This is a genomic window from Nocardioides caeni (assembly GCF_004912195.1).
Lineage (GTDB): Bacteria > Actinomycetota > Actinomycetes > Propionibacteriales > Nocardioidaceae > Nocardioides > Nocardioides caeni.
The window spans coordinates 54,207-103,997 of record NZ_STGW01000007.1; the positions used below are offsets into that span (position 1 = coordinate 54,207).

General features: G+C 71.4%; 52 protein-coding genes, 1 tRNA gene and 1 riboswitch (1 of these 54 cut by a window edge). Of the genes, 22 read left to right on the top strand and 31 right to left on the bottom strand.

Annotated features, from left to right (window positions below; translation table 11 throughout):
• The 5 genes from groL to E9934_RS12075 form a co-directional block, all read right to left on the bottom strand.
• Positions 1-220 carry the 5' portion of a chaperonin GroEL gene (gene groL / locus E9934_RS12055; protein ID WP_136563138.1) on the bottom strand. The gene continues 1,418 nt to the left of window position 1, outside the view, so 220 of the gene's 1,638 nt are visible here — the first part of the coding sequence; it begins with the start codon at positions 218-220; its stop codon lies beyond the left edge, outside the window.
• A gap of 116 nt (positions 221-336) precedes the next feature.
• A complete protein-coding gene (locus E9934_RS12060) occupies positions 337-1,620 on the bottom strand; it encodes a hypothetical protein (RefSeq protein ID WP_136563139.1) in 1,284 nt (427 codons plus the stop codon).
• Between the two features lie 2 nt (positions 1,621-1,622).
• Entirely contained in the window at positions 1,623-2,135 is a 513-nt protein-coding gene (locus E9934_RS12065) for a SigE family RNA polymerase sigma factor (protein ID WP_136563140.1), read from the bottom strand.
• A 44-nt stretch (positions 2,136-2,179) separates the two neighbouring features.
• Positions 2,180-3,010 (bottom strand): SGNH/GDSL hydrolase family protein, encoded by an 831-nt coding sequence (locus E9934_RS12070; protein ID WP_202977281.1) that lies wholly within the window; start codon positions 3,008-3,010, stop codon positions 2,180-2,182.
• Positions 3,011-3,090: 80 nt separating this feature from the next.
• Complete coding sequence (locus E9934_RS12075; protein ID WP_136563141.1) at positions 3,091-3,564, bottom strand: OsmC family protein; 474 nt, start codon at positions 3,562-3,564, stop codon at positions 3,091-3,093.
• Between the two features lie 86 nt (positions 3,565-3,650).
• On the opposite strand from E9934_RS12075, the gene E9934_RS12080 reads away from it, so the two are divergent.
• Positions 3,651-5,249, top strand: coding sequence for an AMP-binding protein (locus tag E9934_RS12080; protein WP_136563142.1), 1,599 nt, complete (start codon positions 3,651-3,653; stop codon positions 5,247-5,249).
• Positions 5,250-5,431: 182 nt separating this feature from the next.
• Here E9934_RS12080 and E9934_RS12085 read toward each other — a convergent pair whose 3' ends face one another.
• From E9934_RS12085 to E9934_RS12105, 5 genes are all read right to left on the bottom strand, one after another.
• Positions 5,432-5,710, bottom strand: a complete 279-nt coding sequence (locus E9934_RS12085) for a MoaD/ThiS family protein (protein ID WP_136563143.1) — start codon at positions 5,708-5,710, stop codon at positions 5,432-5,434.
• 47 nt (positions 5,711-5,757) lie between these two features.
• A complete protein-coding gene (gene thrC, locus E9934_RS12090) occupies positions 5,758-7,038 on the bottom strand; it encodes a threonine synthase (protein ID WP_136563144.1) in 1,281 nt (426 codons plus the stop codon).
• 10 nt (positions 7,039-7,048) lie between these two features.
• Positions 7,049-7,193, bottom strand: a riboswitch (SAM riboswitch).
• Positions 7,194-7,261: 68 nt separating this feature from the next.
• Complete coding sequence (gene otsB, locus E9934_RS12095) at positions 7,262-8,113, bottom strand: trehalose-phosphatase (protein ID WP_136563145.1); 852 nt, start codon at positions 8,111-8,113, stop codon at positions 7,262-7,264.
• A gap of 353 nt (positions 8,114-8,466) precedes the next feature.
• Positions 8,467-9,009 (bottom strand): LytR C-terminal domain-containing protein, encoded by a 543-nt coding sequence (locus tag E9934_RS12100; RefSeq protein WP_136563146.1) that lies wholly within the window; start codon positions 9,007-9,009, stop codon positions 8,467-8,469.
• Positions 9,010-9,037: 28 nt separating this feature from the next.
• Entirely contained in the window at positions 9,038-9,334 is a 297-nt protein-coding gene (locus E9934_RS12105; protein ID WP_136563147.1) for a DUF3263 domain-containing protein, read from the bottom strand.
• 136 nt (positions 9,335-9,470) lie between these two features.
• On the opposite strand from E9934_RS12105, the gene E9934_RS12110 reads away from it, so the two are divergent.
• The 7 genes from E9934_RS12110 to E9934_RS12140 all read left to right on the top strand — a co-directional run bounded on the left by E9934_RS12110 (position 9,471) and on the right by E9934_RS12140 (position 18,011).
• Positions 9,471-10,490 (top strand): Gfo/Idh/MocA family protein, encoded by a 1,020-nt coding sequence (locus tag E9934_RS12110; protein ID WP_136563148.1) that lies wholly within the window; start codon positions 9,471-9,473, stop codon positions 10,488-10,490.
• A gap of 9 nt (positions 10,491-10,499) precedes the next feature.
• Positions 10,500-11,930 (top strand): alpha,alpha-trehalose-phosphate synthase (UDP-forming), encoded by a 1,431-nt coding sequence (locus tag E9934_RS12115; RefSeq protein ID WP_136563149.1) that lies wholly within the window; start codon positions 10,500-10,502, stop codon positions 11,928-11,930.
• 174 nt (positions 11,931-12,104) lie between these two features.
• Entirely contained in the window at positions 12,105-13,289 is a 1,185-nt protein-coding gene (locus E9934_RS12120; protein ID WP_136563150.1) for an alpha/beta fold hydrolase, read from the top strand.
• The gene (locus E9934_RS12125; protein WP_136563151.1) at positions 13,286-14,620 is read left to right on the top strand and encodes an MFS transporter; all 1,335 of its coding nucleotides are present in this window, start codon (positions 13,286-13,288) and stop codon (positions 14,618-14,620) included. The genes E9934_RS12120 and E9934_RS12125 overlap by 4 nt, the downstream gene beginning before the upstream one ends.
• Positions 14,610-16,064 (top strand): pyridoxal phosphate-dependent decarboxylase family protein, encoded by a 1,455-nt coding sequence (locus tag E9934_RS12130; protein ID WP_136563152.1) that lies wholly within the window; start codon positions 14,610-14,612, stop codon positions 16,062-16,064. The genes E9934_RS12125 and E9934_RS12130 overlap by 11 nt, the downstream gene beginning before the upstream one ends.
• Positions 16,065-16,412: 348 nt before the next feature.
• Positions 16,413-17,111: a uracil-DNA glycosylase gene (locus tag E9934_RS12135; RefSeq protein WP_238694925.1), complete on the top strand. Its 699-nt coding sequence runs from the start codon at positions 16,413-16,415 to the stop codon at positions 17,109-17,111.
• 108 nt (positions 17,112-17,219) lie between these two features.
• Entirely contained in the window at positions 17,220-18,011 is a 792-nt protein-coding gene (locus E9934_RS12140; RefSeq protein ID WP_238694926.1) for a dioxygenase family protein, read from the top strand.
• Here E9934_RS12140 and E9934_RS12145 read toward each other — a convergent pair.
• Positions 17,999-18,241, bottom strand: a complete 243-nt coding sequence (locus tag E9934_RS12145; protein WP_238694927.1) for a MerR family transcriptional regulator — start codon at positions 18,239-18,241, stop codon at positions 17,999-18,001. The two genes, E9934_RS12140 and E9934_RS12145, sit on opposite strands and share 13 nt — an antisense overlap.
• Positions 18,242-18,353: 112 nt before the next feature.
• Between E9934_RS12145 and E9934_RS12150 the strand changes: the two genes are divergently transcribed.
• Complete coding sequence (locus E9934_RS12150) at positions 18,354-18,788, top strand: Hsp20/alpha crystallin family protein (RefSeq protein ID WP_136563153.1); 435 nt, start codon at positions 18,354-18,356, stop codon at positions 18,786-18,788.
• A 55-nt stretch (positions 18,789-18,843) separates the two neighbouring features.
• Here the strand turns inward: E9934_RS12150 and E9934_RS12155 are convergent, their stop codons facing one another.
• Positions 18,844-20,277: a succinic semialdehyde dehydrogenase gene (locus E9934_RS12155; RefSeq protein ID WP_338036707.1), complete on the bottom strand. Its 1,434-nt coding sequence runs from the start codon at positions 20,275-20,277 to the stop codon at positions 18,844-18,846.
• A gap of 205 nt (positions 20,278-20,482) precedes the next feature.
• Positions 20,483-22,138, bottom strand: coding sequence for a GMC family oxidoreductase (locus E9934_RS12160; RefSeq protein WP_136563154.1), 1,656 nt, complete (start codon positions 22,136-22,138; stop codon positions 20,483-20,485).
• A gap of 130 nt (positions 22,139-22,268) precedes the next feature.
• Here E9934_RS12160 and pdxY point away from each other — a divergent pair, with 130 nt between their 5' ends.
• From pdxY to E9934_RS12175, 3 genes are all read left to right on the top strand, one after another.
• Positions 22,269-23,132: a pyridoxal kinase PdxY gene (pdxY, locus tag E9934_RS12165; RefSeq protein WP_136563155.1), complete on the top strand. Its 864-nt coding sequence runs from the start codon at positions 22,269-22,271 to the stop codon at positions 23,130-23,132.
• A 45-nt stretch (positions 23,133-23,177) separates the two neighbouring features.
• A tRNA-Thr gene (locus E9934_RS12170) sits at positions 23,178-23,253 on the top strand.
• A gap of 41 nt (positions 23,254-23,294) precedes the next feature.
• Positions 23,295-23,699 carry an HNH endonuclease signature motif containing protein gene (locus tag E9934_RS12175; RefSeq protein WP_136563156.1) on the top strand — a complete coding sequence of 135 codons (405 nt, stop codon included), beginning with the start codon at positions 23,295-23,297 and terminating at the stop codon, positions 23,697-23,699.
• An 11-nt stretch (positions 23,700-23,710) separates the two neighbouring features.
• Here the strand turns inward: E9934_RS12175 and E9934_RS12180 are convergent, their stop codons facing one another.
• On the bottom strand, positions 23,711-24,643 hold the full coding sequence (locus E9934_RS12180) for a DMT family transporter (protein WP_238694928.1): 933 nt from the start codon (positions 24,641-24,643) through the stop codon (positions 23,711-23,713).
• Positions 24,644-24,809: 166 nt separating this feature from the next.
• On the opposite strand from E9934_RS12180, the gene E9934_RS12185 reads away from it, so the two are divergent.
• From E9934_RS12185 to E9934_RS12215, 6 genes are all read left to right on the top strand, one after another.
• Positions 24,810-25,937: an ATP-dependent DNA ligase gene (locus E9934_RS12185; RefSeq protein WP_193556905.1), complete on the top strand. Its 1,128-nt coding sequence runs from the start codon at positions 24,810-24,812 to the stop codon at positions 25,935-25,937.
• 32 nt (positions 25,938-25,969) lie between these two features.
• A complete protein-coding gene (locus E9934_RS12190; RefSeq protein ID WP_136563157.1) occupies positions 25,970-26,542 on the top strand; it encodes a hypothetical protein in 573 nt (190 codons plus the stop codon).
• Between the two features lie 54 nt (positions 26,543-26,596).
• Positions 26,597-26,857, top strand: coding sequence for a hypothetical protein (locus E9934_RS12195; RefSeq protein WP_136563158.1), 261 nt, complete (start codon positions 26,597-26,599; stop codon positions 26,855-26,857).
• A 171-nt stretch (positions 26,858-27,028) separates the two neighbouring features.
• Positions 27,029-27,463 (top strand): hypothetical protein, encoded by a 435-nt coding sequence (locus E9934_RS12200; RefSeq protein ID WP_136563159.1) that lies wholly within the window; start codon positions 27,029-27,031, stop codon positions 27,461-27,463.
• A gap of 1 nt (position 27,464) precedes the next feature.
• Complete coding sequence (locus tag E9934_RS12205; RefSeq protein ID WP_136563160.1) at positions 27,465-27,851, top strand: hypothetical protein; 387 nt, start codon at positions 27,465-27,467, stop codon at positions 27,849-27,851.
• 285 nt (positions 27,852-28,136) lie between these two features.
• Positions 28,137-28,712: an Abi family protein gene (locus tag E9934_RS12215; protein WP_136563162.1), complete on the top strand. Its 576-nt coding sequence runs from the start codon at positions 28,137-28,139 to the stop codon at positions 28,710-28,712.
• Positions 28,713-28,716: 4 nt separating this feature from the next.
• On the opposite strand, the gene E9934_RS12220 is transcribed toward E9934_RS12215, so the two are convergent.
• The 3 genes from E9934_RS12220 to msrB all read right to left on the bottom strand — a co-directional run bounded on the left by E9934_RS12220 (position 28,717) and on the right by msrB (position 31,653).
• Positions 28,717-29,817: a DNA polymerase domain-containing protein gene (locus E9934_RS12220; RefSeq protein WP_136563163.1), complete on the bottom strand. Its 1,101-nt coding sequence runs from the start codon at positions 29,815-29,817 to the stop codon at positions 28,717-28,719.
• A gap of 67 nt (positions 29,818-29,884) precedes the next feature.
• The gene (aztD, locus tag E9934_RS12225; protein WP_136563164.1) at positions 29,885-31,129 is read right to left on the bottom strand and encodes a zinc metallochaperone AztD; all 1,245 of its coding nucleotides are present in this window, start codon (positions 31,127-31,129) and stop codon (positions 29,885-29,887) included.
• A 122-nt stretch (positions 31,130-31,251) separates the two neighbouring features.
• Complete coding sequence (msrB, locus tag E9934_RS12230; RefSeq protein WP_136563165.1) at positions 31,252-31,653, bottom strand: peptide-methionine (R)-S-oxide reductase MsrB; 402 nt, start codon at positions 31,651-31,653, stop codon at positions 31,252-31,254.
• 134 nt (positions 31,654-31,787) lie between these two features.
• On the opposite strand from msrB, the gene E9934_RS12235 reads away from it, so the two are divergent.
• Positions 31,788-32,342: a hypothetical protein gene (locus E9934_RS12235; RefSeq protein ID WP_136563166.1), complete on the top strand. Its 555-nt coding sequence runs from the start codon at positions 31,788-31,790 to the stop codon at positions 32,340-32,342.
• Between the two features lie 10 nt (positions 32,343-32,352).
• Here E9934_RS12235 and E9934_RS12240 read toward each other — a convergent pair whose 3' ends face one another.
• From E9934_RS12240 to E9934_RS12270, 7 genes are all read right to left on the bottom strand, one after another.
• The gene (locus E9934_RS12240) at positions 32,353-32,790 is read right to left on the bottom strand and encodes a rhodanese-like domain-containing protein (RefSeq protein WP_238694929.1); all 438 of its coding nucleotides are present in this window, start codon (positions 32,788-32,790) and stop codon (positions 32,353-32,355) included.
• Positions 32,787-33,236 (bottom strand): cysteine dioxygenase, encoded by a 450-nt coding sequence (locus E9934_RS12245; protein ID WP_136563167.1) that lies wholly within the window; start codon positions 33,234-33,236, stop codon positions 32,787-32,789. Before E9934_RS12245 ends, E9934_RS12240 begins: the two co-directional genes overlap by 4 nt.
• 438 nt (positions 33,237-33,674) lie before the next feature.
• Positions 33,675-34,400: a hydrogen peroxide-dependent heme synthase gene (gene hemQ, locus E9934_RS12250; RefSeq protein ID WP_136563168.1), complete on the bottom strand. Its 726-nt coding sequence runs from the start codon at positions 34,398-34,400 to the stop codon at positions 33,675-33,677.
• Positions 34,397-35,101 (bottom strand): response regulator transcription factor, encoded by a 705-nt coding sequence (locus E9934_RS12255; RefSeq protein WP_136563169.1) that lies wholly within the window; start codon positions 35,099-35,101, stop codon positions 34,397-34,399. Before E9934_RS12255 ends, hemQ begins: the two co-directional genes overlap by 4 nt.
• Complete coding sequence (locus E9934_RS12260; protein WP_136563170.1) at positions 35,098-37,140, bottom strand: sensor histidine kinase; 2,043 nt, start codon at positions 37,138-37,140, stop codon at positions 35,098-35,100. Before E9934_RS12260 ends, E9934_RS12255 begins: the two co-directional genes overlap by 4 nt.
• An 82-nt stretch (positions 37,141-37,222) precedes the next feature.
• Entirely contained in the window at positions 37,223-37,969 is a 747-nt protein-coding gene (locus E9934_RS12265) for a hypothetical protein (RefSeq protein WP_193556906.1), read from the bottom strand.
• 198 nt (positions 37,970-38,167) lie between these two features.
• Positions 38,168-39,514, bottom strand: coding sequence for a protoporphyrinogen/coproporphyrinogen oxidase (locus E9934_RS12270; protein ID WP_136563171.1), 1,347 nt, complete (start codon positions 39,512-39,514; stop codon positions 38,168-38,170).
• Between the two features lie 53 nt (positions 39,515-39,567).
• Here E9934_RS12270 and E9934_RS12275 point away from each other — a divergent pair, with 53 nt between their 5' ends.
• Positions 39,568-40,560, top strand: a complete 993-nt coding sequence (locus E9934_RS12275) for a DUF4349 domain-containing protein (RefSeq protein WP_136563172.1) — start codon at positions 39,568-39,570, stop codon at positions 40,558-40,560.
• Between the two features lie 147 nt (positions 40,561-40,707).
• Here the strand turns inward: E9934_RS12275 and E9934_RS12280 are convergent, their stop codons facing one another.
• The 7 genes from E9934_RS12280 to E9934_RS12310 form a co-directional block, all read right to left on the bottom strand.
• Complete coding sequence (locus E9934_RS12280) at positions 40,708-41,268, bottom strand: flavin reductase family protein (RefSeq protein WP_136563173.1); 561 nt, start codon at positions 41,266-41,268, stop codon at positions 40,708-40,710.
• Positions 41,265-41,804 carry an NAD(P)H-dependent oxidoreductase gene (locus E9934_RS12285; protein ID WP_136563174.1) on the bottom strand — a complete coding sequence of 180 codons (540 nt, stop codon included), beginning with the start codon at positions 41,802-41,804 and terminating at the stop codon, positions 41,265-41,267. Before E9934_RS12285 ends, E9934_RS12280 begins: the two co-directional genes overlap by 4 nt.
• A complete protein-coding gene (locus E9934_RS12290) occupies positions 41,801-42,961 on the bottom strand; it encodes an LLM class flavin-dependent oxidoreductase (protein ID WP_136563175.1) in 1,161 nt (386 codons plus the stop codon). Before E9934_RS12290 ends, E9934_RS12285 begins: the two co-directional genes overlap by 4 nt.
• Positions 42,962-43,056: 95 nt before the next feature.
• Complete coding sequence (locus tag E9934_RS12295; protein WP_136563176.1) at positions 43,057-44,304, bottom strand: SfnB family sulfur acquisition oxidoreductase; 1,248 nt, start codon at positions 44,302-44,304, stop codon at positions 43,057-43,059.
• Positions 44,304-45,425 carry a dimethylsulfone monooxygenase SfnG gene (gene sfnG, locus E9934_RS12300; protein WP_136563177.1) on the bottom strand — a complete coding sequence of 374 codons (1,122 nt, stop codon included), beginning with the start codon at positions 45,423-45,425 and terminating at the stop codon, positions 44,304-44,306. Before sfnG ends, E9934_RS12295 begins: the two co-directional genes overlap by 1 nt.
• Before the next feature lie 155 nt (positions 45,426-45,580).
• Positions 45,581-46,894, bottom strand: coding sequence for an acyl-CoA dehydrogenase family protein (locus E9934_RS12305; protein WP_136563178.1), 1,314 nt, complete (start codon positions 46,892-46,894; stop codon positions 45,581-45,583).
• A gap of 10 nt (positions 46,895-46,904) precedes the next feature.
• Positions 46,905-48,188: an acyl-CoA dehydrogenase family protein gene (locus tag E9934_RS12310; RefSeq protein WP_136563179.1), complete on the bottom strand. Its 1,284-nt coding sequence runs from the start codon at positions 48,186-48,188 to the stop codon at positions 46,905-46,907.
• 121 nt (positions 48,189-48,309) lie between these two features.
• Here E9934_RS12310 and E9934_RS12315 point away from each other — a divergent pair, with 121 nt between their 5' ends.
• A complete protein-coding gene (locus E9934_RS12315; protein ID WP_136563180.1) occupies positions 48,310-49,245 on the top strand; it encodes a LysR family transcriptional regulator in 936 nt (311 codons plus the stop codon).
• 34 nt (positions 49,246-49,279) lie between these two features.
• Positions 49,280-49,791: NYN domain-containing protein (locus tag E9934_RS20270; RefSeq protein ID WP_238694930.1), on the top strand; the 512-nt coding region annotated here is incomplete at its 3' end.

Below are 49,791 nucleotides of genomic sequence, written 5' to 3' on the forward strand. Positions count from 1 at the left end.
TGACCAGCTCGGCGCCGATCTTCTCGTAGGGGTCCTCGAGGTCGATCTCCTTGGCGATGGAGACGCCGTCGTTGGTGATCGTGGGGGCGCCCCACTTCTTCTCCAGCACGACGTTGCGGCCCTTGGGGCCCAGGGTGACCTTGACGGCGTCGGCGAGCGTGTTCATGCCGCGCTCGAGGCCGCGCCGGGCCTCCTCGTTGAAAGCAATCAGCTTCGACATATCTCCTGCGATTCCTTCGCGATGTCCGTTATCACTCTCGATGCGAGAGTGCCAACGTCATGTTTAGCACTCGACCATGGCGAGTGCAAGCGCGGGGTGGTCCGTCGGCGACTGGTTCAGCGGGGCCCGAGGGCCGCCCATCTCCCCACGACGGAGTCCTGCCCCGGCACCCAGCCGACGACCTCGGTGACCCGCCACAACCGTCGGGTCCCCACGTCCCACCCCAGCACCCGCCACTCGTTGCCGTGGGACTCGAGCAGCACGGTCTCGGGACCGCCGAGCCAGCCCACCACCGGGCAACAGGCGTTCCACCGCGCCCCGTCGGCGCCGCCGAAGGGCAGGACGAGGACCGAGAGGTTCGAGAAGCTCTGGTCGCGCGTCACGACGACGTCCGCTCCCATCACCCGGGCACCGTCGGGGTCGACGAGCTCGACGGTGGGGAACATCTGCTGGGCCGTGGCAGGCCCGAACCCGGACAGGTGGATCCCGAGCGGATCCAGCGCCTGGGGGCCGTAGGGCTCGGCGCCGGCCGCCTCCCACAGGTCATAGTGCGCGATCCAGTCGGTGCGCAGGCCCTGACCGGACGGGCGGTAGACCGTGCCCGGACCGTCCTCCTCGCCCAGCACCTCCGGCACCCAGATCGTGGCAGCGTCCGCAGCAGGTGGCTCCCCGCCGAGGCCGGCGGCCGCGGACTCGATCTGCCAGCGAGCACCCTCCGCGACCCAGTCAGGGGTGTCGATGCTGGTCCACTTCCCCGTCATCAGGTCATAGACCTCGAGGGAGGAGACCTGACGGAAGAACACGTGCCGGCCGTCGGGCGCCAGACCCTGGTCGCCGAGGGACACGAAGCGGTTGCCGCCCTCGTCAGCGACCGGATCGAGACGACTGGTGTCGAGCGAGTACGTCGACGCGTCGCTGCCGAGCAGCACCACGCGCTCCTGGCCGTCCTCGGCCAGCACCGTGAACGCCGCCGTCGCCGTCATGCCGGGACGGTGCGGCGGCGCGCCCGCCGAGAGGTCGATGGTCTCCGGGACGCCGTCGACGTCTCTGACCGGGAGCGCAACCTCCGCCGACTTCTCCGGCGCCCACCAGATCTCGGCGCCGTGCTGCCTCCCGGCTCGGACCGCGTGTGGCACGGGGCCCGTCCCTGCGGTCGCCGTCGGCACGGGAGGGGTGGTCGTTTGCGGCGTGGGAGACGTCGGCCCTGGACCGTCGCCGCCGCCTGTGGCGACGACGGCCGCCCCACTAGCCACGACGGCCACGACCGCGGCGCTGGCGACGGCAGTCACCCGTCGCTGTCGGGTACGCCGGGCACGGGCCCAGGCAGCGCCGGCGAGATCGGCCTCCTCCACCTCGGCGGCGCGATCACGCAGCAGGTCCCGCAGGCTCTGTTCACTCATTCTCAGGACTCCTCTCCCAGCAGCTCGGCGAGCTCGGGCGCGGCCTGACGCAGTCGGGTCAGGGCGAGGTGGGTCTGGCTCTTGACGGTGCCGATGCTGACGCCGAGGACGTCGGCGGTCGCCCGCTCGGTGAGGTCGTCGTAGTAGCGCAGCACGACGACGGCCCGCTGCTTCGGCGTCAGCGAGGCCAGCGCCTGGTCGAGCGCGATCCGGCGCTCCGTGGCCGGGGTGTGGTCGGCCACCCCGGCCGTGGGCGTGTCGGAGGGGTCGGCGGCGAGCACCTCGCGTCGACGCTTTCGCCAGGCCGAGATGTTGCCGCGGACGATCACCTGCCGGGCGTAGGCCTCCGGGTGGCCGGCCCGCAGCCGCCGCCACCGCAGCGCGACGGTTGTCAGCGCCTCCTGGACGAGGTCCTCGGCACGGTGCTGGTCGCCGGTGAGGAGCACGGCCGTCCGGAGCAGCGCGAGCTGGCGCTCGGCAGCCCAGAGCCGGAAGGACTCCTCATCGGTCGTCACACCCCATCAACGCACAACGCCGCCCAAAAGGTTGGAGGCTGGCCTCAACCAGCGGCTGGCGCCGAGTGCCCGAACGGGATCTCCTCGGCGAGACCGAGCGCGAGCAGGATCGACGGCAGCAGCGCCTCGGCCGTGCGCTTGTAGCCGAGCGCACTGGGGTGGAACCGATCGAGGCTGAACATCTCCTCGGGGTTGGTGATGAAGAACGGCCCGACCACGTGAGCCAGCGACACCGCGTGCGCGCCACCCCGCACCGCCACCTCCACCTGCGCGGCCGCGAGCTGGCGCGACATCCGCGAGCCGAGCGAGCGCAGCGGCTGCGGCACCGGCCGCAGCGCCCCGAGGTCTGGGCACGTACCGACGACCACGGCCGTGCCCTGCGCCCGCAACCGCGCGATCGCCTCCTCCAGGTGACCAGCGGAGGTCGCGACCGGCACCCGGTGGGTGACGTCGTTGCCGCCGACCACGATCACGGCGACGTCGGCGCGGTAGCCGTCCGGCAGCGCGTCCAGCTGACCGGCGAGGGCAGAGCTCTCCGAGCCCACGACCGCCGCGGTGTGCAGCGCGACCGGCCGGTGGACCCGGCCGGCGAGGCCGCGGGCGAGCCGCCCCCCGAGGGTGTCCTTGCGCCGCTCGACCCCCAGCCCGGCAGCGATCGAGTCACCGAGCACGAGCAGCCGCAGCGGCGCGCCGCCGTACGTCTTCTGCTTCCAGACCTTGTCGGCAACGATCGCGTCCTCGCCGAGCGGCTTCCCGATCCTGGCGCGCGCGATCGCCGCCTGCCGGCGCAGCAGCTCGCGCCCACCGCCGGTCGTCACGGCAACCCCCGCGCCCACCATGCCCACGACCACAGCCGTCCTGCGCACCCTGCTCATGGGGCACTTGTCGCAGGCCGACGTGAACGGATCGTGGCGCGGGATGGAGGGGATGCCTAAATCACGGGTTAACCCGTGAATTACGCACCCCGAGCGACCTCGATCACCGGCTCGTGCCGGACGGGGAAGGCGACGGAGGCGGCGATGAAGCAGTTCTCGCTCGCCTCGGCGTGGATCTCCAGAGCCAGGTCCACCTGGGCGGGATCGGTGATCATCACGCGCGGGCGCAGCGTGACGGAGGTGAATCGACCGCCCTGGTCGACCTGGATCATGGTCCCGACGGGGCTGTCGTCGTACGACGTCACGGTGATGCCGTGTCGGACGGCGGAGTGCAGGTAGGACAGCAGGTGGCACTGGGCGAGTGCCGCGACCAGGAGCTCCTCCGGGTTCCAGCGGCTCGCGTCGCCGCGGAAGGTCGGGTCGGCGGACCCCTCGAGGTCCGGCTTGCCCTCGGCGGACAGCAGCACGTCGCGGTCGTAGTCGCGGTAGCCGCTGGTACCGCTCCCCCGGTTGCCCTGCCAGGTCAGCTCGAGTGCGTAGTGGTGGTCCGTCATGGCTCCCATCCTCCCCGCCGGGCCAGGATCCCGTTCTCCGGGGATTCCGTAGCGAGAACTTGTTCTAATTTGGCACCCTTCTCCCTGTGACCCCCACCACACGCCCTGCAGCAGCCGGCCCCCGCGCCCTCACCCTCGCCGACGTCCTGGAGGGCATGGCCGACCGGATCCCCGACCGGCCGGCGATCTTCACGATGGACCGCGTCTGGACCTACGCCGAGATCGACGATCGGGCCACCCGCCTCGCCAACCACCTGACCGGCCTCGGCGTGCAGCCCGGCGACCACGTCGCCGTCCACGCGACCAACCGGATCGAGTGGGTCGACGCGCTCTACGGCTGCCTCAAGGCGCGCGCGGTGCCGATCAACATCAACTACAAGTACCTGCGCGACGAGCTCGCCTACCTCTACGACAACGCCGACTGCGTCGCCGCGATCGTCGCGCCGGAGTACGTCGAGGCGATCGAGGCTCTCGACGTCCCCACGCTGAAGCACGTCATCGTCCTCGGCGAGGAGTACGACGCGGCGCTGGCCGCCGCGTCCGACGTACGCCCCGACAACGGGCGCAACGCCGACGACCACTACGTCCTCTACACCGGCGGCACGACCGGCAATCCGAAGGGCGTGGTCTGGCGCAACGAGGACATCCTGCGTGCCGCGCTCAACGCGAGCCGCTTCGGCGCCCCCTTCGACTCGATCGAGCAGCTGGTCGACGAGGCCGCCGCCAACGAGAACCCGATGGTGCTGCTGGCCTGCGGCCCGATGATGCACGGCGGCAGCCAGTGGATCCTCGGCAACGGCCACGTCGCGGGCTACACGGTGGCGATGTTCACCGAGAAGAACTTCTCCGCCGAGCGGATCCTCGACCTCGTCGAGGCCGCCGGGGTCGCGTCGCTGACCTTCCTCGGCGACGCGATGGGCCGCCCGGTCGCCGAGGCGATCCTCGCCGAGCCCGACCGCTGGGACCTCTCGAGCCTGGTGGCGGTCTCCAACGGCGCGGCGCCGCTGTCCGAGGGGGTGCGCGAGGAGATCCGCCGGGCCCTGCCGGGCCGCTTCATCCTCGACTCCTACGGCTCGTCGGAGTCCGGCGCTGCGGGCTCACGGATGGACGACGGGTCGGAGGGGCCGGTCGGCGCCCCGAAGTTCGACGTCAACGACCAGGTCGAGGTCTTCGACGCCGACCTCAAGCCGGCCGCGGTCGGCGTCGACGGCATGCTGGCCCGCTCGGGGCCGGTGCCGCTCGGCTACTACAAGGACCCGGTCAAGTCCGCGGCGACCTTCAAGGAGATCGACGGCGTGCGCTGGGCGATCCCGGGCGACTTCGCCCGTCGCGAGGCCGACGGCAAGATCACCGTCCTGGGCCGCGGCTCGGTCTGCATCAACACCGGCGGCGAGAAGGTGCACCCGGAGGAGGTCGAGGCCGTCCTCCTGCGCCACGACGACGTCTTCGACGCCGTGGTGGTCGGCACGCCCCACGAGCGCTGGGGCCAGCAGGTCACCGCGCTCGTCCAGCGACGCGACGGCTCGACGGCCTCCGAGGACGCCATCAAGGACCACTGCCGCTCGCTCATCTCCAACTACAAGGTGCCCAAGCAGGTGCTCTTCGTCGAGGAGGTGCCGCGCACCCCTGTCAGCAAGGTCGACTACCCCGCCAGCGCGGCGCTCGCGAAGGAGCTGCTGGGCTGACTGCCGGTCTGGGACGATTCACCACGGTATGTAGACGAATCGTCGCAGGCGGATCCGATTCACCACGGTATGTAGGGGAGCACCCGCTTCCCATGCGGAGTTCCGCATGGGAAGCGGCGATTCACCTACATACCGTGGTGAATCGGAAGACCGGTGGATCAGCGACGCGTCGCGAACCAGGCTCAGCATCCGCCGGCGACGGCGGGGATGACCGACACCTCGGCGCCGGCGGGCGTCGGGGTGGCGAGGTCCTGCTCGAAGCGGACGTCGTCGTTGTTGACGTAGACGTTGACGAAGCGGCGCAGCTTGCCGTCCTCGTCGACGATGCGGCCCTTGATGCCGGAGAAGCGGGCGTCGAGGTCGTCGAGGATCTCCGCGACGTTGGCGCCCTCGGCGGTGACCTCGGAGTCACCGCCCGTGTAGGTGCGCAGGATGGTGGGGATCCGGACGTTGACGGCCATGGTGCTTCTCTCTCGCGTGGTGCTGGTGGGTCGGGGTGAGGGCAGGATCAGACGATGCCGGCGGACTTGAAGGCGGCGTACGTCGGCGCGATGGTCGCGGCGGCGCTCACCTGGTCGGAGACGGCGTCGAGCGTCTTGAGGCCGTGGCCCGTGTTGATGACGACGGTCTCGAGGGTGGGGTCGAGCTGGCCGGTCTCGACGAGCTTCTTCGTGACCGCGACGGTCGTGCCGCCGGCGGTCTCGGTGAAGATGCCCTCGGTGCGGGCGAGCAGGACGATGCCGGCGCGGATCTCCTCGTCGGTGACCTCCTCGACGGCCCCGCCGGTACGACGGGCGATGTCGAGGACGTAGATGCCGTCGGCCGGGTTGCCGATCGCGAGGCTCTTGGCGATCGTGTCGGGCTTGACCGGTCGGATCGCGTCGACGCCGGCCTTGTAGGCGGTGGCGACCGGGCCGCAGCCCTCGGCCTGGGCGCCGAAGATCCGGTAGGGCTTCTCCTCGACGAGGCCGAGCTTGATGAGCTCCTGGAACGCCTTGTCGACCTTGGTCAGCTGCGAGCCGGACGCGACCGGGATGACGACCTGGTCGGGCAGGCGCCATCCGAGCTGCTCGGCGATCTCGTAGCCCAACGTCTTGGAGCCCTCGGCGTAGTAGGGACGGACGTTGACGTTGACGAACGCCCCGCCCTCCTCCTCGCCGGCGATCTCGGAGGCGAGCTTGTTGACGTCGTCGTAGTTGCCGTCGACGGCGACGAGGTTCTCGGTGAAGATCGCCGAGTTGACCTGCTTGGGCTTCTCCAGGTTGCTCGGGATGAAGACGACGGTCTTGATCCCGGCCCGGGCACCCGCCGCGGCGACGGCGTTGGCCAGGTTGCCGGTCGAGGGGCAGGCGAAGACCTTGGCGTCGAGCTCGCGGGCGGCGCTGAGCGCGCAGGCGACGACCCGGTCCTTGAAGGAGTTGGTCGGGTTGGTCGAGTCGTCCTTGACCCACACCTTGGCGATGCCGAGCTCGCGGGCGAGGTTGTCGGCCTCGAGCAGCCGGGTGAAGCCCGGCTCGGTGTTGGGGCTGGACTCGATGTCGGTCGGGACCGGCAGCAGCGCCTTGTAGCGCCAGATGTTGGCCGGACCGGCCTCGATCTCCTCGCGGGTCACCGCAGGGAAGTCGTAGGCGATCTCGAGCGGGCCGAAGCACTCCGGGCAGGCGTAGAAGGGACCGAGGTCGACCTGGTGGCCGCACTCGCGACAGGCCAGGGCAGTGGCGTGCCCGAAGGCGCCTTCCCGCAGACCGGTGGTCGTGGCCGACGGGGCCTCACTGACAACAGCGCTCATGGATTCCTCCTTCTCATCTGTCCCGGCGACTCTCGCGCGGGTCGGATTTGGCACCACTTCCGCGACGTGGATCCCAGTTGCGCTGGTCTTCACGGGAGTTCGCGGCGGTTGCCGGGACTTCTCAGGGCCGTTCCCTCAGTCCCTCTGGATGAGCAGGCTCAGCCTACGGGTGTGCCTTCACGGACTCCCAATCGGCAGACCGGATGGCGAGATGAGCGTCCAGCTATCGAGACGCGCCGAAAGCGGCGGCGTCGGCGGTGAGCCGACGCAGGAAGTCGAGGACGCCGTCCGGCCCACGGACCACGACATCGGAGATGTCCATCAGGGCGCTCTGCTCGGCCGACGCCGAGCAGACCCGCAGCGGCGCGATGCCCTGTCGGCCCAGCTCCTCGACGGCCTCGAAGGCCTCGACGTCACCGAGGTCGTCGCCAGCGAAGGCGAAGCCTTCCGCGTCGACGACAGCCGCCAGCCGCTGCACCACCAGTCCCTTGTGGGAGCCCGCCGAGCGGACCTCGATCACCGAACGGCCGGGCTCGAGGACGAGGCCGTGGCGTCGGGCGAGCTCGGTCATCGGCGGCAGGAGGCGGTCGAACGCCTCCTCCGGGTCGGGCAGGCGTCGGGTGTGGACGGCGACGGCGAGGCCCTTGTCCTCGATCCAGGCGTCGGCCGCGCCGGCATTGCGCAGGGTGCGCGGAAGGTCGCGCTCGAAGGTCGCCAGGCCGCGGGGCGGACGGGCGCCGAGGATGCGGCGTCGGGTCGAGGACCAGCGCTCGTTGCCGTACTGCCCGAAGACGAACAGCTCCTTGCCGGCGGCCTGCAGGGCGTCGCCGACCTCCTCGAGGCCGCCCAGGTCGAGGGCCTGCCGGGCCGGACGTCCCGTCACGACGGCGATCGCGGCGACCTGCTCGGCCAGCGCCACGAGGACGTCGCCCGCCTCGGGGTGGATGTGCGCCTGGGTCGGGTCGTCGACGATGGGCGAGAGGGTGCCGTCGAAGTCCAGGCCGACGACGGTGCGCGCGGCGACGCGCACGAGCGCGTCGTAGCGCTGCTCACCCTCAGGCGACGAGAACCTCACTGCCCCATCCCACCATGTCCGGAGGCGGCGCGTGCGCCGGGTGATCGCGCGACCACCGCTCCGTGACGGCCGTTACCCACTTGCGCGGCTTCGACCCGGCCGTGGCCGGCCTCATCGACCACCGGACTCCGGCGTACGGGCTGCGGGGGTCTCGAGACGGCCGTGGCCGGCCTCCTCGACCACCAGGGCTTGCCGCCAGGCGACTGCGCGGCCGGCAGCGTGGCGCCGCCGACGCCGTCCGCGGGCGTCGGCCGGCACCGAGCGCAGGAAGCGAGGAACGAGCGACCGGAGCGAGGGGTCGGCCGGCGGTCGCGGAGGCGTCGATCAGCGGCGACACGCTCGGCCCAAAAAAACTAGTCCAGCTCGCCGGTCAGGATGAGGGTGAGGTTGGTGGCGCTCATGTCGCTGTCGGTGTCGGCCGGCTTGATCCGGGCGACGCCGAGGTCGAGGGCGAGCTGGCGGGCGGCGGCCTTCTGGCCCTGCGGGAAGTAGACGGTGGTGGCGGGGACGGTGCCGTACCAGTTGTCGGCGGCGGCGACCTTCCAGCCGGCGGCCTTGACGGTCTCGGAGACCCGGCCGGCCAGGCCGGTGATGGCGGTGTTGTTGAAGACGACGACCGAGTGGGCGGTGCGGTCGACCGGCGGGGGCGGCGGCTTCTCCTCCTCCTCGGTCGGCGTGTCCGTGGCATCGTCGCTCGGCTCGGCGTCGGGCTCGTCGGAGGGCGTGGCAGCGGCCTTGGTCGCGGAGATGTCGCGCTCGGCGGGGTCGTCGCCGCGGGTCGTGAAGAAGGCCACCGCCGCCAGGGCGACGGCGAGCACGCTGAGCAGCACCACGGGCGACGGCAGGACGGTGCCGCGCTGGGCTCGGGTGCGAGTGGGCCAGGTGGGGAAGGTCATGGCCGCCTCTCTGGTTGCCGGTGCGGGATCAGATCTCGAAGCCGAGGCGACGGGCCGAGCGCTGACGCTGGCGCTGTGAGCGCAGGCGGCGCAGGCGGCGGACCAGGAGCGGGTCGGCCTCGAGGGCCTCGGGACGGTCGATGAGGGCGTTGAGCACCTGGTAGTAGCGGGTGGCGCTCATGTCGAACTGCTCGCGGACCGCGCTCTCCTTGGCGCCGGCGTACTTCCACCACTGGCGCTCGAACTCGAGGATGTCGCGGTCACGATCGCTGAGGTCGCCCGGAACGACCGGGGTGGCGTCCTGACGGCTGCGCTCGGCGCTCATGAGGTCTCCTCGACGCTCGGGGGTGGATCGTGCTCATCTGACGGACAGGTGAGGTACGGCGTCCACTGTAACCCGCGAATGACAAGGATGTCATTCGACCGCGCCGACGCTCCGCGGTCGCGACTAGGATCGCCGCGTGACCAGCTCACCCGCCATCGGCTGGGGGATCCTCGCCCCCGGAGGCATCTCCCAGGCCTTCGCCACCGACCTCGCCCTGGTCCCCGACGCGCGCCTGGTCCACGTCGGCTCCCGCACCCCGGACCGCGCGGCGGGCTTCGCGCAGCGCCACGGTGCCGAGAGGTACGGCGACTACGCGGCGGTCCTCGACGATCCCGAGGTCGAGGTCGTCTACATCGGCTCACCCCATGTCGCGCACGCCGCGCAGGTGGAGAGGGCGCTGGCGGCAGGGAAGCACGTGCTCTGCGAGAAGCCACTGACGCTCGACCGCGCCGGCGCGGAGCGACTGTTCGCGGCGGCCCGTGCGAACGACCGCTTCCTGATGGAGGCCATGTGGAGTGCGTGTCACCCGGTGTGGCGCGACCTCGCTGCCCGCCTGCACGCCGGCGAGCTGGGCACGCCGAGGCACCTCGCGGCGGAGTTCCACTTCACCGCGCCGGCCGATCCCGGCCACCGGCTGCTGAACCCGGCGCTGGGTGGCGGCGCCCTCCACGACATCGGTATCTACCCACTCACCTTCGCCCACCTGATGCTCGGTGAGGCCATCGAGCTCCTCGCCGTCGGCACGGTCGCCGACACCCACGTCGACCTCGACGTCGCGATCACCGGCCGCTACCCCGACGACACCCTCGCCACGCTGACGGCCGGGCTGACGTCCCAGGCGGCCAACCGGGCCCGGATCACCACCGATGCCGGCTGGGTCGAGGTGTCGTGCGACTTCCACGCGCCGCACAGCTGGACCTTCCATCCACTGCCGGGACGTCACCAGCCGCAGGAGCCCGTCGTCCATGTCCCTGCGCAGCCGGTGATCGGTGTCGGTTACGGCAACGAGATCGCCCATGTCCACGACTGCCTGCGAGCCGGCCTGCGCGAGTCCCCCTGGGTCCCGGCGGCGCAGACCCTCGCGATCCTCGGCCAGGTCGAGGACGTCCGCGCGCAGATCGGCGCTCTGCCCCACCCTCTGGGACGTTCCCTCTAAGGTGACCACGTGGGCCATGACCTCGTGATCGTCGCCAACCGCCTGCCGGTGGACCGGGTGAACGACGAGCGCGGCAGGTCGACGTGGCGCCGCTCCCCCGGCGGTCTGGTCTCCGCGATCGAGCCGGTGATGCGCGCCCACGACGGCGTCTGGATCGGCTGGCCGGGCGGGACGTCGCAGCGCCTGAAGCCGCTCACCATCGACGGACTGCACCTGGTCCCTCTCTCGATGAGCGAGGAGGAGATCGAGGAGCACTACGAGGGCTTCTCCAACGGCACGCTGTGGCCGCTCTATCACGACGTCGTGGCGAAGCCGGAGTTCCACCGCGAGTGGTGGGACACCTACGTCAAGGTCAACCGCCGCTTCGCCGAGCGGGCCGCCGAGCTCGCTGCCGAGGGCGCCACGGTGTGGGTCCACGACTACCAGCTGCAGCTGGTGCCGCAGATGCTGCGCGACCTGCGCCCCGACCTCCGCATCGGCTTCTACCTGCACATCCCGTTCCCACCGGCCGAGCTGTTCCAGCAGCTGCCGTGGCGCCGCCAGATCCTCGAGGGGCTGCTCGGGGCCGATCTCGTCGGCTTCCAGCTGCCCGGCGCCGCCCAGAACTTCATCCGGCTGGTGCGCCAGCGCGTCGGCCACAAGACGCATCGTGACCTCGTCTACCTGCCCGACGGCCGGACGGTGCGGGCCGCGGCGTATCCCATCTCGATCGACGCCGCGGGCTTCGAGGACCTGGCCCGCGACGCTGCGGTGGAGGAGCGCGCCCGAGGCATCCGCGAGGCTCTCGGCGACCCGCGCAAGATCTTCCTCGGCATCGACCGTCTCGACTACACCAAGGGCATCCACGCCCGGCTGCGCGCCTTCGGCGAGCTGATCCGCGACGGCGAGCTCAGCGTCGAGGACGCCGTCTTCGTGCAGGTCGCCGTCCCGTCGCGGGAGCGGGTCGAGCACTACCGCAACCTGCGCGACGACATCGAGCTCCTCGTCGGTCGCATCAACGGCGACCTGGGCCGGATCGGTCGGCCCGCGATCAGCTACCTCCACACGTCCTACCCGCGCGAGGAGATGGCCGCGCTCTACCGCGCCGCCGACGTCATGGTCGTCACCCCCTATCGCGACGGCATGAACCTCGTCGCGAAGGAGTACGTCGCCTGCCGCGTCGACGACGACGGCGCACTCGTCCTCTCCGAGTTCGCCGGGGCGGCCGAGGAGCTGCGCCAGGCCTGGCTGGTCAACCCCTATGACATGAACGGCATGAAGGCCGCCCTGCTCGAGGCCTACGAGGCCGAGCCCAAGGAGCTGTCGCGCCGGATGAAGGCGATGCGCAAGCAGATCGCCCAGCACGACGTGAAGGCCTGGGCCGACAGCTTCATGACCGAGCTCGAGGACGAGGCCCACCACGGGCACACGAAGACGGTGCGGGCGGTCGACGCTGGTTGAGGTGCCGCGAGCGAGGAACGAGCGAGTGGCCTCGAAGCCCCTGTGCTCACCTCGCGGAGGTCCGCCCGGAGGTTTCGAGGCTCCTCGCTGGCGCTCGGAGCACCTCAACCACCGGTTGGCTCCTCGCTGGCGCTCGGAGCACCTCAACCAGCGGCAGCACGGTAGCCTCCGTCCATGGATCTGGTGCCCCTCCGTTCGGTGCCCGGCGCAGGACTGCTGCCGGCGCCCGACCAGGTCGTCGCAGCCGCGAGCAATGTCGCGCAGAAGGTGCTCTATGGCGGGATCGCCGACCTGCGGCCGATGCCGCGGACGCTGATCGATGACGGCACCCTGCGCGAGGTCTACCACTACCGTCCGGCCGGCCACGTCAAGGAGCAGGGCGACCCGATCCTGCTGGTGACGCCGCTCGCGGCGCCGTCGAGCTGCTACGACCTTCGCCGCGGCTGCTCGCTCGTGGAGCACTTCGTGACCGAGGGGCGTCCGACGTACCTCGTGGAATACGGCGAGGTGTCCTTCCGCGACCGCAACCTCGGCATGGAGCACTGGATCGACGAGGTCGTGCCGACCGCGATCCGCGAGGTGTCCGCGCACGCAGGCGGGCGACCCGTGCACGTGATCGGCTGGAGCCTCGGCGGCATCTTCTCGCTGCTGACGCTGGCCGACGAGCGCTCCGGCGACCTGCCGGTCGCGTCGCTGACGGTCGTCGGCTCCCCCATCGACATCACCCAGGTGCCGCTGCTCGCGCCCTTCCGCCCCCTCCTCAACTTCTTCAACGGCAAGGGGCCGATCACCAAGGGCTACCAGGTGCTCGGCGGGGCTCCGAAGCCGCTGGTGAAGTGGGCGTTCCAGCTCACGGCGTTCCAGAAGATGGTGACCAAGCCGATCGCGCTGGCGACCCACATCGACGACCGTGAGTTCCTCGCGCAGATCGAGGCCGTGGACCACTTCACCGCCAACATGATCGCCTATCCCGGCCGCACCTTCGGGCAGCTCTACCACCGCTTCGCCAAGGGCAACCAGCTCGCCACCGGCACCTTCGAGCTCGACGACCGCACGATCGACCTGAGCCGGATCGACGTGCCGGTGCTGGTGTTCGCCGGCTCCACGGACGGCATCGCTCCCGTCGGCGCGGTGCGGGCCGTCGTACCGATGCTGACGAAGGCGCAGGAGGTGCGCTTCGAGATCGTGCCGGGCGGCCACCTCGGGATGCTGACCGGGCGGGCTGCTCGCCGGACCACCTGGCTGGTGATGGACGAGTGGATCAGCCAGTGGTCCACCGACAACCGGCCGGCCAGCCCGATCGGCACCAGCCGCAAGCGCAAGCACTCCTCGGCGGCCTCGCGGTCGCTGGCGAAGTGACCGCAACCGACGTCTCGCTCCCTCGCCGGGTCCGCATCGGCTACGGCGCCGGCTCGGTCGCCACGGGCGCCTTCGGCACCGTGCCCGGGTTGATGCTGCTGCCCTACCTCACCGACACCCTCGCGGTCCCGGCGCTGCTGGCCGGCGTGATCGTCTTCGCCCCCAAGGCGTGGGACGTCGTCCTCAACCCGATCGCGGGTCGGATCAGCGACCGGACCAGGGACCCACGCGGGCCGCGCCGACCCTGGCTGCTGCGCGCCGGCGTCGCGCTGGCCGCCTGCTTCGCGCTGCTCTTCGCCGGGCCGGACCTGGACTCGCGCGCGATCGACACGCTGTGGGTGCTCGTCGTGTTCCTGGCCTGCGCGACGGCCTACGCCTTCTTCCAGGTGCCCTACGTCGCCATGCCGGCCGAGATCACCGACTCCTACGCCGAGCGCACCCGGCTGATGACGTGGCGGGTGGCGATCCTCGCGTTCACGATCCTGCTCGCCGGCGCGAGCGCCCCCGCCATCCGCGACGCGATCGGCGGACGCGACGGCTATCGGGTGATGGGCCTGGCGATGGCGGCGGTGATCCTCGCCGGGGCCCTGCTCGCCTACCGCGGCACGAGCTCGGCGCGGGTCGGCGACCTCGCCCCCGGCCCGGGCAGCCTGCGCGACCAGCTGCGGCTCGTCGCCGGGGCCCGCGACTTCCGGGTCCTGCTGGTCACGTTCGTGCTGCAGGCGCTGGCGACCGGCTGCATGCTGGCAGGCGTCGACTACCTCGCCGGCGACGTGCTCGAGCGTGACGGCGCCGCCACGCTCCTCTTCGTCTGCTTCGTCGGTCCCGCGCTGCTGCTGACGCCGGCCTGGTCGGCGATCGGCGCCCGGATCGGCAAGAAGCAGGGGTACGTCGCCGCGTCGCTCGTCCTCGCCACCGGCGCAGCCCTCGCGGTGCTCGCTGGATCGGCTCCCGCCGCGGTGGTGTTCGCCGCGGTGGCGCTCGTCGGCGTCGGCTACGCGGGCGTCCAGGTCTTCCCGCTCGCGATGCTCCCCGACGCCGCGGCCGTCGACGCCCGGCGCACGGGCTCCTCGCGGATCGGCGTCTACACCGGCGTGTGGACGGCCGGGGAGACCCTCGGGCTGGCGCTGGGGCCGGGCCTGTTCGCCGTCATGCTCGCCATCGGCGGCTACCGGTCGAGCGACACCGACGTCGCGCAACCCGACACTGCGGTCACCGCCATCACCTGGGGCTTCTCCGTGCTGCCCGCGCTGATCGTGCTCGCCAGCCTGTGGTGGCTGCGCAGCTACTCTCTCGACGAGACGGAGGTCCATCGTGTCGATGTCGCCTGATCCCCGAGCCGACGCGGTGCGCGCCCGGCTGGCGGAGCTGCAGGCCGGCGACCTGCCGGTGCACGGCGGCCGCACCCTCGCCTACGTCTACGACTCCGGGTTGGCCGAGGTCGACGCCCTTGCCCGTGAGGCCGTCGCGGCCTTCGCCGGCAGCAACGGCCTCGACCCCACGGCGTTCCCCAGCCTGTTGACGATGGAGAACGACCTCGTCGGCTTCGCCCGGACCATGGTCGACGGCCCCGACACGATGGTCGGCACGCTCACCTCCGGAGGCACCGAGTCGTGCCTGCTGGCCGTCCAGGGCGCCCGCGACGCGCGTCCCGACATCAGCCATCCGTCGTTGGTCGTGCCGGAGACCGTGCATGCGGCCTTCCTCAAGGCCGCGCACTACTTCGGGGTCCGGGCCGTGGTCGTGCCGGTGGGCGAGGACCACCGCGCGGACGCGGACGCCACGGCCGCCGCCATGGACGACAGCACCGTGCTGGTCGTGGCCAGCGCTCCGTCGTACGCCCACGGGGTGGTGGACCCGGTCACCGACATCGCCGCGGCGGCGGCAGCGCGCGGCGTGCGCTGCCACGTCGACGCCTGCATCGGCGGGTGGGTGCTGCCGTGGGCGGCCCGGCTGGGTCGGCCGGTCGCCCCGTGGACGTTTGCCGTCGACGGCGTCACGTCGATCTCGCTGGACCTCCACAAATACGGCTACGCACCCAAGGGCGCCTCGTTGCTGCTCCACCGGACGCCGGCGATCCGGCGGCCGCAGTACTTCGCCAGCGCCGCCTGGCCCGGCTACACGATGCTCAACGCGACGATGCAGTCGACGCGCTCGGGCGGCCCCGTCGCGGGGGCGTGGACGACGGTCCGGATGATCGGCGACGACGGCTACCTCGACCTGACGCGGCGGGCCCTCGACGCCACCGACCGGATCGCCGACGGCATCCGGTCGATCGACGCGCTGACCCTGGTCGTCGCACCCGACTCGACCCTGCTGGCAGCGGTCGCGGCTCCCGGCGCCGGGCTCGACGTGTTCACCGTCTGCGACGAGATGGCGGCTCGCGACTGGCTGGTCCAGCCCCAGCTGTCGTACGGCGACCAGCCGGCCTCGCTGCATCTCGCGGTCAGTGCCACGACGGACGCCGGCGCCTTCATCGGCGCGCTGCGGGAGAGCGTCGACGCAGCGATCGCGACCGGGCCGGTCGTCGTCGACCCGGGGGTGGCGGAGCTGCTCCGGGCGCTCGATCCCGCCACGCTCGACGACGCCGGCTTCGACGTACTGCTGGAGGCCGGGGGCCTCCTGGGCGGCGGCGACGACGGCGGCCTGGCCATGCCCGAGCGGATGGCCGAGGTCAACGCCATGCTCGACGTCGCACCACCGCGCGTACGCGAGGCGGTGCTCGTCGCCTTCCTCGACCGGCTGTCCCGGCCACCGATCGCCGGGCCGAGGTAGTCCCAAAGGACTAGCGGACCCCGGACGTACAACGGATCCCGGGACCCTGTCCCGGTCCGTAGATTCCTCTTCACCGACGCGGATCCCCAAGCCGCCTGGAGGGAGCCCCTCCGAGCCCGGCGCCCCATGGGCGCCGCCGGGGGACCAGCTGGCCAGGGATCCGCGTCGGAGCCAGCTGCCACGCTGCGTGGCGCCCCTGGGAGGGAGAGGGGCGCCGCACGGCGGTGCAGTGGGCAACCGGGAAGCAATGACCGGGGACACGAGCAGCACCACGGCCGGTGGATCACCGGGGGTTCTGGGAGGAACGTCGCGCGTCGGGAGCCGCGCGACACGGGTAGATTCCCGGCCGTGGGTGCTCTCGCCAATCTCGTGGACAAGGGCCTGATGGCCGCGGACTGGGCCGACGCACTCGCGCCGGTCGAGGACCGGGTCACCGCCCTCGGCGCCTTCCTGCGCGAGGAGGTCGCGGCCGGACGCGGCTACCAGCCGTCGGGCGACCGGGTCTTCCGGGCATTCCAGCGTCCTCTCGCCGACGTGCGCGTGCTGATCGTCGGCCAGGACCCCTATCCCAACCCCGGGCACCCGATCGGCCTGTGCTTCGCCGTCGAGCGCGGCGTCTCGCCGCTGCCGCCGAGCCTGCGCAACATCTATCGCGAGCTGGCCGACGACGTCGGCGTCACGCCCCCTGGCCACGGTGACCTGTCGGCCTGGACCGACCAGGGCGTGATGCTCCTCAACCGGGTGCTCACGGTGCGCCCGCACCAGTCCGACTCGCACAAGAACCTCGGCTGGGAGCACGTCACCGCCTGCGCGATCCAGGCCGTCGTACGCCGTGCCGAGACCGGCACGCCGATGGCCGCGATCCTGTGGGGCAATGCGGCGCGATCGCTGCGACCCCCCCTCGGGTCCATCCCGACCGTCGAGTCGGTCCACCCCTCGCCGCTGTCGGCGTCCCGCGGCTTCTTCGGCACCCGGCCCTTCAGCCGGGTCAACCAGTTGCTCGTGGAGCAGGGCGGCCAGCCCGTCGACTGGGCGCTCCCCGACTGAGCGACCGGCCCGGCCCGGCACCCCGCCTGCGGCGGTCTCGAGACGGCCGCGGTCGACCTCCCCGACCAACGAGGGAATATAGTTGAGACTTCAACTATTGAGGTGGACATGACGACGACCCCGGACACCCAGCGGATGCCGGCCCTCTACATCGGCCACGGCGCCCCGCCGCTGCTCGACGACCCGCTCTGGTCCGGCCAGCTCGCCGCCTGGGCCCGCGACCTGCCGCGCCCGACGGCCATCCTCATCGTCAGCGCGCACTGGGAGTCGGCACCTCTCTCGTTGAGCGCGAGCGGCGCCCCCCTCGTCTACGACTTCGGTGGCTTCGAGCAGAAGTACTACGAGATGACCTACGAGACGCCCGACGCCACCGCCCTCGCGCGGCAGGTGGCGGCGATGATGCCTCGCACCGAGCCCGTGCACCAGCACCATGCCCGCGGTCTCGACCACGGAGCCTGGGTGCCGCTGAAGATCATGTATCCGGACGCCGACATCCCGGTGCTGCAGATGTCGATGCCGACCCACGACCCCGGTCAGCTGATGGAGATCGGTCGTCGACTCCGTCCGCTGCGCGACGAGGGCGTCCTCATCATCGGCTCCGGCTTCCTCACCCACGGCCTGCCGTTCCTGACGTCCTGGCAGGTCGACGCGACAGCGCCCGGCTGGTCGAAGGACTTCGACGCCTGGGCCGGCGAGGCGCTGGCCCGCGGCGACGTGGACACCCTGGCGTCCTACCGCGACGTGGCGCCGGGCATGCCCTATGCCCACCCGACCGTCGAGCACTACAGCCCGCTGTTCGTCACCCTCGGAGCGGCCACCGACGCCGGCACTCCGGGCGAGCAGGTCATCCGCGACGAGTTCTGGATGGGGCTGTCGAAGCGGTCGCTTCAGGTGACCTGACGCAGGCGCGCGATCTCCGCCTCCAGCTCCAACACTCTCGCGATGCCCGCGAGGTTCAGCCCCTCGGCCAACAGGTCCCGGATCCGGTGCAGCACCTCGATGTCGGCCCGACTGTAGAGACGCGTGCCGCCGGCACTGCGCTCGGGTTCGAGCAGGCCGCGGCGCTCGTAGACGCGGATGTTCTGGATCTGCAGTGACGTCATGTCCGCCGCCACCGAGATCGCGAACACCCCTCGACGGTCCGCACTTCGGGCTTGATTCACGGCAACAGATTATCTATAACAGTCGTTGAAGATCCAGGACCGGCCGCCCGGGCCGGCACCATCCGAAGGGAGAAACGTCATGTTGCTGCGCACCACCGACCCGTTCCGCGACCTCGACCGGCTCACCAGCCAGCTCCTGGGCTCCGGCTGGGGGACGACGAACCGTCCGGCCGTGATGCCGATGGACGCCTGGCGCCAGGGCGAGGAGTTCGTCGTCGAGCTCGACCTGCCCGGCGCGAGCCGGGAGAGCATCGACATCGACGTCGAGCGCAACGTGCTGACGGTCCGCGCCGAGCGCCTGGCCGGCAACGGCGACTGGCAGCGGCTGGCGTCCGAGCGGACGCACGGCCAGTTCTCGCGCCAGCTCGTCCTCGGGGACAACCTCGACCTCGAGCGCATCGACGCGAGCTACGACAACGGCGTGCTGCGCATGGTCATTCCCGTCGCCGAGAAGGCGAAGCCGCGCAAGATCCAGGTCGCAGGCTCCGGCGGCCGCGAGGCCATCGAGGCCTGACGCGACGAGGCCGGCCCGGGACTCCCGGGCCGGCCTCGTCGCACGTTCGCGTGCCTCAGCGCACGCGCAGCTTCTTCATCAGCTTCAGCGACGACAGCATCTGCTTGACGTAGGCGTCGTAGTCCTGGCCGGGCCGGGCACCCATGACCTGCTTCTTGAGCACGGCGACGTTCTTGGCGTCGGTGTACTTCAGCAGGCCCTGGTCGCCGTGCCGGGCACCGACGCCGGAGTTCTTCACCCCGCCGGACGGCGAGCCCTTGGAGGCATAGGCCGTCGCGAGCGCGTCGTTGATGTTGACGTTGCCGGAGTCGATCCGCGCCGCCACGGCCTCGGCACGCGCGATGTCGCCGCTCCACACCGAGGCATTGAGGCCGTAGTCGGTGTCATTGGCCAGCTTGATCGCCTCGTCGACGGTGCGATAGCGGTGCAGCGCCACGACCGGCCCGAAGGTCTCCGTCACACCGCACACCATGTCGGTCGTGACGCCCTCGAGCACGGTCGGCTCGAAGAACGCGGGGCCGATATCAGGGCGGGCGCGGCCACCGGTGAGGACGGTCGCGCCCTTGGCAACGGCGTCGTCGACGTGGGAGGCGACCCGCTCGCGGTGGTCGGGCGAGACCAGGGAGCCGAGCTCCGGCCCGAAGTCGTAGGCCGCGCCCATCGTCAGCTTCGAGGCGCGATCGACGAAGGCGGCCTTGAGCTCGTCGTACCGGCTGTCGGGGAGGTAGATCCGCTCGATGTGCATGCAGATCTGACCGGTGTTGCCGAAGACGCCGAAGGACGCGGACTCGACCCACTCCTCGACGTTGACGTCGTCGAGGACGATCATCGGGTTCTTGCCGCCGAGCTCGAGACAGGCGCCGATCAGGTTGCGGCCGGCGCGCTCGCCGATGACGCGGCCGGTCGCGGTGGACCCGGTGAACATGACGTAGTCGGCGTTGTCGATCAGCGTCGGGCCGACGTCCGGGCCCTCGCCGCACACGACCTGGAAGAGACCCTTGGGCAGGCCCGCCTGCTCGAGCAGGGAGATGCCGTAGAGCGGCGACAGCGCCGTCTTGTTGTCGGGCTTCACGACGACCGCGTTGCCGGCCATCAGCGCCGGGATGGCGTCGGAGAGCCCCGTGGCGAACGGGAAGTTCCACGGCGCGATGATGCCGACGACGCCCTTGGGCACGCGGATCTCGGTCGACGACGACACGATCGGGACGGGCCCACCGTGCTTCTTGGGCGCCAGCAGCTTCTTCGCCCGCTTGAGGTAGTAGCTGATGATCATCGGCGGATCGCAGGTCTCCTCGATCGCCATCCGCCGGTTCTTGCCGCTCTCGGCCTGGATCAGGTCGGCGGTGGTGTGGGCGTTGTCGACGAGCAGCGAGTGCGCCCGGTCGAAGACCTCGAGTCGCTTCGCGACCGGCCACTGGGCCCAGAGCCGCTGGGCCTCACGGGCCTGCTCGAACGCCGCCTCGATGTCCTCCGGCGTCGACTGCGGCAGCTCGACGAGGACCTCTAAAAAACGAGCCGGGGACCCGGCTCACCAGCCGCTGGAGCAGCTCGTNCCTCGGTGAGCTTCCAGGTGTTGCCGGTCGAGCCGGGGACCCGGCTCACCAGCCGCTGGAGCAGCTCGTCGGTGACGCTCGCGGGCCGTCGTACGTCGGCGCCGGTGCCGAGCACGCGGCGCAGGTCGGGGCTGTCGGTGCTCACCAGTTCGCCCCGCCCAGGATGATCTCCGCGGCCTTCTCGCCGATCATGTAGCACGGCGCGTTGGTGTTGCCGCCGGTGATGCTCGGCATGATCGAGGCGTCGACGACGCGCAGGCCCTCAATGCCGCGCACCTTGAGCTCCGGGTCGACGACCGCCCGCTCGTCCACGCCCATCCGACAGGTGCCGACGCCGTGGTAGACCGACGTCGAGCGCTCCTTGAGGGCGACGCGCAGGTCCTTGCCGTTGGGGATCGACGGACCCGGGTGGATCTCTGCCTTGACGCCGCCGCCGAAGGCCGCCGAGCCCATGATCTCGCGGATCATCTCGGTGCCCTGGGCCAGGACCTCGACGTCGTCGGGGTGCTGGAAGAAGCCGTAGTCGATGAGCGGCGCGGCGTGCGGGTCGGCCGAGGAGAGGCGGATCGTGCCGCGGCTCTTGGGATAGATGAGTGTGGAGAACACCGTCAGGCCGGGGCGCGGGTCGGGCATGTGCCGGATCGGCTCGTCCTGGTTGGGGCTCGGGTAGGTCCACGGCAGCGCGTGCAGCTGGATGTCCGGGATGTCGGTGGCCAGGCCCGAGCGGATGAAGCCGACCGACTCGAAGACCGAGTTGTCGAGGAAGGACGTACGCCGGGCGAGGTTGCGCGCCGTACCCTTCGCGAACGTCCACGGGTTGCCCTTGAACGTCACGCTCGGCACGTGGAAGGACATCGGGTGGAAGAGGTGGTCGTGCAGGTTGTCGCCGACCGGCAGGTCCGCGATCACGTCGATGCCGAGGGAGGCGAGGTGGTCGGCCGGGCCGACGCCGGAGAGCATCAGCAGTTGCGGTGAGTTGATGAAGCCGGCGGAGAGGATGACCTCCTTGGCCGCCTTGATGAAGCGGCGGGTGCCGCCCTTCTTGCCCTGGTCGAGGACCTCGACGCCGGTGGCGCGGCCGTCCTTGATCACGACCTTCTCGACGTGGACCTCGGTCTGGAACTCCAGCGTCGCCGGGTTGAGGTGGTGCACGTAGCCACGGGTGGAGGAGTAGCGCAGGCCGTCGGCAGCGTTCTGCTGCATCCGGGCAATGCCCTCCTGCTCGGCGGCGTTGTAGTCGTCGAGGACCTTGACGCCGAGAGTGTCGGCGGTGGCCTGGATGAACTGCAGGGTGGCTTCCTGCGGGGTCTTGTTGCGGGTGATCTTGATCGGACCACCGGCGCCGCGGAACTCGTTCTCGCCGTCCTCGAAGTCCTCGTAGCGCTTGAACGCCTGGTTGACCTCGTCGGCGGACCAGCCGGTGTTGCCCTCGGCGGCCCAGGAGTCGTAGTTGGCCCGGTTGCCGCGCACGTAGACCATGCCGTTGACCGACGAGGAGCCGCCGCCGACCTTGCCGCGCGGCGCCGGCATCCGGCGTCCGTCCAGGCCCGCCTGCGGCACGGAGCGGTAACCCCAGTCGAACATCGCCTCGAGCTTGGGCTCGGAGTGCATCGGACCGATCATGCCGGGGACCTTGGCCATGTAGCCGTGGATGCCCTTGTCGTCGGAGGGGCCGGCCTCGAGCAGGATCACGCTGGCACCCGACTGGGCGAGGCGGCCCGCGACGATCGCGCCCGAGCTGCCGGATCCGACGACGACGTAGTCGGCTTCATTCGAGTGGGGCGCGCGCTTCGCCATGGGGACATCCATCCTTCGTGCTGTGTGACCCGGGTCATGTTCGGTGACGGCTCACTGTAACGCGTTCTAGTTTCTTCACGAAACCCTTTCGTGTTTCTTGGTCGGCGGGCCCTGCTGGGAGGATGGGCGGGTGCGGATCCTCTCCCTGCAGTCCTCGGTCGCCTACGGCCACGTCGGCAACTCCGCGGCGGTGTTCCCGCTGCAGCGCCTCGGCCACGAGGTGTGGCCGGTCTTCACCGTGCACTTCTCCAACCACACCGGCTACGGCGCCTGGCGCGGCCCGCTGCTCGACCCCGCCGACGTGCGTGAGGTCGTCCTCGGCATCGAGGACCGCGGCGTGCTGCCGACCTGCGACGCCGTGCTGTCGGGCTACCAGGGATCGCCCGCCGTCGCGGACGTGATCCTGGATGCGGTGGCGCGCGTGAAGGCGGCGAACCCCGCCGCGACCTACACCTGCGACCCGGTGATGGGCAACGCGAAGTCGGGCTGCTTCGTCAACCCCGAGATCCCGCCGCTGATCCGCGAAAAGGTGGTGCCGGCCGCCGACATCCTCACGCCCAACCAGTTCGAGCTCGGCTTCATCACCGGCCACGACGCGCTGGGCGGCCCGTCCTCCGTCGAGGCGATCCTGGCGGCGGCCGACGAGGTCCGGGCGATGGGTCCCTCGACGGTGCTGATCACGTCGGTCGAGCGCGAGGACGCGCCCGCGGACACCATCGAGATGATCGCCGTCACCGGCGACGGCGCGTGGATCGTCCAGACCCCCCGCCTGCCGATGAAGGCCAACGGCTCCGGCGACATCACCGCCGCCCTCTTCACCGCCCACCTCCACGAGTCCGGCTCCCCCGCGACCGCGCTCTCGCGCACCGTCGCCTCGGTCTATGACGTGCTGAAGGCGACCCTCGAGTCCGGCGAGCGCGAGCTCCGGCTGATCGCGGCGCAGGACGCGATCGCCGTACCGGACGAGCGGTTCGAGGTGCGGCGACTGCGCTGACGCCCGCGCTGACTAGGATTGGCAGGCGCTCGGCGACGGGTGCACGCCGCCTTAGCTCAGTTGGCAGAGCACGGTTCTTGTAAAACCGGTTGCGTCGGTTCGATCCCGACAGGCGGCTCCACAGCAGGCATTTGGATCGGACCCAGCTCGTAGCGTTCCGCCATGTCGAACTGTCTCGGGTGTGGCGTGGCCCTGGTCAAGCCCAGTCAGAAGATCTACTGCAGCGTCATCTGCCTGCGCTCACAGGAGCGAAACCAGAAGACGCGGGCCTGGCTCGACTCCGGCGACGCCGTCATCGACAGCCGACCGCACCACTACATCCGCCGCTACCTCCTCGACGCCCAGGACGGCTGCTGCGAGGTCTGCGGCCTGGCCGAGCTGTGGAACGACCGGCCCCTTGTCCTCGTGCTCGATCACATCGACGGGGACGCGGCCAACAACCACCGCGACAATCTGCGCATGGTCTGCCCCAACTGCGACTCCCAACTGCCGACCTTCAAGAGTCGCAACCGCGGAAAGGGCCGTCATTCCCGGCGCCAGCGCTACGCCAACGGCCAGTCCTTCTGAGGGCGGAGCCCTCAGGCGGCAGCCGCCGGGAGCCGCGGCTTCCTCCGGGTGAGGAGCACCCCGGCGATGCACAGCGCGCCACCGGCGAAGGCCAGCGGAGGGGGCACCTCGTCGAGCAGCACCCACGCCATCCCCGCGGCGATGACGGGCACGAGGAAGGTCGTCAGTGACTGCTTGCCGGCGTCGGTGTGACGCAGCGCGTAGGCCCAGGTGCTGAAGGCGAGCGCGGTCGGGAAGACACCGAGGTAGGCGACGAGCAGCAGGGTCTCGGCGCTGCCGTGGCGGACGACGTCACCGAGGTCGGCCGCCCACGGCAGGCAGACGAGCGCCCCGATCCAGCAGGCGTAGCAGGTCACCTCGAGGCCCGACAGCCTGCGGAGCAGCACCTTCTGGCACACGACGCCGATGGCGTAGGTCGCCGCGGCGAGCAGCGCCAGCAGCACGCCGCTGAGGTCCGATCCGCCCTCTCCGCGCATCGCCACGCCGATCACGACGACGCCCCCGAAGGCGACGGCCATGCCCAGCAGCAGCCAGCCGGTGAGGCGCTCGCCGAGGAACAGGCCGGCCAGCAGGGCGATCAGGATCGGCCCCACCTGGACGACCATCGCCGCGGTCGCGGCATCGATGCGGCGCTCGCTGTCGTTGAGGGCGAGGTTGTAGATGCCGAACCACGCGACGCCGCAGCAGACCAGCAGCACGACCTCGGTGCGGGTGAAGCGGTTGCGCGGGGCACGGGCCAGCAGCGCCGACAGCACGAGCGCGGCGATCAGCAGCCGGCCGAGCGACAGGGCGCCCGGCGTGACCTCGTGGCCGAGGTGCCGGATCGCCACGAAGGCAGAGGCCCAGAGGACGAGGGTGACCCCGATCGCCGCGACCGGCCCCCACACCGGCGGCCCCGGGACGGCGGGCGGTACGGGGGCTTGCTGCGCGGGGGTCGACGTCACCCGCCGAATGTAGGTGGCCGAGGCTGCCGACGGCACCCTGTTTCCAGCCGGCCTGCGCCGAGATCGGGCCAATGGCTGCTCCTGCGGCCTGCGAGCAGCCGTTTCCCCGGTGTCGGCGATCCGGCGTCGGCGATGAGTGCGGCCATGCGGCACTAGTCTCACCACCGTGGACCTCCCCGTGATGCCGCCCGTCCAGCCGATGCTCGCGAAGGCGGTGTCCGGCGTCCCCGACCCGGCGAAGTACGACGCCACGGGCCTGAGCTTCGAGCCGAAATGGGACGGCTTCCGCTGTCTCGTCTTCAAGGACGGCGACGAGGTCGAGCTGGCCAGCCGCAACACCAAGCCGCTGACCCGCTACTTCCCCGAGCTCGTCGAGGCGATCAGGGCCGAGCTGCCGGAGCGTTGTGTGCTCGACGGCGAGATCTTCGTGGCGCTGCCCGGCGAGGACGGGAAGGGGCGGCTGCAGTTCGAGGTGCTCCAGGAGCGCATCCACCCGGCGGCCTCGCGGATCACGCTCCTGAGCGAGCAGACCCCGGCCGACTTCGTCGCGTTCGACCTGCTGGCGCTGGGCGACGAGTCGTTCCTCGACCGGCCGTTCGCCGAGCGGCGGGCCGCGCTCGAGCAGGCCCTGGGTCACCTGGACGACGCGCACGGCAGCGTGACGGGCGGCCACTGCCACCTGACCCGCACCAGCACCGACCCGGCGGTCGCGGAGGAGTGGTTCCACATCTTCGAGGGCGCCGGACTGGACGGCGTGATCGCCAAGCCGCTCGGGGCGCCGTACTCCCCCAACGCCCGGACGATGCTGAAGATCAAGCACGAGCGGACGGCCGACGTCGTCCTCGCCGGCTATCGGGAGCACAAGACCAGCACCCCCGAGGCGCCGCTGATCGGCAGTCTGCTGCTCGGCCTCTACCAGGACGGCGAGCTGCAGCACATCGGTGTCAGCGCCAGCTTCACGGCGAAGCGGCGCGCCGAGCTCTGGCAGGAGCTGCAGGCACTCGTCGTGCCCATCGAGGAGCACCCGTGGGGCCACTGGCAGGAGTTCCTCACCGCCAATCCGGGCCGCCAGCCCGGGACGCAGAGCCGGTGGAGCCAGGGCAAGGACCTGTCCTTCACGCCGCTGCGCCCGGAGCGGGTGATCGAAGTGAAGTACGACGCCATGGAGGGCCGCCGCTTCCGCCACACCGCCCACTTCAAGCGGTGGCGCGACGACCGTGACCCCGCCTCCTGCGGCTACGAGCAGCTGGAGCAGCCGGTGCGCTACGACCTCGCCGACGTCCTCGACGGGTGACGACCCGACCAACGGACGGGCAGGATGGAGTCATGAGCACCGAGGCCACCTCCAGCGAAGAGCCCTACGCCGTCGTACTGCTCGTCGAGCAGCCGCTGACCGATGTCGACGCCGTCCAGGTCCGCAGCCTGCACCAGGAGCTGGACGACGACCCGACGATCGAGGTCGTCTATCACGTGCTGCTGCCCATGGCGGACGCCGCGGCAGCGGTCGAGGCCTCGCTGGGGATCATCGGCGGCGCCGACCTGATCACCCCGCCGATCACCCCCACACCCGAGGAGATCGACCACCTCCGCGGCGAATACCGCGAGCAGGCGCAGCGCGACCTCACCGCCAGCACCGACGCGCTCGCCGCCGCCGGCGCACACCTCGGTGACGCCGAGATCGTCACCCAGCCGCCCGTGGACGCGCTCATCGAGAAGGTCCGGGCGGTCGACGGACGCGAGGCGATCATCTTGACCCGCCCCCACGTGGTTGCCGAGTTCTTCCACGTCGACTGGACGTCGCGGGCCCGTCGCAAGCTCGGCGTCCCGGTGCTGCACCTGCTCGAGCACGAGACCTTCGCGGAGCAGGCCGGCGAGGGCGAGGGCATCAGCGGGGTGTGACGCGTCGGAGCGCCCGTCGCGTCACGGCGCGCGCCGCGGGCTCGTTGATCGGGCATGGTCACCACACGCGAGCTCCGGAGCCGGGTCGTCGACACGATCGCCGAGACTCCGCTGGAGCCGCTGCGGGTCGAGCTCGTCATCGAGCTCTGCCGCTGGGCGCTGACCGACGTCCCCGACCTCGACCTGCCCCACCTCGGCCGTACGACGCGCGCGGCCGTGCAGCTCCTGCTGGCCGAGGCGGTCCCCGAGCTGCCGGCGTCGGCGCGCGACGAGCTGGCGCGTGCCTGCGAGGTCATCGCCGTCAGGCGGCGCTGAGCGGGGCTGGCTCCCGAAGCACCGACGTATCCTGCGGGGGTGACTGATTCTCTCGGAAGCCCAGGAGCACCCGGCACCCCGCCGCCACCTCCACCGGCCGCTCCGCCGGGACCACCTGCGGACGGGCCTCGACGTCGGTCGAAGCTGCCCTGGATCGTCGGCGGCGCGGTCGTGGCGGCCCTCGTCGTCACCGGCGTGACGGTCGCTCTCGTCGTCGGCTCCGACGCCACGAGCGTGCGCGAGGTGGCCGAGCGGACCGCCGCTGCTGCCGAGGACCTCGACGTCGACGCCGGCATCGACCTGCTGTGCGAGCCGCCGACCGACGAGCAGCGCGACGTCCTCGACGACATGATCGCCGAGGGGCAGGACCTGGCCGGCACCGACGATCCCGAGCTCGACGTCGAGGTGTCCGAGGTGACGGGCGACGACGAGGGCAGCTTCCACATCGAGATCACCAGCGATGACGGCGACCTCGACGGACGCGAGGGCGCCGTCACCTTCCTTGTCGGCACGGACGGCGACCGCTCCTGCATCCGCGGGATCCGCGACACCCGTGTCAACGGCCAGGGCGACGTCGACCTCGACGAGATCGACCTCGACGACTGACGTGACGCCCGGGCTGCGAGCCGCCAACCTCGCCCTCGTGGCGGCGGCCGGCGGGCTCGCCGGTGCCGTGTGGTGGCTCAGCGACGCTGCTGCCTGGCGGGTCGTCCGCACCCTCCAGGTCCACGACGAGCCGGTCTATGCGGCCTGGGCGACCTACGTCGCTCTCGCGCCCGCCCTCAATCTGCTGGCGTGGTGGGCGACCCGTCGTACGCCGTGGCCGCACGTGGTCGCCGTGACGACCTTCCTGCTGAGCACCGTCGCCGCCGGCGCCCGCATCGATCACTGGCTGCCGTGGTGGTGGCCGCTGGCCGTGGCCGCGCTGGCAGCGGTCGGGGTCCTCGTGATCGTGCGGACCCTCGAGGCAGTGGGTCCGACCGACCGCTCCTGACGCTGAGAGATCTCTCAGGCGCCCTCGATCCGATTGCCGTCGGCGTCCCAGTGCTCGGCGACCTTCTTCAACGGCTGCACACGCGGCGGCTCACCCGGCACCCCCCTCGTCTGGATACGACAAGGCCCCGGGGGGGTTCGCTGGCTTGCGCCGCTACGCCGTTGATCCCGGGGCTCTCTGTCGGTGGCCAACTCTACGCTCAAGATCCGACAAGGCCAACCGCGCGGAAGGGATGTCGTGTCTCGGGACCAGAGGACGTTGCAGCGGTTGCTGTCCGCTGCCCGCATGGCTCCCTACCTTTCCGCCTGCGACGGTGATTGGGAGCGGGCCGTCGAGCTGTACGACTGGAACACCAAGGTCTCGTCAGCCTTCTTCGAGTCCATCCACTACCTCGAGGTCGGCCTCCGCAACGCCATGAACCAGGCCGTGTCCGCCGCGTTCGGAGCGGCATGGCTGAGCCCAGCCTCACCGGTGCTCACCGACCGCTCCCGCAAGGCTGTCTCCATCGCGCTGGCGCACGCGGGCGGCGCCGCTGCTCCCCACGGAAAGATCGTCGCCGAGTTGCCGTTCGGGTTCTGGTGGTCGCTCCTCGCCGACGAGTACAACCGCCAGCTATGGCAGCCCGCATTGAGGCATGCCTTCGAGGCTCCAGTGAGGCGCCGCAAGCTCCACACCGAACTCGATGATCTTCGTCGTCTGCGCAACCGCATTGCTCATCATGAACCAATCCACACACGGGATCTCGAAGCGGACCTCGCTCGCGTCATCGACCTGGCGAGCCGTGTCGGCGCAGCCCTTGGAATGCATATCGCAGCCACATCTCGCATCCCGGAGGTTCTCGCGAGCAAGGAGTACCAGTAGCGCGCTACTTGTCGATCCTGTTGCCGTCAGCGTCCCAGTGCTCAGCGACCTTTTTGCTCGGCTGCACGCGGGGCGGTTCACCCGGCATCTTCGGATAGTCGGGCGGGAAGTTGAGCTCGCCCTCCCCCGCCTCGACCTGCTCCTGCCACAGGTCGAGGAGTGGCTGGAGCGAGAACGACTCGTCGTCGATGGTCGCCCACGGATCGCCGTCGTCGAGGCGCTCGGGGACGGTGAAGAGGTTGAACTCACCGGGATCGGTGACGGCAGCAAGCTCCGGCCAGGTCATCGGCGTCGAGACCGGTGCGCCGGCCTTCGGCCGCAGGGAGTACGCCGACGCGATCGTCCGGTCGCGGTTGTTCTGGTTGTAGTCGACGAAGATGCGCTCCCCCCGCTCCTCCTTCCACCACGCGGTCGTGACCTGCTCATCGCGGCGGGCGAGCTCGCGGCCGAAAGCGATCGCCGCGTGCCGCACGTCCTCGAAGGTCCAGCGCGGCTCGATCCGCACATAGACGTGGACGCCGCGGTTGCCGGAGGTCTTGGGGAAGCCGCGCAGGCCGAGGTCCTCCAGCAGCTCGCGGGCGACGCCGGCAACCCGGACCGCATCGGCGAATCCGGTACCCGGCTGGGGGTCGAGGTCGATCCGCAGCTCGTCGGGGTGATCGAGGCTGGCCGGGTCGTCCGTGCGTCGTACGGGCCAGGGATGGAAGGTCAGCGTCCCCATCTGCGCGCACCAGACGGGGACGGCGATCTCGGTCGAGCAGACCTCCTCGGCCGTGCGACCCGACGGGAAGGTGATGCCGACCGGCTCGAGATAGTCGGGCGCCCCCTTCGGCACGCGCTTCTGGTAGAAGCCCTCGCCGTCGTCGCCGTAGCCCGTCGAGAGCCGGAAGCCCTCGCGATAGCCGTCGGGCCAGCGCTCGAGCGCGGTCGGCCGGTCGCGCAGCGCACGCATCAGGCCGTCACCGACGGCCACGAAGTATTCGGCCACCATCAGCTTGGTGACCTCGGGCGTCCGGTCGGTCGCCTCGTAGATGACGCGGTCGGGACTGGAGATCCGGACCTCGCGATCGCCGGCCTGCACCATGGCTGCGGGGGTCTTGGCCATGGGGCGAGCCTAGCCCCGACGCTTCGCCAGCTGGCTGGCGAAGCATCGAGGCGCGGGGGCTCGTCGCTCAGCCGGTGACGGCGGAGAGCTCCATGGGGACCTGGGGCAGCTCGAGGGTGTCGACGACCTTGAACGTGCCGAGGTCGACGACGTGGACCTGGCTGGTCGCCGGCTCGGTCACGTAGGCGAGCTCGCCGACGACCTCCACCAGCGGGCGGGCCACCTGCCAGTCCATCGGCTCGCGCCACGCCGCCGTCACCGGCAGGGAGCGGCTCACCCGGGCGGTCTCGACGTCGACGACGTGCAGGCTGCCGTCGGTGCCGAGCACGAGGCCGTCACCGTCGGGCATGCGGTCGAGCGAGCGGAAGGTGTAGCTGGCGGGCAGGTCGACGAGCCGCAGCGACGCGTCACGGGTGTCGATGACGGTGACACGGGTGGGCCGCTCGAGCTCGGCGTCGGGGTCGACCTTGTAGTCGCCCAGGACGAAGGGCGAGGTCTCGTGACCGGCCTGGTTGCCGATGCGGCCGTAGGCGTCGGGAGACGTCACCTTGCTGATCGTGCGGCCGTCGACGACGACGACCCCGTCCTCGCAGCCGAAGACCGCGACGTCGCCCGCATAGGCCTCGCCGTGCACGCCCGGGCACTCGTCGGTGACGGCGAGCTCATTGCCCGACGCGGTGGCGACCCGGATGCCCGAACGCGACTCCTCGTCGCCGACGGTGTGGATCAGGTTGCCGAGCTCGTCCTGCACGGCGACGCCGTGGTGGGCCTCGGGCAGCTCCCAGGTGTCGAGCTCGGGCGCGTGCTCGTCGAGGTGCTCGAGCTCGGCGTCGTCGAAGGCGGTGACGATGCCGGTGCCGTCGTCGAAGAGGGTGGTCCGGCCGCCGTGGGCGACGACGTGGCCGGGCTCCTCGGCGGCGACGGTGAAGTCGGTGAGCCGGGGATCGGTCGTCCACGAGTGCCCGTGGTCTCCGTGCTCGTCGGTCCAGCTCCCGAGGTCGAGCGCCGTGAAGCCGCCGGGCCCGGAGACCATCACGTGCCGCCCGTCGCCCGCCGGGCTGAGCCGCAGGAAGCCCTCGGACTCGTGGTCCAGCAGTACGTCGCCGGTCGCGGCATCCAGGACGAGCACGCCCCCGTCGTACGACACGGCGAGGCGGGGCTGAGCGGTGGTGGCCTCGACGGCGGTGACGCTCGGCGAGGGGGTGGTGGTCGCGTCCGGCTCCTCGGACGCCTCCGTGCCGCAAGCGGCCAGGGAGCAGGAGGCGAGAGTGGAGACGGCGGTGGCGAGCAGGACTCGAGATCGGTTCAACATGAGAATGATTCTCACTCTCGGATCGCTGTGCCGTCAACTCGGCGTGCGTCGGCCATGACCGACCTGCAAAAACAGCACTCCCCGCCCACCAGCGGTGGACGGGGAGTCGCGGAGGCCTGGCCTCAGCCCTCCTTGGGCTCCAGGCTGAGGCTGACCGAGTTGATGCAGTAGCGGTCGCCGGTCGGCGTACCGTAGCCGTCAGGGAAGACGTGGCCCAGGTGCGAGCCGCAGTTGGCGCAGCGGACCTCGGTGCGGCGCATGCCGTGCGAGTTGTCGTCGATGTATTCGATGGTGTCGCTGATCGGCTGATAGAAGCTCGGCCAGCCGCAGCCGGAGTGGAACTTGGTGTCCGACTCGAAGAGCTTGGCCTGGCAGGCCTTGCAGCGATAGACGCCGGTCGTCTCGGTGTCGGTGTACTCCCCCGTGAAGGCGCGCTCCGTGCCCGCCTTGCGGAGCACCTGGTACTCCTCCGCGGACAGCTCCTCGCGCCACTGCGCATCCGTCTTCTCGACGTTGTAGGCCATGGGGAAATGCTACCCAGCGACGCCAGCGCGCGAGCGGCGCCGCCGGGTAAAGGAATGCGCGACCGCCGTACGCCGGGCAGCGGGCGTCAGTAGCGTTCGATCACCCCATGATCCCGCTCTCGGAAGGCCGTGCCATGTCACTCGCCCACCTCCGCCCTGCCCGACGTACGACGGCCCGCTCCGCGGCCCTCGCCACCCTCCCCGCCCTGCTCCTCGCCCTGACCGCCTGCAGCGGCTCCGACGACGGGGACGACGCCGACGACAAGGACTCCTCGAGCGACGACGACGCGCCCGCCGGCCTCAGCTTCGAGGCCATCGAGGAGCTCACCCCCACCGACCGGTGGGCCGACAGCAACCCCGACTGCCCCATGGCCCAGTGGGACGAGAACCCGACCGGCGTGGACGAGGAGCTGCTGCCGAAGGTGACCTTCTTCCGCCAGCTCGACTGCTACGTCGACCAGGACCAGATCGACGTCGGCTTCCCCGAGCTGATCCAGGTCGGCATCTACGTCGAGTTCGCCGACGAGGAGTCGGCCGCGCAGTACGTCGAGGACGAGGCCTACTTCAGCGACGCGGTGGTCGACGGCTCCAAGGTCGTCACCTTCGCGACGTCCTTCGACACCGACATCGCCGACGAGGCGGCCGAGCTGTGCGACTGCGACGTCCGCGAGGGCGAGAGCACCGACTGACCCGGCTCGCCTACTCGGCGGCCGGCATCCCGTCACGCAGCCAGGCGGCGAAGCCGCCGACGACGTCGGTGGCTCGATCGATCCCCAGCCGCTGCAGGGAGTCGGCGGCGAGCGAGGAGGTGTAGCCCTCCTGGCACAGCACGATCACGCGCCGGTCGAACGCGGCGATCGACAGGCTCGCGTCGCTGCGCGGGTCGAAGCGCCACTCCAGCACGTTGCGCTCGACGACGAGGACCGGCAGCCAGCCGGCGACCTCCCCTTCCTCGGCGCGCTGGGCGGCCGGACGGATGTCGACGAGCACCGCATCGGACGTCAGCAGCTCCTGGAAGGCGCGGCGCGGGCTGATCCGCTCGAGTCGGGAGCGCGCGTCGGCGAGCATGGCGTCGATGCCGTCGTACGACGACGCCGGGGCCTGCGTCTCGAGCCGGTCGAGCCGAGCCGAGCTCACCACTCCTCCCCGGCCGACTCGACACCGAGCACCTCGAGCCGGTCACCATGGAAGCGGTAGCGGGTCATGGTGTGGAGGCGCGGCGAGTAGGCGTGCAGGGAGAGGGCGGGTTGGTCGCTGTCGTTGCGTACGTCGTGGGTGTAGCCGGCGGCGAAGGCACGGCTGTGGCCCGGCTCGACGTCGACGAGCTGGAGTCCGCCGTCGAAGGTGTGCTCGACGAGGGCCCCGCGCAGCACCGTGAAGGCGCCGGCCGAGGTGCCGTGGTCGTGCCAGTCGGTGCGGGCGCCGGGCGGCCAGGAGATGAGCCACAGCTCGAAGTCGTCGGTGGTGAGCAACCGGATCCACGAGCGCTCGTCGCCGTCGAGGTCGAGGAGGTCGTAGAGGTCGGGGTCGTCGGCGTACTCGCGGACGACGTCGAGCAGGGGCAGGACGGCAAGCTGGGTCATCGTGGTGTCTCTCGTTGTCGCCGCCGCGCGGCACGCAGCGCCGAGAGGCGCGCGCGGGCGGCGGATGGTCGGTCCGTCGGATCAGGCAGGAGGTGCGATCAACAACAGCGACGACAGGAGCGCCCGCACGGCATCGCGGCCCGCCGGGCGGCGGGGGCGAGGACAGTGCGAGCGGACATGACGATGATTCTGGACTAACTCACTAGGAATTGCAAACTTAAGGCGCGGTTCTTCGGGGCGTTCGGCATGTAACACGTTGTTGGCGGGTCTAGGCACCCCGTGCCGGATGTAACACGTCGTACGCCGATCTCCACGACCCGTGCCGGATGTACACGACCCGTACAGCGCTGAAAAACGCCGACACGGGTCGCGTAGGCCGGTCAACAACGTGTTACAGCGCACATCCCGAGCGGCGGGCGACGATGCCCCCGGCCGAGATCAGGGCAGCAGCTCGAGGAGCTCGGCCCACTCCACCCGGCGACCGGTGTAGAACGGGACCTCCTCGCGCACGTGGCGGCGGGTCTCCGAGCCGCGCAGGTGCCGCATCAGGTCGACGATCCGGGTGAGGTCGTCGGCCTCGAAGGCCAGCATCCACTCGTAGTCGCCGAGCGCGAAGCTGGGCACCGTGTTGGCGCGGACGTCGGGATAGCCGCGGGCCATCTGGCCGTGCTCGGCGAGCAGACGGCGGCGCTCGGCGTCGTCGAGGAGATACCACTCGAAGGAGCGGACGAAGGGATAGACCGCGACATAGGCGTGCGCCCGCTCGTCGGCCAGGAAGGCCGGGAGGTGGCTGCGGTTGAACTCGGCCGGGCGGTGCAGCGCCATCTGCGACCACACGGGTGCGAGGCGTGCGCCGAACGTCGTACGGCGGAGGCGGTGGTAGGCCCGCTGCAGGACGTCGCTGCTCTCCGCGTGCCACCACAGCATCAGGTCGGCGTCGGCGCGCAGGCCCGCCACGTCGTAGACCCCGCGGATGACGACGTCCTCGGCGGCCAGCTCGGCCGCGAGTGCCTCGACCTCGGCGAGCTCGCCCTTGCGCACGACGTCGTCGTCGCCGAGTGGCTGGTCGAGCTTGAAGACCGACCACATCGTGAAGCGGATCATGTCGTTGATCTCGTTGATCCGAGCCGCGTTGGACTGGATGTGGGCCTGCGGGTCCGTCATGGCTCCATTGTGCCGCGCCGTTCGTCGCGGCCGAAGCCCGCCTCCCGGGCCTTGACGATGGCGTCGGCGCGGCCGGTGGCGTGCAGCTTGGCGTAGATCGCGGAGACCGTGTTGCGCACCGTCTTGTTGGAGACGAAGAGAGCCGCGGCGATGGCGTCGTTGCTGTGGCCGGCGGCGATCCGCTCGAGTACGTCGCGCTCGCGGTCGGTCAGGTCGGGGAAGGGCAGCTCCGGGCGGGGAGCCGTCACCGCGGAGCCGGCGAAGAAGCCGGCGACCGTCGCGGCCAGGCCGGCTCCGAACACCATCCCGCCGGCGGCCGCCGACCGGATCGCGTGCTCCACCTCGGCGGCGCCCGCGCCCTTGAGCAGGTAGCCCGAGGCGCCGGCCCGGATCGCGCTGAGGATCGTCATGTCGTCCTCGTTCATCGTCAGCATCACGACTCGCGGCGCCGGCTCACGGCCGGTGAGGAAGCGGGTCGCCTCGATGCCGTCGAGGTGCGGCATCTGGATGTCCATCACGACCAGGTCGGGCTGCGCCTCCCCCACCACGTGGATGGCCTCCCGCCCGTCGGCGGCGACACCGACGACGTCGATCCCGGGGAGCGCCGAGAGCAGGGCGACCAGTCCGTCGCGCAGGATCTGGTGGTCGTCGACCACCACGACGCGGATCGGTGCGGTCGGCAGGCTGGCATCGCTGGTCATGACGGGGTCCTCGACGGAAGGTGGGCACGGACGACGGTGCCCGCGCCGGGGCTGGTGATCGTGGTCGTGCCGCCCAGCTCGGCGGCACGCTCGCGGAGGCTGGCCAGACCGACGCCGGCCTGGCGGTCGGCGGCAATCCCGACGCCACGATCGGCGACCTCGACGGTCAGCGCGTCGTCGGTCAGCGCGAGTGTGAGGTGGACCCCTGGGTCGCCTGCGTGGCGGGCGACATTGGTGAGTGCCTCCCCCACGATCCGGTAGGCCGCGACCTCGACCGCCGCCGGCAGCCGGCCGGAGAGGTCGGGAGCCGTCACGGTCAGCTCGAGGGCCAGCGACTCCGCCTGCTGGCGCAGCGCCCCGACCAGTCCACGGTCGTCCAGGGCCGGAGGACGCAGGTCGTGCACCAGGCGTCGTACGTCGGCGACGACGTCCTGCACGTGACCGCTCACCGTGGCGAGCTGCTCGGCCGCCGCGGCCGGGTCGCGGTCGACGATCATCCGCGCGGCGTCGAGCTGGAAGACGATGCCGCCCAGCGCCGGCCCGAGACCGTCGTGGAGGTCGCGACGGATCCGGCGTCGCTCCTCCTCGCGGGCCGCGACCAGGCGCTCGCGGCTGCGCTGCACCTCCTCGGCGAGCTGGCCCGTGCGCGCGGCCGTCGCGGCCTGACGGACCAGGTCGCCGAGCAGCTCCTCGTCGCGGTCGGTGAGCCGGCTGCGCAGGCCGCGCGCGGGCAGGACGAGCCGGCCGATCGAGGCGCCGCGGTAGGTGATCGGGAGCGTGCGGACCTCGCCCGGACGCACCCCGTGGGTCGTGACCAGCCGCTCGCCGTGCTCGCGGTCGACCTCGACGCTGACGAAGGGCACGCCGAAGGCGGCGGCCACGGACCGGGCGACCGCGGCCAGCTGCTCGGCCGTGTCGTCGGTGGTCTCGAGGGTGGAGGCGAGACCCGCCACGGCGTCGTAGCGGTCGCCGCGGGCGCCGAGCATCACCCGTCGTACGGCCGCGGAGAGGCGCTGGCGCAGCGGACCGTAGAGGACCACGGCCACCACGAGCACGACGGCCGCGACCTGGGCGGACGTGAGGTCGTCGTCGAGGACGAGGGTGAGCGCGGCCAGCACGAGGGCATCGGCAGCGACGAGCACGACGACCACCGCGGCGAGCACCACCGTGCGGCCGAGCAGGTCGGCGATCGGCACCAGGTGGGGGCGCAGGATCCCGATCGTCATCGCGGCGGGCGGCACGACGGTCGCGGAGAAGGCGCCGGTGTAGTCGGCGAGCCCGCCGGGGAAGACCAGTCCCACCACCACGACGGCGGCGATGATCACGACGCTCCACAGCAGCCACTGCATCCGGTCGCGCTCCACGCCCTCGGAGCGTCGGTGACGCACGACGACGACCAGCAGCGAGAAGAAGAAGGCGCAGACGCTGAGCCCGATGCCGAGGGTCGCCAGCTGGGGCCCGTGACCGGCGAGCGCGGAGAGCGAGGTCGGGTCCTGGTCCACCTGCGGCGGCAGACCGTCGAGCCGCTGCTCGCCCTCGGCGGGCAGCACCACGAAGACGAGGCCGCTCAGCACGACCGCGCCGGTGGCGATCCACGACAGGACCCGCCAGCGGCCGGCCAGGAAGCGGCCGGTGGGGAAGATCAGAAGGAGGACGGCGACGACCCCGACGAGGTAGGAGCCGAAACGGTTGAAGAACCACAGCACGAAGGTGCTCGCCGGCCAGGCGTCGGTCTCGGTGATCCCGGCCCGCAGATAGCTCTGCGCAAAGCCGTCCACGGCCCAGAACAGGCCATAGAGCGACAGCATCCAGCCGAAGAGCTGGGTGCGGTCGCGCAGCAGGATGAGGGCCGCGAGGATGCCGAGGATCGCTCCGTTGGCCGCCCACGGCCAGCCCGGACCCGCTGCCACCGCGAGGCCGGGGCCCTCCGCCGGGGTCATCGCGTCGATCACGGCCGAGGCCGGCAGCAGCAGGACGCACACCACCGGGATGGCGAGCACCTGCAGGCGTTGGACGGGCTTCGGCACCGGGACCTGCACCGGGACATTGTGCAGCCGGTCCGGCCCCCCACGGGCCGGACCGGCTGAACTGGCCCGCAGGCCATGGGTGGAGCTCACGCGTTCAGGCGCGGCCGCGGAAGGCCTTGTCGCCGGCGAGGAAGCCGAGCGAGATCACGATCAGGCCGATCGGCCCGGTCATGCCGGCCATGTACTGCAGCGGCGAGATGCCCAGCAGCAGCGTCAGGCCGCCACCGAGGAGCCCGACGAGACCGATCCACCGCGGCACGGCGCCGGCGCGCGCCGCGCCGTACAACGCGACACCGGAGAGGCCGAGCAGGCCCCAGCACCACGGGATGGTGCCGATCCAGTGGTTGTAGAAGGTGAGGTTCTCGGCCACGACGAGGTCGGGGTCGCTGGCGGCGAACACGAACTCGGTGTCGAGGCCCGCACCCATCACGAGCATGACGACGGTGAGCAGGATGCCGGAGAAGGCGACGATCGGGGCGAGGCTGTCCGGACCGCAGGTCGCGCGGAGGCGACGGAGCAGGCCGGCCGCGAACACGACGAGGAGCACCGCGCTCACCATCGCGCCGAGGTGGAAGGCGAGCATCGCCGGCACCTTGTCGGAGAGGTCCTCGACGATCGCGGGGGCGTCGCCGGCCAGGTCCTCGTCGTAGACGCTGCTCACCATGCCGGCGCTGACGACCGCGACCACGCCGGCGATGCCGGCGCCGAGGCCGGCGAGAGCCCACCGGGTCGGCTGGTAGACCGGGAGGTCCGGGGAGTCGGCCGGACTCGTGGTCGGGTCGAGGGCGGCGGGCGGCACGGTGGTGTGGCTGGCGACCTGGCTGGTCCTCTGGCTGGTCATCGCGGGTCCTTTCATCGGGAGGGTTGAGGGCGATGACCTGAGGTTGGCGGGCCCGGTGTCCCGGTCGACAGGGACAGCAGGGCACACCTGGCGGGACGTCGGGACGTGGCGGCAGGACGGTCGCGCTCGAGCGAGAAACCGGCCGACCTCGGGTGAGAAACCAGCCGACCTCGGGTGAGAAACCAGCCCACCTCGTGGTCAGAGGAGAGCGGCGGCGGCGCGGCGGGCGGAGGCGATGACGGCCGGGATGCCGACTCCGTCGTACGCCGCCCCGCACACCGCGAGCCCCGGGACACCGGCCACGGAGGCACGGATGCGGGCGACGGCGTCGAGATGGCCGGGACGGTACTGCGGCAGGCCGCCACCCCAGCGCTGGACGACGGCGTCGACCGGCCGGGCGGTGAGGCCGGTGGCCTCGGCGAGGTCGGCGAGGGAGGCGCGGACGAGGTCCTCGTCGGGGACCTGGAGGGACGCCTCCTCGCCGTGGCGGCCGAGCGACGTGCGCAGCACCAGCAGGCCCGAGCCGGCGTCGCGCACCCAGTCCCACTTGGCGAAGGAGAAGGTCGACGCCTTGATCCGGCGGCCGTCGACGGGCGGGACGAGGAAGCCGGCCGCCCCGACGTCGAGGGCCTCCGCGACTCCGGGGTCGTCGGCGGCGAACGCGAGGGTGACGAGGGCGACCGACGCGTAGTCGAGAGCGGCGAGCTCGGCGGCGGCGGCGGGCGCGAGGTCACCCAACAGCCGGGCCGACGCCGCGGCCGGCGTCGCCACGACCAGCAGGTCGGCCCGCTCCTCCCCCACCGACGTCGTCAGGACGAAGCCCGCGCCGTCGCGTCGGGCTGCGGTGACCGTGGTGTCGTGACGGATCTCGGCACCGCGCTCGCGCAGGTCCGCCTCGATCGCGGCCGGCAGCTGCCACATCCCCCCCGTGATCCCGGCGAAGACCGGCGGCAGGTCGCCCGTCGGCACGGGCACGGTGAACTCCTCGCGCCCGAGCAGGTCGGCCAGCTGGGGGACGGCGGCGCGCAGCGAGAGACGGCGGGCGTGTCCGGCGTACACACCACCGAGGAGGGGCTCGACCAGACGGTCGACCACCTCGTCGCCGAAGCGGGCGGCGACCGCGTCCCCGACGGAGATGTCGGAGACGTCACCGTCGAGGGGTTGCGGCACTTGGTGGCGGGCGCGGTCGAGCCCGTCGGGTCCGAGGATGCCGGTCGCGGCGAGGTCGTCCAGGTCGAGCGGGGCGCCCATCAGGGTGCGTGGCAGACGGCGGAGCGCACCACGCGTCCAGACGCGGGACGTGGCGGTCGTCGGGTGGGTCAGCGCGATCCCCAGGTCGCGGGCGAGCGCCGTGCCCTCGGGGCGCCGGTTGAGCATCGCCTCCGCCCCGACGTCGACGGTGACGCCGGCGACCTGGCCCGCACGGAGCTTGCCGCCGGAGATGTCCGTCGCCTCGAGTACGACGACCTCGGCCCCCGCCGCGGTCAGGTCACGCGCCGCGACGAGTCCCGCCATCCCGGCGCCGACGACCAGTGCACGCGTCACCGGACCAGAGTGCCAGAGGGGAACCGGATCGCGGCGATGGGCGTCGGACCCGCATGACACCGACCCCACACCGACGTACGCTCCGTGCCGCGGCGGCCATCGCCGTCCTCGCCGCTGTCGCGACGACGACCGCCTGCTCCTCCGACGACTCCGGGTCCGCGGACCGCAGCAGCTCGACCTTCGCCGAGGCCCCCGCTGCAGAGGGCCCCGCGGACGACGGCGGGGTGCACGACAGCGGCAGCACGAGCGACGGACTGACGGCCGATCGCGACCTCGCCGACGAGGCCGAGGCCGCGGGCGGGATGGGCGCAGATGACGGCGGTCCCGCCAGCCCGGTCGCCGAGCTCGACCTCACCGACGCGGCGATCATCTCGACCGGCTGGGTCGAGCTCGAGTCCGACGACGTCGGCACCACCCGCTTCGACATCCGCAAGATCGTCGACGCCCACCGCGGCGTGGTGACCGAGCAGGAGACGAGCACCGGCGAGGGCGGCGAGGTCGAGACCACCCGGATGGTCATCCGCATCCCGAGCGCCCGCTTCGCCGACGCGATGGCCGCCCTCGAGGGCACCGCGACGCTGACCGACTCCTCGTCGTCGGGCCAGGACGTGTCGTCGGAGGTCGTCGACGTCGAGGCCCGGGTCCGCGCCCAGCGCAAGAGCGTTGCCCGGATCGAGGCGCTGCTCGCGCGGGCCGAGACGATCGAGCAGGTGGTGAGCATCGAGAGCCAGCTCGCGACCCGACAGGCCGACCTCGACGCCCTGCTCTCACGGCAGCAGTGGCTGGCCGACCAGACCAGCCTCTCCACCCTCACCGTCTATGTCCAGCAGCCCGGCGAGGAGGACGAGGAGCCGGCCGAGGAGGAGGACCGCGCCGGCTTCATCGGCGGCCTGACGGACGGCTGGGACAGCTTCGTCGACGCGCTTGTCGTCGGCGGCACGGTCCTCGGCTTCGTCGTCCCGTGGCTGGCCGCGTTCGCCCTGCTCGGCCTCCCCCTCTGGCTGGCCCTGCGTCGTCGTACCCGTCGCCCCGCTCCCACCGCCTGACCGACGCCGAAGTGCGCCACTTTCTCGGACGAAGTGCGCAGGTTTCTCATGCGAGGTGCGGAGCTTTCTCGTACGCCGTGCGCAACCTCCGCACCTGGACCGAGAAACCGGCGTACCTCGTGCGAGAAACCGGCGCACCTCGTGCGGTCAGGAGACCTGGAGCCGACCGAAGCCAGAGCGGTGGAAGACGAGGGGGGCGCCGGGCGCGTCCTCGCCGGAGTCGTCGGTCACCTCGTGGACGCGGAGCAGGACGATGACGTGGTCACCGGCCTCGACCTCGCGGTGGAGGGAGCAGTCGAAGCGGGCCAGCCCCTCCTCCAGGAGTACGGCGCCCTCGTCGGTCACGACCAGCGGGACCCCGTCGAAGCGCTGACCGACGGGGCCGGCGAGCTGGCGGCACACGCCGCCGTGCGACTCGGCGAGCACGGTCAGGCCGAGGTGGCCGGCGCGGCGCAGGTCGGGCCAGGTCTTGGAGGTGCGCGCGATGGAGAAGGACACCAGTGGTGGATCGAGACTGACGGAGGTGAACGAGCTGGCGGCGAGCCCGACGAGCTCGCCGTCGACCTCGGCCCCGACGGCGACGACGCCGCTCGGAAACACGCCGAGGGCGCGGCGGAGTGCGAGTGGGTCGAGGTCCTGGTTGGTGCGCAGGGCTGCGCCGGAGGCAGCGTTGCCGACGGTGTCGATGAGGGCCGATGAGGAGGTCATGCGGGGACTCCTTCGTGCGGGCGCAGCGCCGCGCGGGCGCCGAGCAGCGTGGTGATGACGGGACGGGACCGGTCCAGCCAGTCCGCGTAGGCAGCGGGGTCGTCGTGGTCCCGATCGAGGACATAGAGGCCGCCCGTGGGCACGACCGCACCCAGATGGGTGAGCAGGGGTGCCAGCCCGACCGCGGGTGCCAGCGTGTGCGCCGGACCGGCGCCGAGCATCAGGGGCACGGCGATCCCGCCGAGCTGGCCGACGGAGAAGCGGTCGAGGAAGAGCTTGAGCAGGCCGGTGTAGGTCGCCTTGTAGGTCGGACAGGCGACCACCACGAGGTCCGCGCGGCCGATGCCGGTCACCAGCTCCTCGACCTCGCGATCGGCCAAGTCGACGAGCCCGTGACCGATGGTTGCGAGGTCGACGACGAGATCGGGCTCGGCGCCCACCAGCTCGCGGTGGAGGTGGAGCGCGGCCGTCAGCGTCCGGCTCGCGGGCTTGGGGTTGCCGACGAGCACGGCCGTGCGGGGAGTCGACGATGTCATCGGCCGACTCCGGCGAACGGCACGGCGGTGTTGTGGTGGCGTTGCGGTCCGTCGTACTTCCAGCGGCCCCGGTCGGCGAGGATCGGCAGCACGCCCTCGCCGAACCAGTAGGCGCCCTCGAGGTGCGGATAGGCGGACAGCACGAACTCCTCGATGCCGAGGTCGGCGTACTCCTCGATCAGGTCGGCGACCTGCTCGTGGCTGCCGACCAGTGCCGTGCCGGCTCCGCCGCGGACCAGCCCGACACCGGCCCAGAGGTTGGGGTGGATCTCGAGGTCGGAGGTGCTGCCGCCGTGCAGGTCGAGCATCCGTCGCTGACCCTCCGACTCGCTGCGCCGCAATCCCTCCTGCACCTTCCGGATCTCCGCCGGATCGATCCCCCGGAGCAGCCGGTCGGCCTCCGCCCACGCCTCCTCGGCCGTGTCGCGGGTGATGACGTGCAGCCGGATCCCGAACCGGATCGGTCGAGCGTCTGGGCCGCGGCCCGCCTGCGCCGCCTGCTCGCGGATCCAGGCGACCTTCTCGGCAACGGCCGCCGGCGGCTCACCCCAGGTGAGGTAGACGTCGGCGTGCTCGGCGGCGACGAGACCGGCGGCGGGAGAGGAGCCGCCGAAGTAGATGTCGGGCACCGGGTCGGGGATCTGCGCGAGCTGCGCCGCCTCGACCGAGAGGTGGCGTCCGGTGAAGTCGACGGTCTCGCCGGCCCACAGCCGCCGCACGACCTCGAGGAACTCGCCGCACCGCTCATAGCGCTCGTCCTTGTCGAGGAAGTCGCCATACATCCGCTGCTCGTGGCCCTCGCCTCCGGTGACGACGTTGAGGAGCAACCGTCCACCGCTCAGGTTCTGGAAGGTGCCGGCCATCTGGGCCGCGAGGTACGGCGACACGGCCCCAGGCCGGAACGCGACCAGGAACTTCAACCGCTCGCTGGTCTGGCTCAGCATCGCCGTGGTCAGCCACGCGTCCTCGCACCACGCGCCGGTGGGGGTGAGCGCCGCCTCGAAGCCGTTGTCCTCCGCGGCGCGGGCCACCTGGGTCAGGTAGGCGACGTCGGCGGGACGGCCGGCCTGGCCGGGGTTGACCCCGTGGCCGCCGCCGACGACGTTGCGGCCGTCGCCGCCGTTGGTGGGCAGGAACCAGTGGAACTTCAGGGACATCGGTGTGGTGTGCCTTTCGGGTGCGGAGGGTCTCGTGACGGCCGCGGGCGGCCTCCTCGACCACCGGGGTCGCGGGCGGCCTCCTCGACCACCGGCTAGATCTGGCCGTGGGCCGGGGGGAGGGTGCCGTCGATCGCGTGGCGACCGAGGTGGTGGACCTTCCAGGCGGCAGGGTCGTGGAGGGTGTGGGTGCGGGCATTGCGCCAGTGCCGGTCCAACCCGAGGCTGGCGAGGGCGGAGCGGGTGCCGCCGACCTCGAAGAGACGGCTCGACGCCTCCAGCGACGCGGCCGTCGTGGACGCACGGGCTGCGGCGACGGCGAGGCTTGCCGCGGCGGCGGTCGTGGCCGTCAGGTCGGCGCGCGCCCGGTCGACCGCGCGACCGGCCTCGGCCAGCAGCGCCTCGGCGGCGCGCACCTGCAGCTCGATCTCGCCGAAGGCCTGCACGACCAGCGGGTCGCCGGCGGCGCCGGCAGTGTCATAGAGCGCGAGTGCGTCGGGATGGGGCCGGCTGCGTGTGGTCACGAAGGCGGCCGCGTCGCGGACCGCCGCCCGGGCGATGCCGGCGTCGATGCCCGCGTGCAGCAACTGGGCGAAGGCGCCATGGACCTGCGGTCGCTCGAACGTCAGGTGGTACGGCGTCACGCGGTCTGCTGCGACCCTCACCCCCTGGAGCCGGACACTGCCGCTGGCGGTCGTGCGCTGGCCGAGCCCGTCCCAGTCGTCGATGACGGTGACCCCGTCGGCGTGACGCTCGACCCAGGCGACGGAGAGGGCGCCGCCCTCCCCGAGGTGGGCCAGCACCGGGATCCAGTGCGCGAGCAGCGCGCCGGTCGCGTAGCCCTTCTCGCCGTCCAGCACCCACCCGCCCGGTGAGGCGGGGTCGGGACGCAGCGTGGTCGCGTGGTCGCGGACGTGCGAGCTGTTGATCTCCGACTGCGCGTTGCCGAACCTCCTGCCGGCCACGACCTCGCCGAGCAGGAGCCGCTTCTGGGCCTCGGTGCCCTGCTCCACCAGGGCATTGACGTAGACGAAATGGCTGTGCGGGATCTGGGCGACGCTGGGGTCGGCGGTGGCCAGCAGCCGCACCACCTCGGCCAGCACCGCGGCGCCGAGCCCCGGCCCGCCGTACTCCACCGGGACGGTGATCGCCAGCAGCCCGGACGCCGACAGGGCGTCGACCTCCGCGACCGGGAGGATCCGCTCCCGGTCGCGGAGGGCCGACTCCTCGGCGAAGCGGTCCGCGAGGTCGGCGGCCGTCGCGATCGCCGAGTCGGCGGTGTGGCTGGGCGGGGTTTCGAGGCTCGCTGGCGCTCGCACCTCAACCACCGACGTGTTCGTCATCAGACCCGCTCCAGCTCGGCGGCCTCGAGCTCGCGCACCAGTGGGAGCACCTCGCGACCGAAGTACTCGACGTCCTCGAGGTAGTGCAGGAAGCCGAGCAGGAGCAGGTTCACGCCGCGCTTCTTGTAGTCGATGATCCGGGTCGCGATCTGCTCGGGCGTGCCGATCAGGCCGGTCCGGAAGCCGTCGTTGTACTGCACCAGGTCGGCGAACTCCGAGTCCTGCCACATGCCCCTCTTGTCGCCCGTGCTCTGGCCCGCCTGCTTCACGGCCGCGCCGAAGCCCTCGACCGCCTCACGGTCGGCCTTGTCGACGATCTCGCGCAGCACGTCGCGCGCTTCGGCCTCGGTGTCGCGGCCGATGAAGAAGCCGTTGACGCCGAAGCGCACCTTGCGGCCGTGCACGGTGGCGACGTCGGTGACGTCCTGGATCTGCTCGGAGATGCCGTCGGGGGTGTTGCCGTTGGCGAAGTACCAGTCCGAGACCCGGCCGGCCATGCCGCGCGCGTCGGTGGAGTTGCCACCCTGGAAGATCTCCGGGTGCGGCCGCTCCGGCGAGCTGAGCGGCTTGGGCTTCAGGTCGAAGTCGTGGAGGCGATAGAAGTCGCCGGTGAGCTCGGCGTGCTCGGAGGTCCAGATCTCGCGCACGTAGCGGATGAACTCCTCCGCACGGCGATAGCGCTCGCCGTGCTCGAGCCACGGCTCCCCGAGCTTGGTGAACTCGTCCTTGAACCAGCCGCTGACGACGTTGATCGCAGCGCGGCCGCCCGAGATCTGGTCGGCGGTGGCGATGAACTTGGCCAGCACACCCGGCTGCCAGAGCCCCGGGTGGACCGCGGCGATGACCTTGAGCCGCTCGGTGGCGAGCAGCAGCGCGAGGCTGAAGCTCGTCGACTCGTGCTGGTAGGCGGCGCCGTACGACGCGATGTAGCGCACCTGCGAGAGGGCATAGTCGAAGCCGTTGTCCTCGGCCAGACGGGCGAGCCGGACGTTGTAGTCATAGCTCCAGTCCGTGCGCTGCTCGATCTTGCTCACCACCAGTCCTCCGCTGACGTTGGGCACCCAGTAGGCGAACTTGAGGGGCTCCGCGAAGGCCTCGCGGTCGAAGATCTGGTCGGTCATCGTGGACTCCTGGCTCGGGTTGGACGCGGACTCGGACTTAAGTCGAGTAGTTCAATAGACATTACACACAAGGATCGAGGGGGGAAAGCGGAAGGGGCCGCCGGCTCCCACGGAACCGGCGACCCCCCGACAGGCAGCGCCTGTCACCGTGCGACTCAGCGCTCGGTGCGCCCGATCGCCCAGGCGTACGGCGGCGGGGTGCCGTTGACGACATGGCCGCCGACGACCCGCGCCTTGAGGATGCGCGGGTTGTGCGAGGAGACCGTGCGCGCATTGCGCCAGTGCCGGTCCAGCCCCTTCGCGCGGGCCGCACCTGAGGCGCCGAGCGTGTCGAACAGCTGGCTGGTGGCCGTCAGCACGAGCTCGGTCACCGCGACCTGTGCGGCCGACGACTCCAGCTCGGCGATCTCGTTGGCGGCCTCCACCGCCCCGCCATCGGTGTCAGCGACCCCAGCGAGGTCGGCGACCTCCTGGATCGCCGTGGCGACCCGCAGGGTCGCCGCCTCCGCGACATAGGCAGCCGAGGCAGCCTCGCCGATGCGGGCCAGCACCTGCGCGTCGTCACGCACCCGGGCAGCGTTGGCATGGGAGTAGTTGCGCTCCCGCCCCTGCACCTGCGCAGCGAAGTCGCGCACCGCCGCCTTCGCGATCCCGGACAGCACGGCCAGCAGGTTGAGCTGGTAGAGCGCCGTTTGGAAGACGAACCTCTCGGCGAACGGCAGCACGTCCGCCGCACCGACCGGGGCCGCCGCGAAGGTGGTCGTCCCGCTGCCGGTCCCCCGCTGCCCGAAGCCGTCCCAGTCGTCGGAGACGGTCACCTCCGGGTTGCGGGTGTCGACGAGCGCGATGGCGAAGTCGTCCTCGCGACCCGGCACCTGCCTTCTGACGTAGACGTCGGCCCACTCCGCATAGATCGTCCCGGTCGTGTAGAACTTGCTGCCCGTCAGCAGCCAGTCGCCGTCGGGCTGCGGCGCGAGAACGGTCGACTGGGTGTCGATCGCGGTGGCACCGACCTCCGACCACGCGTTGCCCGCGATCTCACCGGCGACGAACCGGTCGAACCAGACCCGCTGGTCGTGGCCGCGGGCGTGCTGCCACAGCCGGTCCTCGACGAGCGCGGCATGCCCTCGCAGCGCCTGCGGGAGGTTGGAGTCGGCAGCCGCGAGGTCGATCCAGATCTGCGTGAGCTCCGGGATCGTGGCCCCGCGGCCGCCGTACTCGGCCGGGACGCGGAGGGCGCCGAACCCGGCCTCCTTGAGCCGGCGCACCTCCTGGTCGGGCAGGACGTCGTCCAGCTCACGCTGGAGCGCTCCCTCGGCGATCTCGGCGAAGAGCGGGGCGTACGTCGACCGCAGGTCGTCGAGCAGCGGTGTCCGCAGCGTCGGACGATCGAGGCCGCGAACGATGTCGGCGCCGGTGTCAGTGTCGGTGTCGATGTCGGTGTCGGCGGTCTCGCGCAGGGCGGTCATCGTGGCCTCCTCACGTGTACCAGGTCGGCTCGGGCAGCTCGCCGAGCAGCGCGAAGCGTCCGACCTCGGCGCGCTTGTGTGCGATCGGGTCGTGGAGGCTGTGGGTGCGCAGATTGCGCCAGAAGATGTCCAGCCCGACCGCGCTCGCGGTGGCGCGAGCACCGGTGACGTCGTAGACGCGGGTGCCGATCTCGAGGCCGACGTCGATCGCGACCTGCTTGGCGGCGGCGATGATCACCGCGGCCTCGCCCCGCTCGCCCTCGGTGACCGTGTCGGCGTGGGCGTTGATCGCCTCGATGTGGGTGGCCGCCCGCTCGACGAGCGACTCCGCCGCCCACAGCTTCGACTGGAGGTCGCCGTAGGTCTCGACGACGTAGAACTCCTGCGCGGCCGAGTCCTTGAGGTCCGGCGTGTAGGGCCACGGGCGGGTCCGGTCGCGGGTGTAGGTCGCGGCGGTGCCGAGCGCGCCCTCGGCGATGCCGACATAGATGTTGGCGAAGATGATCTGGATCAGCGGCACGTTGAGGGTGTTGTAGACGCGCGGCTGGAACTCCCAGCCCTGCGGGGTCTCGACATAGCCGGCCGCCGCGGCCCAGGGCACGCGCACGCCGTCGATGACGACGCCGCCGCTCTCGGTGAGGCGCTGGCCGAGGGCGTCCCAATCACCCTTGAAGCGGATGGCCGGCTGATCGGTCGGGACGATCGCGAAGATGTGCTTCCCCTCGTTGCCAGTGCCGTGCAGCACGCCCTCGAGGACCGTGACGTCCGAGATCCGCCCGCCGGTGGAGAAGCTCTTCTGCCCGCGGAAGACGAGCTCGCCCTCCTCCTCGGTGATCACGAGGTCGGCGTCGCGCGGGTTGACCGCGCCACCGAAGAACCACGCCTCCCGCGTGGCCTGCTCCTCGACCGCCGCGACCTGCTCCGGCGTGCCGACGAGGCGGACCGCCCAGAACCACAGGTAGTGGTAGCCGAGGAGCTGTCCGATCGACCCGTCGCCCGCACTCACCGCGCGGATCACCCGCAACGCGGTGGTCCAGTCCTGGCCGCCGCCACCGAGCTCGGCGGGCCCGAGCAGGGTCACCAGGCCGGACTCCTTGAGGAGCGCCACCTCCCGGGTCGGTACGGCGAGGGCGCGGTCGCGCTCGACCGCGTCGGCCGCGAGCGTGGTGGCCACCTGGCGTGCTCGCTCGAGCCAGCCGTCGGGGGTGGTGGGTCGGTCGGTCCAGCCGCTGCCGGCACCGGTGCGGGGGTCGGTGCCGGCGTCAGTGCCGGCGGCGGTGAGGTCGGTCGTCATCGGGCTGATCTCTTCTCAGGAGGCGGTCGTGTTAACGTTTGTCTACAAACTTACTTGACTTAGTCGGTCGGGCAAGCGTCCTGACCCACGGCGTCTCCGATGAACGTGAAAGGCAGCACCCATGCGGATCGAACAGCTGGAGTACCTCGCCGCCGTGACCCAGCACGGGTCGCTGCGCCGGGCGAGCGAGAAGCTCCACCTCTCCCAGCCCGCGCTGAGCGAGGCCGTCACCAAGCTGGAGCGCGAGCTGCGGGTCACACTGCTCGACCGCCGCCGCTCGGGCGCCCGGATCAGCCGGGAGGGTCGCGAGCTCCTCCCCTACATGACCGAGGTGCTCGAGGCCGTCGACCGGCTCCGCGCCGCCGCCGGCACCCAGCGCACCGACACCCGCATGATCCGGATCGGCACCGTCCACGCCGCGACGTCGACGCTGCTCGTCCCCGCCGTCAGGACCTTCCAGGACCGCCACCCCGACACCACCGTCGAGGTGCTCACCCTCCAGCAGGCGCAGATCGACGAGGGCCTCGCCGAGGGCACCCTGGACCTCGGGCTCGTCAACGTCCTCGACGGGGACGACGCGCCGATCGGTCTCGAGGGGATCGACCTCGTGCAGGGCCGGCCGATCGCCGTACTCCCGGCGGGGCACGCGCTGACCAGCCGCACCCAGGTCACGCTCGAGGAGCTGCGCGCGGAGCGCTTCGTGATGATGCGGGCCGGCTACGTGATGCACCGCTGGGTGCACCGCACCTTCGGCCCCGACCTCCCGACGGCCGCCCACAGCACCGACGGCGCGGAGATGGGCAAGTCGCTGGTCGCCGAGGGCATCGGCGTCACCGTGCTGCCCGACTACTCCGTCATCGGCGACCCGCTGCACCGTGCCGGGCTCATCGCGAGCCGCGACATCGCCGGCGAGCAGACCACCGTGACCCTGCAGCTGCGACGACGACGCTCGGTCCAGCAGCCACTGGCGGTGCGCGAGCTGCAGAACGCGCTCGCCGGCCGGGCCGCGGACTACCGCGCGCAGTCAGCCGCCTCGAGCGCGAGCGCCGCCAGCTGACCCCCGGCCGGCGCGACTGCGGCAGGATGGCGGGATGAGCGAGCCCGCGACCAACCAGCGCATCGCCGTCCTCATCGACGCCGACAACACCCCGCCCCGGCACGCCGGCCCGCTGCTGGCCGAGCTGGCGCAGTACGGCGTCGCGACGGTCAAGCGTGCCTACGGCGACTGGACCACCAACCAGCTCACCGGCTGGAAGGACAACCTCAACCAGCACGCGATCGCACCGGTGCAACAGTTCGCCTACACGACCGGCAAGAACGCCACCGACTCCGCGCTCATCATCGACGCGATGGACCTGCTCTACTCCGGCAACCTGGACGCGTTCGCGATCGTGTCCAGCGACAGCGACTTCACCCGCCTGGCGACACGCCTGCGCGAGGGCGGCCTGACGGTCTTCGGCCTCGGACAGCGCAAGACCCCCGCCTCACTCGTCGCCGCCTGCGACACCTTCATCTATCTCGAGCTGCTGGGTGACGCGAGCGGCGAGAGCAGCGACAGCCCTGCCGACGGGGCCGACGGGGCCGACGGGGCCGACGGGGCCGA

What these genes read in the sequence shown, in the direction of transcription:
- E9934_RS12060 (WP_136563139.1), bottom strand. Translation starts at nt 1,620, where the DNA reads ATGAGTGAACAGAGCCTGCGGGACCTGCTGCGTGATCGCGCCGCCGAG.
- E9934_RS12070 (WP_202977281.1), bottom strand. Translation starts at nt 3,010, where the DNA reads ATGAGCAGGGTGCGCAGGACGGCTGTGGTCGTGGGCATGGTGGGCGCG.
- E9934_RS12075 (WP_136563141.1), bottom strand. Translation starts at nt 3,564, where the DNA reads ATGACGGACCACCACTACGCACTCGAGCTGACCTGGCAGGGCAACCGG.
- E9934_RS12085 (WP_136563143.1), bottom strand. Translation starts at nt 5,710, where the DNA reads ATGGCCGTCAACGTCCGGATCCCCACCATCCTGCGCACCTACACGGGC.
- thrC (WP_136563144.1), bottom strand. Translation starts at nt 7,038, where the DNA reads ATGAGCGCTGTTGTCAGTGAGGCCCCGTCGGCCACGACCACCGGTCTG.
- E9934_RS12100 (WP_136563146.1), bottom strand. Translation starts at nt 9,009, where the DNA reads ATGACCTTCCCCACCTGGCCCACTCGCACCCGAGCCCAGCGCGGCACC.
- E9934_RS12105 (WP_136563147.1), bottom strand. Translation starts at nt 9,334, where the DNA reads ATGAGCGCCGAGCGCAGCCGTCAGGACGCCACCCCGGTCGTTCCGGGC.
- E9934_RS12120 (WP_136563150.1), top strand. Translation starts at nt 12,105, where the DNA reads ATGGATCTGGTGCCCCTCCGTTCGGTGCCCGGCGCAGGACTGCTGCCG.
- E9934_RS12130 (WP_136563152.1), top strand. Translation starts at nt 14,610, where the DNA reads ATGTCGCCTGATCCCCGAGCCGACGCGGTGCGCGCCCGGCTGGCGGAG.
- E9934_RS12140 (WP_238694926.1), top strand. Translation starts at nt 17,220, where the DNA reads ATGACGACGACCCCGGACACCCAGCGGATGCCGGCCCTCTACATCGGC.
- E9934_RS12150 (WP_136563153.1), top strand. Translation starts at nt 18,354, where the DNA reads ATGTTGCTGCGCACCACCGACCCGTTCCGCGACCTCGACCGGCTCACC.
- E9934_RS12160 (WP_136563154.1), bottom strand. Translation starts at nt 22,138, where the DNA reads ATGGCGAAGCGCGCGCCCCACTCGAATGAAGCCGACTACGTCGTCGTC.
- E9934_RS12175 (WP_136563156.1), top strand. Translation starts at nt 23,295, where the DNA reads ATGTCGAACTGTCTCGGGTGTGGCGTGGCCCTGGTCAAGCCCAGTCAG.
- E9934_RS12190 (WP_136563157.1), top strand. Translation starts at nt 25,970, where the DNA reads ATGAGCACCGAGGCCACCTCCAGCGAAGAGCCCTACGCCGTCGTACTG.
- E9934_RS12195 (WP_136563158.1), top strand. Translation starts at nt 26,597, where the DNA reads ATGGTCACCACACGCGAGCTCCGGAGCCGGGTCGTCGACACGATCGCC.
- E9934_RS12215 (WP_136563162.1), top strand. Translation starts at nt 28,137, where the DNA reads ATGGCTCCCTACCTTTCCGCCTGCGACGGTGATTGGGAGCGGGCCGTC.
- E9934_RS12220 (WP_136563163.1), bottom strand. Translation starts at nt 29,817, where the DNA reads ATGGCCAAGACCCCCGCAGCCATGGTGCAGGCCGGCGATCGCGAGGTC.
- aztD (WP_136563164.1), bottom strand. Translation starts at nt 31,129, where the DNA reads ATGTTGAACCGATCTCGAGTCCTGCTCGCCACCGCCGTCTCCACTCTC.
- msrB (WP_136563165.1), bottom strand. Translation starts at nt 31,653, where the DNA reads ATGGCCTACAACGTCGAGAAGACGGATGCGCAGTGGCGCGAGGAGCTG.
- E9934_RS12235 (WP_136563166.1), top strand. Translation starts at nt 31,788, where the DNA reads ATGTCACTCGCCCACCTCCGCCCTGCCCGACGTACGACGGCCCGCTCC.
- E9934_RS12245 (WP_136563167.1), bottom strand. Translation starts at nt 33,236, where the DNA reads ATGACCCAGCTTGCCGTCCTGCCCCTGCTCGACGTCGTCCGCGAGTAC.
- hemQ (WP_136563168.1), bottom strand. Translation starts at nt 34,400, where the DNA reads ATGACGGACCCGCAGGCCCACATCCAGTCCAACGCGGCTCGGATCAAC.
- E9934_RS12255 (WP_136563169.1), bottom strand. Translation starts at nt 35,101, where the DNA reads ATGACCAGCGATGCCAGCCTGCCGACCGCACCGATCCGCGTCGTGGTG.
- E9934_RS12265 (WP_193556906.1), bottom strand. Translation starts at nt 37,969, where the DNA reads ATGACCAGCCAGAGGACCAGCCAGGTCGCCAGCCACACCACCGTGCCG.
- E9934_RS12275 (WP_136563172.1), top strand. Translation starts at nt 39,568, where the DNA reads ATGACACCGACCCCACACCGACGTACGCTCCGTGCCGCGGCGGCCATC.
- E9934_RS12280 (WP_136563173.1), bottom strand. Translation starts at nt 41,268, where the DNA reads ATGACCTCCTCATCGGCCCTCATCGACACCGTCGGCAACGCTGCCTCC.
- E9934_RS12285 (WP_136563174.1), bottom strand. Translation starts at nt 41,804, where the DNA reads ATGACATCGTCGACTCCCCGCACGGCCGTGCTCGTCGGCAACCCCAAG.
- E9934_RS12290 (WP_136563175.1), bottom strand. Translation starts at nt 42,961, where the DNA reads ATGTCCCTGAAGTTCCACTGGTTCCTGCCCACCAACGGCGGCGACGGC.
- E9934_RS12295 (WP_136563176.1), bottom strand. Translation starts at nt 44,304, where the DNA reads ATGACGAACACGTCGGTGGTTGAGGTGCGAGCGCCAGCGAGCCTCGAA.
- sfnG (WP_136563177.1), bottom strand. Translation starts at nt 45,425, where the DNA reads ATGACCGACCAGATCTTCGACCGCGAGGCCTTCGCGGAGCCCCTCAAG.
- E9934_RS12305 (WP_136563178.1), bottom strand. Translation starts at nt 46,894, where the DNA reads ATGACCGCCCTGCGCGAGACCGCCGACACCGACATCGACACCGACACT.
- E9934_RS12310 (WP_136563179.1), bottom strand. Translation starts at nt 48,188, where the DNA reads ATGACGACCGACCTCACCGCCGCCGGCACTGACGCCGGCACCGACCCC.
- E9934_RS12315 (WP_136563180.1), top strand. Translation starts at nt 48,310, where the DNA reads ATGCGGATCGAACAGCTGGAGTACCTCGCCGCCGTGACCCAGCACGGG.